General features: G+C 64.7%; 50 protein-coding genes and 1 pseudogene. 25 read left to right on the top strand and 26 right to left on the bottom strand.

Annotated features, from left to right (window positions below):
- Positions 1 to 208 precede the first annotated feature (208 nt).
- Positions 209 to 1,324, top strand: a complete 1,116-nt coding sequence (gene ychF, locus P8R42_07005) for a redox-regulated ATPase YchF (protein MDG2304393.1) — start codon at positions 209 to 211, stop codon at positions 1,322 to 1,324.
- A gap of 206 nt (positions 1,325 to 1,530) precedes the next feature.
- Here the strand turns inward: ychF and P8R42_07000 are convergent, their stop codons facing one another.
- Positions 1,531 to 1,986: a nuclear transport factor 2 family protein gene (locus P8R42_07000; protein MDG2304392.1), complete on the bottom strand. Its 456-nt coding sequence runs from the start codon at positions 1,984 to 1,986 to the stop codon at positions 1,531 to 1,533.
- 133 nt (positions 1,987 to 2,119) lie between these two features.
- Here P8R42_07000 and P8R42_06995 point away from each other — a divergent pair, with 133 nt between their 5' ends.
- The 5 genes from P8R42_06995 (at position 2,120) to P8R42_06975 (ending at position 6,637) form a co-directional block, all read left to right on the top strand.
- Positions 2,120 to 2,356 carry a hypothetical protein gene (locus tag P8R42_06995; protein ID MDG2304391.1) on the top strand — a complete coding sequence of 79 codons (237 nt, stop codon included), beginning with the start codon at positions 2,120 to 2,122 and terminating at the stop codon, positions 2,354 to 2,356.
- A gap of 127 nt (positions 2,357 to 2,483) precedes the next feature.
- Entirely contained in the window at positions 2,484 to 2,918 is a 435-nt protein-coding gene (locus P8R42_06990; GenBank protein ID MDG2304390.1) for a PaaI family thioesterase, read from the top strand.
- A 20-nt stretch (positions 2,919 to 2,938) separates the two neighbouring features.
- Positions 2,939 to 4,087: an amidohydrolase family protein gene (locus tag P8R42_06985; GenBank protein ID MDG2304389.1), complete on the top strand. Its 1,149-nt coding sequence runs from the start codon at positions 2,939 to 2,941 to the stop codon at positions 4,085 to 4,087.
- A 167-nt stretch (positions 4,088 to 4,254) separates the two neighbouring features.
- Positions 4,255 to 4,698: a hypothetical protein gene (locus P8R42_06980; protein ID MDG2304388.1), complete on the top strand. Its 444-nt coding sequence runs from the start codon at positions 4,255 to 4,257 to the stop codon at positions 4,696 to 4,698.
- A gap of 199 nt (positions 4,699 to 4,897) precedes the next feature.
- A complete protein-coding gene (locus P8R42_06975) occupies positions 4,898 to 6,637 on the top strand; it encodes a DEAD/DEAH box helicase (GenBank protein ID MDG2304387.1) in 1,740 nt (579 codons plus the stop codon).
- Between the two features lie 19 nt (positions 6,638 to 6,656).
- Here P8R42_06975 and P8R42_06970 read toward each other — a convergent pair whose 3' ends face one another.
- The 5 genes from P8R42_06970 to P8R42_06950 form a co-directional block, all read right to left on the bottom strand.
- A complete protein-coding gene (locus tag P8R42_06970; protein ID MDG2304386.1) occupies positions 6,657 to 7,097 on the bottom strand; it encodes a cupin domain-containing protein in 441 nt (146 codons plus the stop codon).
- A 136-nt stretch (positions 7,098 to 7,233) separates the two neighbouring features.
- Positions 7,234 to 8,244, bottom strand: coding sequence for a metal-dependent hydrolase (locus P8R42_06965; protein ID MDG2304385.1), 1,011 nt, complete (start codon positions 8,242 to 8,244; stop codon positions 7,234 to 7,236).
- A gap of 78 nt (positions 8,245 to 8,322) precedes the next feature.
- Complete coding sequence (locus tag P8R42_06960; GenBank protein ID MDG2304384.1) at positions 8,323 to 9,345, bottom strand: alpha/beta hydrolase; 1,023 nt, start codon at positions 9,343 to 9,345, stop codon at positions 8,323 to 8,325.
- Positions 9,346 to 9,363: 18 nt separating this feature from the next.
- Positions 9,364 to 10,953, bottom strand: a complete 1,590-nt coding sequence (locus P8R42_06955) for an AMP-binding protein (GenBank protein MDG2304383.1) — start codon at positions 10,951 to 10,953, stop codon at positions 9,364 to 9,366.
- 339 nt (positions 10,954 to 11,292) lie between these two features.
- Positions 11,293 to 11,604: a hypothetical protein gene (locus tag P8R42_06950; protein MDG2304382.1), complete on the bottom strand. Its 312-nt coding sequence runs from the start codon at positions 11,602 to 11,604 to the stop codon at positions 11,293 to 11,295.
- 70 nt (positions 11,605 to 11,674) lie between these two features.
- Between P8R42_06950 and P8R42_06945 the strand changes: the two genes are divergently transcribed.
- Positions 11,675 to 12,799: an LLM class flavin-dependent oxidoreductase gene (locus P8R42_06945; GenBank protein ID MDG2304381.1), complete on the top strand. Its 1,125-nt coding sequence runs from the start codon at positions 11,675 to 11,677 to the stop codon at positions 12,797 to 12,799.
- A gap of 12 nt (positions 12,800 to 12,811) precedes the next feature.
- On the opposite strand, the gene P8R42_06940 is transcribed toward P8R42_06945, so the two are convergent.
- From P8R42_06940 to P8R42_06930, 3 genes are read right to left on the bottom strand one after another with little or no spacing between them, the layout of a single operon-like run.
- Positions 12,812 to 13,894 (bottom strand): dihydrodipicolinate reductase, encoded by a 1,083-nt coding sequence (locus P8R42_06940; GenBank protein ID MDG2304380.1) that lies wholly within the window; start codon positions 13,892 to 13,894, stop codon positions 12,812 to 12,814.
- Position 13,895: 1 nt separating this feature from the next.
- On the bottom strand, positions 13,896 to 17,066 hold the full coding sequence (locus P8R42_06935; protein ID MDG2304379.1) for an efflux RND transporter permease subunit: 3,171 nt from the start codon (positions 17,064 to 17,066) through the stop codon (positions 13,896 to 13,898).
- Positions 17,063 to 18,232 carry an efflux RND transporter periplasmic adaptor subunit gene (locus P8R42_06930; GenBank protein ID MDG2304378.1) on the bottom strand — a complete coding sequence of 390 codons (1,170 nt, stop codon included), beginning with the start codon at positions 18,230 to 18,232 and terminating at the stop codon, positions 17,063 to 17,065. Before P8R42_06930 ends, P8R42_06935 begins: the two co-directional genes overlap by 4 nt.
- A 468-nt stretch (positions 18,233 to 18,700) precedes the next feature.
- Between P8R42_06930 and P8R42_06925 the strand changes: the two genes are divergently transcribed.
- Together P8R42_06925 and P8R42_06920 are read left to right on the top strand one after the other, a co-directional pair.
- On the top strand, positions 18,701 to 18,910 hold the full coding sequence (locus tag P8R42_06925) for a hypothetical protein (GenBank protein ID MDG2304377.1): 210 nt from the start codon (positions 18,701 to 18,703) through the stop codon (positions 18,908 to 18,910).
- A 173-nt stretch (positions 18,911 to 19,083) separates the two neighbouring features.
- Entirely contained in the window at positions 19,084 to 19,593 is a 510-nt protein-coding gene (locus tag P8R42_06920; GenBank protein ID MDG2304376.1) for a DUF2157 domain-containing protein, read from the top strand.
- Between the two features lie 26 nt (positions 19,594 to 19,619).
- Here the strand turns inward: P8R42_06920 and P8R42_06915 are convergent, their stop codons facing one another.
- Together P8R42_06915 and P8R42_06910 are read right to left on the bottom strand one after the other, a co-directional pair.
- Positions 19,620 to 20,396: a hypothetical protein gene (locus tag P8R42_06915; protein ID MDG2304375.1), complete on the bottom strand. Its 777-nt coding sequence runs from the start codon at positions 20,394 to 20,396 to the stop codon at positions 19,620 to 19,622.
- Positions 20,397 to 20,571: 175 nt separating this feature from the next.
- Positions 20,572 to 21,435, bottom strand: coding sequence for a hypothetical protein (locus P8R42_06910; GenBank protein MDG2304374.1), 864 nt, complete (start codon positions 21,433 to 21,435; stop codon positions 20,572 to 20,574).
- A gap of 122 nt (positions 21,436 to 21,557) precedes the next feature.
- Between P8R42_06910 and P8R42_06905 the strand changes: the two genes are divergently transcribed.
- The 5 genes from P8R42_06905 (at position 21,558) to P8R42_06885 (ending at position 24,413) form a co-directional block, all read left to right on the top strand.
- Positions 21,558 to 21,998 carry a hypothetical protein gene (locus tag P8R42_06905; protein MDG2304373.1) on the top strand — a complete coding sequence of 147 codons (441 nt, stop codon included), beginning with the start codon at positions 21,558 to 21,560 and terminating at the stop codon, positions 21,996 to 21,998.
- The gene (locus P8R42_06900; protein MDG2304372.1) at positions 21,971 to 22,390 is read left to right on the top strand and encodes a hypothetical protein; all 420 of its coding nucleotides are present in this window, start codon (positions 21,971 to 21,973) and stop codon (positions 22,388 to 22,390) included. The genes P8R42_06905 and P8R42_06900 overlap by 28 nt, the downstream gene beginning before the upstream one ends.
- A 270-nt stretch (positions 22,391 to 22,660) precedes the next feature.
- A complete protein-coding gene (locus P8R42_06895) occupies positions 22,661 to 22,912 on the top strand; it encodes an ArsC/Spx/MgsR family protein (protein MDG2304371.1) in 252 nt (83 codons plus the stop codon).
- Between the two features lie 12 nt (positions 22,913 to 22,924).
- A complete protein-coding gene (locus P8R42_06890; GenBank protein ID MDG2304370.1) occupies positions 22,925 to 23,443 on the top strand; it encodes a GreA/GreB family elongation factor in 519 nt (172 codons plus the stop codon).
- 31 nt (positions 23,444 to 23,474) lie between these two features.
- Positions 23,475 to 24,413, top strand: a complete 939-nt coding sequence (locus P8R42_06885) for a nitronate monooxygenase (GenBank protein ID MDG2304369.1) — start codon at positions 23,475 to 23,477, stop codon at positions 24,411 to 24,413.
- Positions 24,414 to 24,423: 10 nt separating this feature from the next.
- Here P8R42_06885 and P8R42_06880 read toward each other — a convergent pair whose 3' ends face one another.
- From P8R42_06880 to P8R42_06870, 3 genes are all read right to left on the bottom strand, one after another.
- The gene (locus tag P8R42_06880; GenBank protein MDG2304368.1) at positions 24,424 to 26,706 is read right to left on the bottom strand and encodes a vanadium-dependent haloperoxidase; all 2,283 of its coding nucleotides are present in this window, start codon (positions 26,704 to 26,706) and stop codon (positions 24,424 to 24,426) included.
- A 116-nt stretch (positions 26,707 to 26,822) separates the two neighbouring features.
- Positions 26,823 to 27,923, bottom strand: a complete 1,101-nt coding sequence (locus P8R42_06875; GenBank protein MDG2304367.1) for an aminoglycoside phosphotransferase family protein — start codon at positions 27,921 to 27,923, stop codon at positions 26,823 to 26,825.
- 56 nt (positions 27,924 to 27,979) lie between these two features.
- Entirely contained in the window at positions 27,980 to 30,424 is a 2,445-nt protein-coding gene (locus tag P8R42_06870) for a TonB-dependent receptor (protein MDG2304366.1), read from the bottom strand.
- Positions 30,425 to 30,668: 244 nt separating this feature from the next.
- Between P8R42_06870 and P8R42_06865 the strand changes: the two genes are divergently transcribed.
- A complete protein-coding gene (locus P8R42_06865; protein MDG2304365.1) occupies positions 30,669 to 31,268 on the top strand; it encodes a hypothetical protein in 600 nt (199 codons plus the stop codon).
- Positions 31,269 to 31,278: 10 nt separating this feature from the next.
- Here P8R42_06865 and P8R42_06860 read toward each other — a convergent pair whose 3' ends face one another.
- The gene (locus tag P8R42_06860) at positions 31,279 to 31,890 is read right to left on the bottom strand and encodes a redoxin domain-containing protein (protein ID MDG2304364.1); all 612 of its coding nucleotides are present in this window, start codon (positions 31,888 to 31,890) and stop codon (positions 31,279 to 31,281) included.
- Positions 31,891 to 32,525: 635 nt separating this feature from the next.
- On the opposite strand from P8R42_06860, the gene P8R42_06855 reads away from it, so the two are divergent.
- Positions 32,526 to 32,708, top strand: coding sequence for a hypothetical protein (locus tag P8R42_06855; protein ID MDG2304363.1), 183 nt, complete (start codon positions 32,526 to 32,528; stop codon positions 32,706 to 32,708).
- A 111-nt stretch (positions 32,709 to 32,819) separates the two neighbouring features.
- Positions 32,820 to 33,203: a hypothetical protein gene (locus P8R42_06850; GenBank protein MDG2304362.1), complete on the top strand. Its 384-nt coding sequence runs from the start codon at positions 32,820 to 32,822 to the stop codon at positions 33,201 to 33,203.
- A gap of 16 nt (positions 33,204 to 33,219) precedes the next feature.
- On the opposite strand, the gene P8R42_06845 is transcribed toward P8R42_06850, so the two are convergent.
- A complete protein-coding gene (locus tag P8R42_06845) occupies positions 33,220 to 33,669 on the bottom strand; it encodes a PKD domain-containing protein (GenBank protein MDG2304361.1) in 450 nt (149 codons plus the stop codon).
- A gap of 246 nt (positions 33,670 to 33,915) precedes the next feature.
- Between P8R42_06845 and P8R42_06840 the strand changes: the two genes are divergently transcribed.
- Positions 33,916 to 34,632: an enoyl-CoA hydratase-related protein gene (locus tag P8R42_06840; protein ID MDG2304360.1), complete on the top strand. Its 717-nt coding sequence runs from the start codon at positions 33,916 to 33,918 to the stop codon at positions 34,630 to 34,632.
- 6 nt (positions 34,633 to 34,638) lie between these two features.
- Here P8R42_06840 and P8R42_06835 read toward each other — a convergent pair whose 3' ends face one another.
- Both P8R42_06835 and P8R42_06830 read right to left on the bottom strand, forming a co-directional pair.
- On the bottom strand, positions 34,639 to 35,844 hold the full coding sequence (locus P8R42_06835; GenBank protein ID MDG2304359.1) for a CoA transferase: 1,206 nt from the start codon (positions 35,842 to 35,844) through the stop codon (positions 34,639 to 34,641).
- Between the two features lie 54 nt (positions 35,845 to 35,898).
- Positions 35,899 to 37,353 (bottom strand): NAD(P)/FAD-dependent oxidoreductase, encoded by a 1,455-nt coding sequence (locus P8R42_06830; protein ID MDG2304358.1) that lies wholly within the window; start codon positions 37,351 to 37,353, stop codon positions 35,899 to 35,901.
- A 178-nt stretch (positions 37,354 to 37,531) separates the two neighbouring features.
- On the opposite strand from P8R42_06830, the gene P8R42_06825 reads away from it, so the two are divergent.
- A complete protein-coding gene (locus P8R42_06825; GenBank protein MDG2304357.1) occupies positions 37,532 to 38,578 on the top strand; it encodes a CAP domain-containing protein in 1,047 nt (348 codons plus the stop codon).
- A 70-nt stretch (positions 38,579 to 38,648) separates the two neighbouring features.
- Here P8R42_06825 and P8R42_06820 read toward each other — a convergent pair whose 3' ends face one another.
- The 4 genes and pseudogenes from P8R42_06820 to P8R42_06805 form a co-directional block, all read right to left on the bottom strand.
- Complete coding sequence (locus P8R42_06820) at positions 38,649 to 39,128, bottom strand: glutathione peroxidase (protein MDG2304356.1); 480 nt, start codon at positions 39,126 to 39,128, stop codon at positions 38,649 to 38,651.
- 213 nt (positions 39,129 to 39,341) lie between these two features.
- Positions 39,342 to 39,557, bottom strand: a pseudogene (locus tag P8R42_06815) (hypothetical protein).
- Entirely contained in the window at positions 39,554 to 39,961 is a 408-nt protein-coding gene (locus tag P8R42_06810; GenBank protein MDG2304355.1) for a hypothetical protein, read from the bottom strand. The pseudogene P8R42_06815 and the gene P8R42_06810 overlap by 4 nt, the downstream one beginning before the upstream one ends.
- 116 nt (positions 39,962 to 40,077) lie before the next feature.
- Positions 40,078 to 41,349 (bottom strand): acyl-CoA dehydrogenase family protein, encoded by a 1,272-nt coding sequence (locus P8R42_06805; GenBank protein ID MDG2304354.1) that lies wholly within the window; start codon positions 41,347 to 41,349, stop codon positions 40,078 to 40,080.
- A gap of 70 nt (positions 41,350 to 41,419) precedes the next feature.
- Here P8R42_06805 and P8R42_06800 point away from each other — a divergent pair, with 70 nt between their 5' ends.
- The 3 genes from P8R42_06800 to P8R42_06790 all read left to right on the top strand — a co-directional run bounded on the left by P8R42_06800 (position 41,420) and on the right by P8R42_06790 (position 43,240).
- A complete protein-coding gene (locus P8R42_06800; GenBank protein ID MDG2304353.1) occupies positions 41,420 to 41,746 on the top strand; it encodes a hypothetical protein in 327 nt (108 codons plus the stop codon).
- An 18-nt stretch (positions 41,747 to 41,764) separates the two neighbouring features.
- A complete protein-coding gene (locus P8R42_06795) occupies positions 41,765 to 42,316 on the top strand; it encodes a hypothetical protein (protein ID MDG2304352.1) in 552 nt (183 codons plus the stop codon).
- Between the two features lie 186 nt (positions 42,317 to 42,502).
- Complete coding sequence (locus tag P8R42_06790) at positions 42,503 to 43,240, top strand: SDR family oxidoreductase (protein ID MDG2304351.1); 738 nt, start codon at positions 42,503 to 42,505, stop codon at positions 43,238 to 43,240.
- A gap of 137 nt (positions 43,241 to 43,377) precedes the next feature.
- On the opposite strand, the gene P8R42_06785 is transcribed toward P8R42_06790, so the two are convergent.
- Positions 43,378 to 43,560 carry a hypothetical protein gene (locus tag P8R42_06785; protein MDG2304350.1) on the bottom strand — a complete coding sequence of 61 codons (183 nt, stop codon included), beginning with the start codon at positions 43,558 to 43,560 and terminating at the stop codon, positions 43,378 to 43,380.
- A gap of 147 nt (positions 43,561 to 43,707) precedes the next feature.
- Between P8R42_06785 and P8R42_06780 the strand changes: the two genes are divergently transcribed.
- The gene (locus P8R42_06780; GenBank protein MDG2304349.1) at positions 43,708 to 44,619 is read left to right on the top strand and encodes a DUF922 domain-containing protein; all 912 of its coding nucleotides are present in this window, start codon (positions 43,708 to 43,710) and stop codon (positions 44,617 to 44,619) included.
- Positions 44,620 to 44,659: 40 nt separating this feature from the next.
- Here P8R42_06780 and P8R42_06775 read toward each other — a convergent pair whose 3' ends face one another.
- The 3 genes from P8R42_06775 to P8R42_06765 all read right to left on the bottom strand — a co-directional run bounded on the left by P8R42_06775 (position 44,660) and on the right by P8R42_06765 (position 48,738).
- Positions 44,660 to 45,364, bottom strand: coding sequence for a lipid-binding SYLF domain-containing protein (locus P8R42_06775; protein ID MDG2304348.1), 705 nt, complete (start codon positions 45,362 to 45,364; stop codon positions 44,660 to 44,662).
- Positions 45,365 to 45,436: 72 nt separating this feature from the next.
- Entirely contained in the window at positions 45,437 to 47,092 is a 1,656-nt protein-coding gene (locus tag P8R42_06770; protein ID MDG2304347.1) for a hypothetical protein, read from the bottom strand.
- Entirely contained in the window at positions 47,092 to 48,738 is a 1,647-nt protein-coding gene (locus tag P8R42_06765) for a hypothetical protein (protein ID MDG2304346.1), read from the bottom strand. The genes P8R42_06770 and P8R42_06765 overlap by 1 nt, the downstream gene beginning before the upstream one ends.
- 91 nt (positions 48,739 to 48,829) lie before the next feature.
- On the opposite strand from P8R42_06765, the gene P8R42_06760 reads away from it, so the two are divergent.
- Both P8R42_06760 and P8R42_06755 read left to right on the top strand, forming a co-directional pair.
- Entirely contained in the window at positions 48,830 to 49,915 is a 1,086-nt protein-coding gene (locus P8R42_06760) for a Zn-dependent alcohol dehydrogenase (protein ID MDG2304345.1), read from the top strand.
- 2 nt (positions 49,916 to 49,917) lie between these two features.
- Positions 49,918 to 51,447, top strand: a complete 1,530-nt coding sequence (locus tag P8R42_06755) for a hypothetical protein (GenBank protein MDG2304344.1) — start codon at positions 49,918 to 49,920, stop codon at positions 51,445 to 51,447.
- The last annotated feature ends 85 nt before the right edge of the window (positions 51,448 to 51,532 follow it).

Below are 51,532 nucleotides of genomic sequence, written 5' to 3'. Positions count from 1 at the left end.
CGGGAGCGTCGGCGGCGTTTACGGCAACACCGTACCGCCTCTGTACGAGCAGACTCTGCTCCGTCCCGGCGAGAGCTGATTCACTTCAGCTAGGAACCGGTAAAAGGGGAGGCTCGCTCACGCGGGCCTCCCCTTTTTCTTTGGGGCCTCGCCCCCCTGCCGTCCCGGGCGTGCGACCGGGCCTCTCATCGTCTAGGTTCGCCCCCGTATGCTGCAAGCAGGTATCGTCGGTCTCCCCAACGTCGGAAAGTCCACACTCTTCAACGCGGTGACCCGCACGAGGAAGGCACCCGCCGAGAACTACCCATTCTGCACGATCGACCCGAACCAGGGGATCGTGACGGTCCCGGACCCCCGCCTCGGCGTGCTCGCGGAACTCTCGAGCTCTCAAAAGATCATTCCGACGACCATCGAATTCGTGGACATCGCCGGCCTCGTCAAAGGAGCCAGCCAAGGCGAGGGACTCGGAAACCAGTTCTTGAGCAACATCCGCGAGGTCGACGCCAACGTGCAGGTCGTGCGGTGCTTCGAAAGTTCGGACATCCACCACGTAGACGGCTCCGTCGACCCGCTGCGCGACATCGAGGTGATCAATACCGAGCTGATCCTCTCCGACGTCGCCGCCCTGGAGCGCCGCGGCGAACGCAACGTGAAGAAGATACGCGGAGGCGACAAGGAGGCCGCGGCAGAGAACGCGCTGATCGAGAAGCTCATGCCGCACCTCGACCAGGGCAAGCCTGCCCTGACCCTCGAGATCGACGAGGAGGAAAGAAAGCTCCTTCGCGGCTTCTTCCTGCTCACGTCGAAACCCACGATTTTCGCGTGCAACGTCTCCGAGGACGACCTCGCCGAAGCCTCCTCGAACCCGGATGGAAATGCACACGTCGCCGCCGTCCGGAAATACGTCGAGGACACGCACGGCGCGAGCGCCATCGTGGTGAGCGCCGCAATCGAAGCCGAACTCATCGACCTGAGCGAAGAGGAAGCGGCGGAGTACTTGGAAGGCCTCGGGGTCGAGAGCAGCGGAGTCGGTGCCCTCATCCGAGCCGTGTACGAGCTCCTCGGTCTACGCACCTACCTCACGACGGGCGAGAAAGAGACGCGCGCCTGGACGATCACCGCGGGGACGAAGGCTCCCGGCGCGGCCGGCGTCATCCACTCCGACTTCGAGCGCGGCTTCATCGCCGCCGAAACGGTCAGCTACGACGACCTGAAGAGCTTGGGCTCGTTCGCGAAAGCGAGGGTGGCCGGCAAGCTCCGCATCGAAGGCAAGGAGTACGAGGTCCAGGACGGCGACGTCGTGGAATTCCGCTTCAACGTCTGAGCCGCCCCTAACTCGGCTGGCCCGCCTCCGAGACGCGGGCTGATGCGCACGACCGGAGCACGGCCGAAATCACGAAATGCTCCCATGCCCCCGGCGATCAAGACGAACCACCGAAGGCGCCCCCGCCGAGGCACGACGACGAAACCGCCGCGAGAGTGACGATTAAAGAAAACGCCGAGACTAACGAACGTCCCTACCGATCCCGCTCAGCCGCCCGGCGGTGGGAAGATCTGCTGGCCGTCCATCTCGACTCGAACCCGGCGCAGAACGAGCTTCAGAATACGCCACTCGCCGTCGGGATCCCTGCGGTACTCCTCCTCGTACCAGCCCGTCCCCCAGCGGTGCCGTCCGCCGTCCGCTTCCGGCCACCAGAGCATGTCCTCCATGGCCCAGACGCCCCTCGCCGTGTCGGGACCGATGCGCTCGATCTCGGACGTGTGCCCGTGGTGAACCGTCTTAACGTTCTGCAGGATCGGGGGTAGGAACTCGCGAAACGCGGCGCGGCCGTTGAGAACCGGTGCGCCGTCCTGCGTCGTGTCGATGGTCACGTCTTCGCAGAACACCTGCGCCCACTCGTCCCACTTCTTCTGGTCCAGGAGCCGGAAATAGCGGGCTTTCAATTGACGGATGCGCTCGATCTCGACGAGGTCTTCGGGGGTCATGCCATCGGTCTAGACCGAGCCGGTTCTCCCCGTCAAAGTTCCGGGCGGCTATTGCTCAAAGCAGTATGAAGCGACCGGCGTGACGACCGCCAGCCCGCCCTGCCCGTTCACCTTGGGATCCTGAGAGGGGTCCATGATGATGCTGCCGAAGGCTGCCAAGACGTCCCGGCGGCCTCAGAAGGCGCGATTCGTCGCGCAGAAGAACGGGCCCCGGTCCATGCGGGCATCGAAGGAAAAAGAAGAGTTGGTCCCCCATCAGGGCCCGGTTCCCGATGACCATCTGGGCTCTTGGCGCGGACAGGTCGGCGACCAGCAGCAGGGCGAGCGCGACGGCGAGATGGAAAATATTCCTGACAATTCGCGTAGATAGACTCATTTCATTGCCTCCGGGCGAGGGACGGCCTCGTCCCACCCCCTAGGCATCCACTCCCAGCGCACTGCTGTGCAGCTCCTAAAAATGTTGTCCGGAATCGGGAGCTTCACTATCCAGATCCATCGTGAGTGAAACCGACCGTCGCGAAATCGCCTTCCAGACCGACCGCCCGAACACCTGCTTTGGATGCGGTGCCGACAACCCAAACGGGCTCGGACTGCGCTTCTTCGAAACGAACGAAGGCGTCGAGGTGGAGTACGCCGTTCACGAGCACCACGGCGGAGCCCCCGGCGTCGTACACGGCGGGATCCAGGCGACCCTCCTCGACGAGGCACTATGCATGACGGCCTATGCGAAGGAGAGCACGCCGGTCGTCACCGGTGAGCTCACGGTCCGCTACATCGGCCCGCTACCGACGGAGTCCCCTCTGCTCATTCGCGGCCGAATCACGGAACGACGCGGGACCAGCTTCTTTGCCGAGGGAGAGATCTTCATCGTCGGGAAGCCGGAAGTGGTGACGCGTGCGCGCGCTCGCCTCTTCGCCGCCAAGATGGACTGAGACCGAGACGGGAGCCTCTGATGCCTTACGAAGCACTGCCCTTTCCCTTCCCCGGCACGATCGACGCCGACGGCCACGTTCTCGAGCCGGCAGATCTCTGGGAGACCCACCTCGAAGAGCGCTATCGCGCGCGTGCAATCCGAATCGGCACGAACGACGACGGCTTCGAGTTCCTCGAGATCGACGGGAAGCCCGCCGTCCGCACCCGTCCGGGATCGCTCGGCATGCTCGGCGCCATGGGCGAGGAGATGGCGCGACTCAGCCCCGATCGGAAATACAACGATCACATTCCCTACGGCGGCGGCGATGCCAGCGAGCGGGTCGAACTCGCCGATCGCGAGAACCTCGAGAAGGTCCTTCTCTACCCGACCCTGGGCCTTCTTTGGGAAGCCGAACTCGAGGACCCCGAACTCTCACTCGCATACGCGCGCGCCTACAATCGCTGGATTGCGGACTTTTGCCGCGACACGAAAGGGCGGCTCGTCCCGATCGCTCACGTCTCTCTCTTGGACGTAGAGGGCGCCGCCACCGAGCTCGAGCGGGCGGTGAAGGACGGGTGCCGGGGCGCCTTCGTCGCGCCGTTCAACCACAACCGCAAAGCGCACGGCCATCCGGATCACGACCCCCTGTTCGCCAAGGCGTGTGAACTCGACGTCCCAATCGCCATCCACCCGACGATCGAGCCGACCTGGGCCGTTCCCATCCGGTTCAAGGGGCTCGGAATGGCGAGCGAGTTCTTCTACAACACGATGCTCCGCCAGGGCGCCCAGCAATCCCTCCTGTCGTTCTTCGCCTACGGCACGCTGGAGCGGTTTCCTACCCTCAAGCTCGGCGTGCTCGAGTCCGGCTGCGGGTGGGCCGGGGCCTTCCTGGACCGGATCGACGCGATCTACGAGACCAATCTGGGTCGGACCACGCCCCTCAAGAGACCCCCCTCGGAGTACTTCCGCCGACAGTGCTTCATCTCGGGCGATCCCGACGAGACGGCGGCTCCCCTGATCATGGACCACGTCGGCGCCGAGTGCTTCATGTGGGCCACCGACTACCCCCACCCGGACCATCCATCGACCTGGGTACCCGCCCTGGAGCGGTTCGTGGCCCTCCTCTCGGCCAAAACCCGGGCGGCCTTCCTGGGGGAGAACGTGAAGCGGATCTACGGGCTTTCCTAGGATGGGCCCACGGCGCGTCCTATGGCCGATTTCGCGGAACTTGCTTCCGAGGCGGCCCTTCCGTACCTCATTTTGGTACGAGGTTGGTCCCGCTGGAAGGAATTTCTCCTGCCGGCGACGCTACTTGCGACCCCGACAAACCTCTCGACCCATAGGACCGCCGTCTAATGCCTGCGAAGAAGACCCCAGCCGCCCCGCCCAAGACGATCGAGGTCGGAGACGACGTCGAGGCCAAGTGTACGAAGTGCAAGGGCGTCACGACCCACATCGTCATCGCGAAGATCGGCTGGAAGCCGACGCGTGTCGAGTGCCACACCTGCAAGGCTCAGCACCAGTTCCGTGCGCCCGGCACGGCGACCCGCAAGGCCGCCACGAAGGCCGCCCCGGACCTGCCGCCTGAGGAGCACTGGAAGGCCCTCATGAAGAACGTCACGGGCGACCCACGGCCCTACGACACCACAGGCGAGTACGCCGTCGGCGTTCACCTGAAGCACAAGAAGTTCGGCACCGGCGTCGTCGTGGGCTTGTCCTCCGCGACCGTCTGCGAGGTCGCTTTCGAAGAGGGCATGAAGAAGCTCATCATGGGCAACCGCCGGCCCCACGGCAGCTGACCCTCTTCGCCCAACAGACCCTATGAAGCAGGCGCCGAACGGCTCACCGAGCCGGTCGGATCTCCCTGACCCGGGCGAATCGTCGCCACGGGACAAATCCCCCTCTAGAGGCTAAGGTCTTTGGTTCGGCCATACGGCCCGACCGACCTCCGCGTTCCTTGCCGGAGTCGTCCACCCCGAACCCCCTCTGCGAGACCCAATGAACGAGATCACCCCATTTGATGGCGTGCCTGCCCCGCTGCGAGCAGCGATGGAGAAGCGTGGCTTCACCCAGCTCTCCGCCGTACAGCAGGCCGTCCTCTCCGCCGAAGGAAACGGGCGGAACCTGCGGATCTCCTCCCAGACGGGCTCCGGCAAGACCGTAGCACTGGGCCTGCGCCTGGCCGCCGACTTCATGGCCGCGGCTCAAAAGGCAGATCGTGGTGCCAAGCGCACCGGCCCTCTGGCCCTGCTGATCGCACCGACCCGAGAGCTTGCGGCCCAGGTCGCCGGCGAACTGCGCTGGTTGTTCGAAGGCATCCCCGACGCCGACGTCGAGGTTGTCACTGGTGGAACCGATCAGGTGCGCGAGCGCCGCGCCCTCGCCCGTCGCCCCGGCCTCGTCGTGGGTACGCCGGGCCGTCTTCTCGATCACATGCGAAGCCGCGCGCTCACCTGCGCGAACGTCGAACACGTCGTCCTCGACGAAGCCGACCAGATGCTCGACATGGGATTCCGCGAAGAGCTCGAAGCGATCCTCGAGCAGCTCCCAGCCAAGCGCCACAGCCACCTAGTTTCCGCAACATTCCCGCACGCGGTCCGCCGTCTCGCAGACCGCTTCCAGAACGACCCGCTCCACGTCCAGGGCACGCGACTCGGCGAAGCCAACGCCGACATCAAGCACATCGCCCACCGGATCCGTCCGCGCGACCTGGAAGACGCACTCGTGAACGTGTTGCTCCTCGCCCGCGGAGAGCGCGCGCTCGTCTTCGTCCGCCGTCGCGTCGATGCGACCCAGCTGGCGGAACGCTTGGCGAAGGACGGCTTCTCGGCCCTCCCGTTTAGTGGAGAGCTCACCCAGGCCCAACGCACGCAGACGCTGAACGCGTTCAAGAGCGGATCCGTCGAGATCCTGATCTCGACCGACGTCGCCGCGCGCGGCATCGACATCCCGAACATCGGCATGGTGATCCATGCTGACGTGCCGACCGACGCGGAAACGTACACGCACCGCAGTGGCCGAACCGGTAGAGCCGGCAAGAAGGGACGCAGCATTCTTCTCGCGCCCGCTCATTCCGAGCGACACGTGAAGCGCGTCTTCGAGACCGCGAAGATCACGGCCGACTGGCAGTCGGTCCCGACACCCGAGCAGATCCAGCGCGCGCTCACGAAGCAGACGCGTAGGCGGCTCCACACCGTCCTCGACAGCGACGAAGCACCGTCCGAGAAGCAGGCGACCTACGCGAAGCTCATGCTCGAGAATCGCGACCCGGTCGAAGTCATCGCAACGTTGCTCCAGATGGTCGAGCCCAAGCTTCCCCGCCCGCCCGCGAACGTCGCCGAGGTCAGCGAAGCGACGCGCCCGACCCGGACCTCCCAGAACGGCGACCGCGGTCCGCGCGGTCCGTACCAACGGTTCGAGATCAACTGGGGGAAGCGCCAAGGCGCCTCGACGAACCGGGTACTCTCGCACATCTGCCGCCGAGGCGACCTCACGAGCAAGGACGTCGGTGCGATCAAGATCGACCAGTCGCGGACGACCTTCGAGATCTCAGCCGACCAGGCGCTCACTTTCGAGAAGCGATCGGCCACGCCCGACGAGCGCGATCCCGGCCTCCTGATTCGGCGGGTGCGTTCGATGCCCGGCTCGTCCCGCTCCAAGAAGCCCCTGCGCTGGCAGAACCACCAGCGACCCGACCGTCAGGGTTCCAAGAACCACCGCGCCGAAGCCCGGGCCTAGCCCAAACCTCGGGAGCAGCTCAGCCGCGCGCGGCCTTGGACGCCTCGTGCGCGTCGACGATGGCCTTCACCGAACGCCAATCGTAGACCGGGCCCTCGCTCCCATCTTCGTTCAGGAAGATGGCGCCGCTCTGGACGTGTGCGAGATAGATCGTGTCGACGGCGTGCTGCGTCGCATCGTGTACGGCACCGGCAGGCTCGTAGATAAACCCGCCCTTCTTCGCCACACCATTGCGGTACTCGAGGGTGCCCTCCAGCACGTACACGACGGTCTCTCCCAGGTGTACGTGCGGCGGGATGACCGTGCCCGCCTTCGACTTGATCAGGGCCGTGTAGGAGCCGTTCTCTTCGCTGATCCGGAGGAGCTGCATGGCATTCTCTCCGGGCTCCGAATTCGGAAGACCGAGATCGATCCACTCGCCCTTCTCGGTGTCGATGAATAGCTCCAGGTCTTCTCTCATGACGGATCCCTTCCTCTTTAGTTCAGCTGCGACAAGATCAGCGCACTCGTCGGTACGCCGGTCTCGGCCGTGTTCGACCCCGCCAGGTCGGTGATCGAAGAATGTCTACTTCCGTACTTAACGTCACCGGAGGCAGCTAGTCCCGAAGGGGCGGCTCATCGAACAGCATTTGCAGAATCTCGGCGCGACGCTCCGGGCCCACCTCGCGCGAAGTGAAGAACCGGGCGTGTGCCGAGGGCGGAACCGAGGGATCGATCTCGATTCCCCAAAGGGCTTCAATCCGGTTCGGGATCATCGAGTAGCGAACGTCGATGACGCGGTCGCCTCGGACCGGGTCGAGCGCGATGTACCCGCCGGAGAACCAACGGAAGCGTTCCAGGTCCTCGCCCTGTGTACTCGCAGGGTCGAGCCAGGCCAGATCGCGGCTCGGAACGAGCGCCGGAACGCTCTCCCCCTCAAACGATCGCGGGCGCCAGCCCATTCTCGCCGCGTCGACGTAGTATCGATCCTCGTACGCATAGATCGTCTTCCAGAGGAGAAGATTCGCGAACGCCGGCTTCGCGACAACCTCGACCACCTCGTGTCCACGGCTGGCGGCCACGCTTTCACCGAACGATTCCACCCGTTCTCGCTGCAGCACGCCCAATGAAAGGTAGAGCACCACCCACACGCACCCGAGGCGCGCCCACACCGGCGCGGCGCGAACCGTGGAAAGCGACACGAAGGCCAGGAGCGGCAATGTCACCAACGGATCGATCACCGAGACGTTGTTCCACGCGATCCGTAGGTTCGAGAACGGCCAGAAGAGCTGCGTGCCGTACGAGGTGCACGCATCCAAAAGCCCGTGGGTCGCGTAGCCCCCGACGCAGTAGAGGTAGGCGGAACCGAACGACATCCGTCGGCGAACCAGGGCGAACAGTACGATCGCACAGATCAGACCGCCGATGGGGATGAACACCAGCGAGTGCGTGAACTGGCGGTGATACTCCAGGAAGAGTAGCGGGTCCTCGGCCGAGCGAATGAGAACGTCGAGGTCCGGCGCCATCCCCGAGAGGCCGCCAAGCACGCCGGCCCAGACCGTGCGCTCGCGGGGGGCCACGGCTTGCGCGGCAGCGGCGCCGAGAACTCCCTGCGTGAGCGGATCCATCCGGTGACCCAGACTATTTCGATCCAGAGGTGTGCGGTCAACCGGATGTCGGGCCCGAGAGCTCGCTCGCAACCCGGACTAGTTCGCCGCGAAGGCGTTCCGCAACGCCTCTGCCCCAAGCGCCTGGATTCTCTCGGCGCGCTCGGGGGAACCGAGGAATCCATGAATTGAGTTCGGCTCCTCGTGGTACTGCACGGGGACTCCTGCGGCACGAAGCTTCTCGGCGTACGCCGCACCCTGATCGCGCAAGGGGTCGTACTGGGCGGTCACGATCAGAGCCGGGGGCAAACCGCGATGGTCTTGAGCCAATAGCGGGCTGATGTAGGCGGAGCTGCGCTGCCCCGCATCGGGAACGTAAGCATCGATCATCGTCGCGATGCCCGACACTTTCAGGACGTACTCTTCCCCGGCTTCGTCGAACGAGGCCCAATCCGTGGTACCAGAGAGATCGGTCGCCGGTACGAGCAGATACTGGAACGAGACCTCCGGACCGTCCTCGTCGCGGGCCCGAAGCGCAAGCGCGGCCGCCAGGTTTCCGCCGGCACTGCTTCCCCCGATGGCAATCCTCTCTGGATCGCCGCCCAAACCAGCTGCATTTGCGTGCATCCAGTTGAGAGCCGCCCAGACGTCGTCGATCGCTGCCGGGTACGGATGCTCCGGCGCAAGCCGATAGTCGACGGAGACGACGATCGCCCCGCTCGCAGCAGCGAACCGCGTCGTCATCTTCTCGAACGGGTACCCGTCCCCCATCCACCAGCCGCCGCCGTGGATGTCGAGATACAGCGGCAACGGCCCTTCTAGCTCGGGCCAGTAAACCCGGACCGGAACGTGATGGCCGCGGAAGACCGCGTCGCGATCTTCGCCCCGGGCGAGCTCGGCCGGTTCTCCCGGCAGGAACCCCCGGACCATCTCGTTCGCGCCGGCGCGGGCCTCGGGCGTGTACTCCTGCGGTCCGGTCTGCCAGGAGGCCAGCTTGGACACCACAGCCGCTCCGTAGTCGAGCCGGCCTTGGGGCGTGATGGTCCAACTGTACGTCACGGCTGCGACGAGTCCGACGATTGCTCCGAGCGCTAGCCCGACCCGTTTGAGAACTCGTTTCATGGCGAGCGAAGTCCTCCGTCAGCGCCGCACGACGTAGCCCGACGTCGACCGGTCCCACGCATGTTCCGACACACCCAGTTCTCGTAGCTTGTACTTCTCGACTTTCCCCGTCGGCGTGAACGGCAGGGCGTCGACGAACTCGAGGTACCTCGGCACGAAATAGTAGGGGGCATTGTCGTTTACGTAGGACGCGAGCTCTTCGAACGCGAGCGAAGCCCCTTGTGCGAGCACTACATTCACCTTCAGCTCGTCTTCCGACTCGATCTCGGCCGAGGGGATCCCGAACGCAGCCGCGTCCGCCACCGCCGGATGGCGACGTACGACGCTCTCCACCTCCATCGAGGAGATGTTCCGCCCGGCGAAGCGTACCGCGTCCTTCTTGCGGTCGACGAAGCGAAACGCCCCGTCCTCGTCTCGTCGCGCCAGATCACCCGTGCAGTACCATTCGCCGTTCGGGCCACGGTACGCGGCCCGCGTCGCCTCGTCGTCGCCAAAGTAGCCATTGAACAGAATGTGTGGCTCGAGCGGGCGGATCCGCAGCTCACCGACTTCGCCCGTCGGTACCTCTCGATCGTTCTCGTCGAACAGCCGGACGTCGGTATCGTCCATCGGAAATCCGATCGATCCGGCAGGGGCCTCCTGATCCGTGGCGGTCGTGACCAGTGGACACTCGCTTTGGCCGTAGCCGGGGCCGAGCAGACGAATCCCGAATCTCTTCGCGAAGGGCGCCTCGAGTTCCGCCGGCATCGGGATCATCTTCGCAATCCGCAGAGGATTGTCCGCGTCGTCAGGCTTCTGGGGCGCGTTCCAGAGGAACATGTGCATCGCTCCCAGGGTGAACGTCTGGGTCGCACCATACTTGCGAATCCGATCCCAGAACTCCCGGACCGAAAACGGCTCATCGAGAACACACGTGACGCCCTCGACCAACGCGCGAAACACGCTCGTCACCCAGGCCCCGGTGTTGAACAACGGCAGCACGTTGTAGATGACGTCGCCCGGCCGGGTCTCGTACTGCGGCCCGACGGCACGGTGGATACCGCGAAGCCAGCTGTTGTAGCTCTGCAGCACCGCTTTCGATCGCCCGGTCGTCCCCGACGTCCAAAGGATCGCGCAGGTGTCGCCGTAATGCTGATCCGAGCAATCGAAGAGGCGCGGCGCCGCTTCGAGGAGAGCCTTCCCGCTCTCGTCTTCCAACACGACGATCTGCTCGGCGCCGAGGCGGGGCCGAATCGAATCGACATGGCCTGCGAGCTTGGACTCAGTCACCAAGACGAGGCACCGACTGCGAATCACCGCCTGCGCGAGCCAATCTCCGCGGTAGTCCGTGCTGATCGGCACCCACACCGCGCCCAACTTGTTCACGGCAAGCGGGAGGAGGACCGCTTCCGGTCGACCCGACAGGTAGAGCGCCACTCGATCGCCCTTGCCGACACCGAGAGCGGCGAGCCCCGCCGCCATCGAATCCGTGATTCGGTTAGCGGCGGCGAAGGTGACGTGGTGATCGCCGCGGATCAGGAAGTCGACCTCGCCCACTTCGCGTGCCTGTCGCTGCAGAATGCGCGGGAGAACTCGGCTCGTCGGATCGGCTAGGTCGCGATGGTTCATGTGAACCCTAAACACCGCTGCGCGTTCACCGCGAGGATTCTCCGCTTCGATTCTTCGGAAAGCTCGGGGCGATTCGCGATGGCGCCGACGACGTCGTCCGCGGGCCCGCCCGGGTGCGGATAGTTCGAGGCAAACGCCGGAATTCCCTTCTCTGCGGGGTCGCAAGAGATGAAGCACTGCCGCTGGAAGTACTCCGTCGAGGTCTTGGGAAGAGACAGGGGCCTGTCTCGTCTTCCTGGAGCGTACCCGAGACGCGACAATCCGGAGGGAAGACCGATCGGGCGACCTCGAAGTCCTTCGCGTCGACACCGCAGGCGTAGCACTGCGCGAGCGCCTTGATCAGCTCCGTGTCTCGGAGCCATCGCACGTTTGCCTCGAGATCGTTCGCGGGTGGGATGTTGGGCTCCGGGAGAGACATCTTTCCTCCTGATCAGCGAAGCGTCCCCTCACGACACCGCGTGCTGCGGTGCGCGGGGTCCTGGCCCAAAGGTGCGAGTACTCTTCGAGAAAGTGGTGCTCAGTCGACCAGACGTACTTGAACCCACACCGGTCGGCCGCCGGAACGATCTCGCGCTCGACCCAGTCGTGCTCGGCGCCGGCGTCATGCGGGTTCTTCGGCATGTAGCCGTGAATCAGGACTCCGAATTCCATGGTTTGCGCTTCCTATCAGGTCGCGTGTTCGCAGGTCGAGCTTGGGCCGGTTCCGCGCTATGACGGCGTCATGTCTCAGATCTCGGTGGGCTATCAGGACGGCTGTCTCGCGCCGCTCTTCGTCTCGACCTACTCCATCCAGCAAGCCGAGAAGATGGGGGCCGACACGATCTGGTTCCCGGATCATTTCATGGGCTTCGCGCCCAAGTGGCTCTGGACACCGGACATCTGCGCCGCCGCGAACGTGATTCACTCGGGAGACGCCCTTTTCGACCCCGCCCCCGTGATGGCGCACTTCGCGGCGAAGTTCCCGAACCTGCGCATCGGCACCTCGGTCACCGAGGCCATCCGCCGGCACCCCGTGTCGCTGGCGCAGACGTTCGTCACGCTCGATTATCTCTCCGAGGGTCGCGTGGTACTCGGCATCGGGAACGGCTTACGAGAGAATACCGAGCCGTACGGACTCCCGTCCAAGCAACGAGTCGCCCGCTTCGAAGAGGCGCTCGAGGTGCTCCAGCTTCTCTTCGCGAGTGGCGGAACGCCGGTCGACTACGAGGGCCGCTTCTACCGACTCGACGGCGCCGTCTTCGACCTTCCGCTGTGGCAAGATCGGCCGCCGCCTCTGTTCATCGGCGCCCACGCGCCTCGAATGCTCGGGCTGACGGGTCGCTTCGCCGACGGGTGGCTCCCGGGACAGCCGGTGAGCGGCGAGGAGTACGGTCGGCGACTTGGCGTGATCTCGAGCGCCGCCGCGGCCGCCGGGCGAGCCATGGACGGATTCGTCGCCGCGCAAACGATGCTCCTCGTGATCGGCGAAGACCGCGCTCATCTGATCGAGCAGGCGATGGCCAGTCCGTACATCGCGTACAACAGCCTCGGCCTTCCAGGCGCCGTTTGGCGGCAGCACGGCCTCGATCATCCGTTCGGCGACGACTTCGCCGGCCAGATCGAGCTCATCCCCGCGAAGACGACCAGAGAATCCGTGGAGGCCGCTCAGGCGCGCATGACACCCGAGCTACTCGCCGCGCAGTATTACTTCGGCACCCCGCAGCAGATCGCCGAGCAGGCCGCGCCTCTGGCCGACGCCGGCTGCACGCATTTCATCCTGGCCAACATGGGTGGCAACTTCACGGGCCGCGGCGCGAAGGACTTCGAATCGATGGGCGAGCTCACCCGCCTCCTGAAGGCGATGTAGGACCCCCATCGCTCAGGCCGAGCGCGTACTCGCACCGAAGCCCAGGGTGCTGCGAGGCGCCGGCAAATCGAGCGGGCTACGAATGCCGGGCGGCGCATCGCAGAGGCTCGGGATCGCGTGGATCGCCTGTACGGCCGTCACGATGTCGGCGGAGTGCACGTGCTCCTCGATCGTCGCGTCCTTCCGCTCGAAGCTCGCGAGGCTGATGAAGTGGCTTCGCAGCGACGGCTCGCCTTCGATCGTGATCGTCCAGCCGTCCTTCGGCCGCGGCCAGCCCTCGGGGTAGTCCGGCCCGAGCGTCCACAGCGCCTCGATCTCGATGCGCCTCACGCCACCGGCGAGCCCGCACCAGCGGTAGCGCTGCCCGCGCACCGTCCCCGCCGCGATGTGTCCCGCGGCGACGTCGAAGCCCTCCTCCGCGGTCACGAGGATCTGCTCTTCGGTCACTTCGTCGAGTCCCGCGTCGAGACCCGCGCCGAGCATGTGGATCTGCTGCTGAAAGAGATCGCTGTTAAACCGCGCAAACGGATTCGCGGCGAGAGTCGCGTCCTCCGGGTCGCGACCGAAGCGCATGTTGTCAAACGTGATCCGGGGGCTGTCATAGAAGTCCCAGTTCGCGCGCTCCTGCACGGTGATGCGATCGACGCGGCGCACCGCACCCGAGAGCGCCAGAGGCAGAACCATCCCCACGAATCCCGGATGGATCCCCATGCCACACACCGAGCTTCCCCCGGCAGCGCATGCCCGCTCGACGCGATCGCGGTCGGCCGCGGGGAGCGCATGCGCGTAGAACAGAAAGGGCGTCGCGACGACGCTCTTCCCCGATTCGAGGAGGCGGCAGACATCGTCCAGGTCCGCGATGCGGGGCATGTAGGAGACGCAGTCGGCATCCGTCGCCAGGATGTCCTCGATCCGCGTGGTCGCCGCTACGCCGACCGGGTCGCGGCCGAGCAGCGTTCCCGCATCCACCCCGTGCTTCTCTTTCGTGTACACGCGGACACCGGCAAGCTCGAGGTGGGGAGCGTCGAGGATCGACCGGAGGGCTTCCCCGCCCACGTTCCCGGTTCCCCATTGCACGACACGATACGACTTCATTTCAGACGGTCTCCACCGGTGCACCCGGCTCCTCGTTCTCGCGGACCGAGCCAACCCAATTGTGAAAGTCATCCACGATCAAGAGGCCGCTCGGGACGAGAAACAGCGTAACCGCCGTCGCGACGAGCACTCCGAAGGCAAGAGAGATCGCAATCGGAACGACGAAGAATGTGGCTTCGGATGCGTTGACCATAAGCGGTGCCAAGCCGGCGAACGTCGTGACCGACGTCAGGAAGATCGCGCGAAAGCGCTTCGCTCCGGCTGTCCGCGCGGCCTCTGCAACCGAAGCACCACGCGCGACTTCACGATTCACGAAGTCCACGAGAACGAGGCTGTCATTCACGACGACTCCAGCCAGGGCCACGATCCCCAAGACAGAGAAAAAAACGAGATTCCAGCCCATCACCGCATGCCCGAGAACGGCGCCCACCGCCCCGAACGGAATCGCCAACATGATGACGAAGGGCTGCGCGTACGACCGCAGGGGAATCGCGAGCAACGCGTAGATGATCAGCATCGCGAAACCGAACGCTTTTGCCAACCCGCCCAGAGCCTTGGCCCGCTCACGCTGCTCGCCCTCGAGCCCGTACTGGAGTCCGTGGTAGCGGCTCTGGAGACCCGGCAAGACGTCCGCGCGGAGAGCCGCCATCACATCTTCCGGAGAAGCCACGCTCCGGTCGATGTCCGCGCTGACCGTCACGACTGGACGACCATCGATGCGCTCGATGTTTGCGAACCCACGACCCGGCTCCGCCCGCGCCACCGCCGCGAACGGAATCTCGGTCCCATCGGGCGCCCGAATCCACATACTTTCCAAATTCCCGAGCGAGCGCCGTTCGTCGGCGGGATAGCGGACCATCACGCGGACATCGTCTCGGCCCCGCTGAATCCGTTGAACCTCGGCACCGTAGAACGCGGTGCGCACCTGGCGAGCGACGTCATTCAGGGTGATGCCCAGCGGCTCGGCTTCGGGCAACAGCTTGAGACGAAGTTCCTCCTTGCCGGCCCGGAACGAATCCGAGACGTCGAGCACACCGGCGTATCCCGCCAGCGCCTCGCGGAGCTCGGCGGAAGCCGCGACGAGATCCTCCGGCCGGCTCGACGACAGGACCAGCCCGATCGGGCTCCCCGCGTGCATCGAGTAGGCCTCAAACTTGAGTTCAACGGCGTCGGGAACCACGCCGACCTTCTCCCTCCACCGCGCGCCGATTTCTCCGGCGGTGAGTTCACGGTCATTCCACGACGGAAGTTCGAGCCGCAGCTGCGCCAGGTGCGTCCCTCCACCCGTAGAGACCGAGGACGGCCCCCCACGCGGGGACTGACGACCGATCGACGACAGCGTGTGAACGACCAGGGTTTCGGAGTCGCCGTGCTCCGCGCGGTAGTCGGCCTCGATGGCCAACGCGGCGTCTTCGAGTTGACGAACGGCGGCCTCCGTACGCGCGAGCGGGGTTCCCGGCGGCATCGTGAGCGTCGCGTAGATTCGGTCGCCCTCGATTCCCGGGAAGAACTGGAATCCGATTCGTCCGCTCAGGAAGAGCCCCAGGGTGACGATCAGCACGCCGACCGCAATCGACATCGCGAGGTAGCGCCACTCGAGCACTCTGTCCAGCGCGGGCTGGTACTTGTTTACGACGAACCGGTCGAGTCCACCCGAGACCTTGTCCTGCAGACGCGACCACCCCTCTCTCGGCACGTCGTCGGCCGCCTCGCGGCTCCGATGCGCGAGGTGCGAGGGCAACACCAGAAGAGCTTCCACCAGAGAGAGAATCAGGCAGAGGATGACCGTCCCGCCGAGAACCCCGAAGAACTGCCCCATCCGACCGGGCACGACGACGAGAGGCGCAAACGCGACGATGGTCGTCAGCACGCCGAAAACGACGGGGATCAGTACGTCGGTCGTACCCAGGACCGCCGCGTCCCGTGGCGAATGACCCTCCTGCTCGAACGCGAAAACGCGCTCACCGACGACGATTGCATCGTCCACCACGATTCCCAGGACGAGAATGAAGCCCATGACGGCGATGGTGCTGATGGAAAAATCGAACACCGGGAAGAGCATGAGCGCACCCAGCAGAGCGATCGGAATTCCGGCCGCCACCCACATCGCAAGCCGAAAGCGCAGCACCAAAGCGAGTACGAGCAGGACGAACACCAGTCCGCCCCCCGCGTTACCCACGAGCGCGTTGACTCGTCCGCGAAGACTCGCCGCTTCATCGTTCCAGGTCGTCAGCACGATGCCTTCGGGGAGGCGCAGTCGTGCCTGTCCCACATAAGCGTGAACAGCGCGCGCGATGTTGAGGATGCTTTCCTCACCTACCCGGTTCACCTGCACCACCGCGGCCGGCTCGCCGTCGAAGTACGCGCGAATGTCGTCGTCGCGGAACCCGTCCACGATCTCCGCGACGTCACCGAGGTCGACCGTGCTCCCGTCCGGTCGGGTGAGAACCGCGATCGACGAAAATTCTTCCCGCCGATACGCCTGACCCTCGGACCGCAGAAGAATCTCTCCGCCCTCGGTCTTGAGAGACCCCCCGGGGAGGTCCATCGACGAGGCTCGCACCGCTTCCACGACGTGGTCGAACGTAAGACCGTACTGCCGAAGCGTCTGCTCCGGAACCTCGATAGAGATCTCATAGGGCCGTGTGTACGCGACGTCGACCTGCGAGACTTCCGGGAGCACCACCAATTCGTCGTGCATCTGCTGCGCCAGAACTTTGAGGGTCTTTTCGTCGGCGGCACCGGAGATCGCGATCTTGATCACGTCCTGCGTGAGCACGAGGTACGCAACGACGGGCTTCTCCGTCTCGACGGGGAAGGTCGAAATACCGTCGACCTTGCTCTCGATCTCTCCGACGATCGTGCTGCGATCGCTCCCCTCGATGAGCTCGATCATGACCGTGCAGCTGCCTTCGCTGGCGTTGGACGAGTAGCGATCGATCCCGGGCGTGCCGGCGATCGCTTCCTCGATGCGCACGCAGACCGCGTCCGAAACCTCCTCCGGCGCGGCACCCAGGTAGGGCACGGTGACGCGCACGACCTCCGAATCGATGTTCGGGAACTCCTCCTGCCGGATGGTGCGCATCGTCAGCAACCCACCCAGAATCAGCAGAACCGTCAGCAGGTTCGCCGCAATCGGATTGTCGACGAACCAGGCGACGATGGACTTCACGAACGAGCGCCCGCGGCGGCCTCCGCATCCTCCACGGCGCGGACTTGCATCCCCTCGACGGGAGCCTGCACCAACGAAACGCAAACCCGTTCGCCGGGAGCGAGGCCCTTTGCGATGAGCGCGTCTTCACCTGCGATCCGGAGCACCTCGACGTCGCGGAACCGAAGCCGATCGTCCTGATCGACGACGAGAACCCGGCCGGGACCGTCCAGCGCCTGCCTCGGAATGATTACGATGTCGTCGGCGCGTCGACCCTCGATCTGCGCCTGAACGAAGAGGCCTACGGGGAGAGGCGACTGCGCCCCGCCCCTGTGGTTATCGATCCGGGCGACGACGTTCACCAACCGGCTCTTCGCGTCGATCTCGCCTTCCGTCCGAACGATACGGCCTTGCCACGAGTGCTCACGGCCGGCGAACTTCGCGCGCAACGTCACGCTGGGCAGCTCGCCTGCCGCCGCGGTCGGATCTCCCCAGTACGGCAAATCGAGAAAGGCGAGTTGAGAATCTGCGATCGGCAATCGAACCTCGACGAAGTCCGTCGCGTAGGCCTTCGCGAACGGTTGGCCGCGGCTCAGGAACTGCCCGACATCGACCTGCTCAGTGCGCACCCGACCCGTGTAGGGCGCGCGAATCTCCGTGCGCGAGAGATCGCGCTCGGCCTGATCGAGAGCCACCCGTGCCTCGTCGAGCCCGGCCGCGGCGACCCGGGCCACGCGCTCTGCATCGTTCAATTCGGAGTCGCTCGCGATGCTTCGCTTGGCGAGGTCCTGCTGGCGCTGGAGGGCCTTCTGCCCGTGTTCGTGCTCTCCCTCAGCACGCGCCAACATGGCTCGAGCACGGCTCACCGCCGCCTCGTAGTCGGCGCGATCGATGCGCAGAAGGGGCTCGCCCTCCTTGAAGTACCCGCCAGAGACGAGCGCGGGGGACGTCCAGACGACCGGCCCGGAAACCTCAGGGATGAGTTCGCTCTCGGCGTGCGGCGCGACCGTCCCCTGCGACCTCACGTCGAGACTCACCGTCTCCATCTCCACGGGAACCGTCCGCACGGCCCGGATGAGACGCTCGGCCGGCCGGCTTTCAACCGGGCTGCTGGTGCTCAACAGCACACCAGCGATCGCCGCCGACGCACCGAGAACCGCCAGCGGTAAAACGAGCTTCTTATTCACTCCTCACCGCCTCGATTTGCGAAGTACTGGCGCACCAGTTGCGGTACGTCCGCCACGTTTCATTGGTACCGGGTGCGCTCTAGTGCAGCAACATACCTGGCACCGGGCCCGGGACGGCTCCCACAGGGCCATGAATTTTCGACCCCCCAAACCGGATTCGGCGGGGGCATGGATCGGAGACTCGGAGTTCGGGCGGCACGAAGCTCCCGAAGGAGATCGCGCCATGTCTGAGCGACGCCGTATCCAGACCGCCCTACTGAGCTGCCTTCTGGTCATCGGCACAACCCCCGCCTGGGGCTCGGGACCGAGCGGATCCGGATGCGTTCTTTCCGACTACAAAATCTGCAAGGGCGGCCCGAGCAAAGGCGCGCACTGCATGTTCGACGTCGACTGTCCGAGCAGCAACCGTGTGCTCGACTGGCTCACGGGGGGGGGGGGGCGACTTTGCCCGCTACGATCACGGCGTTCATGGACGACGAGGTCCGGGACTTCTTCGGCAGCGCCGACACCAACGACCAGGCGATCGCGATCATCGATCTCGCCAGACTGCCACCGACCAAGGTCTCCGTCATCGCCGCCGCGCCGAAGAATAGGCAGTACAGCGATCACGACGGCTTGGACCCGGTCGGTACGAGCATGAAGTGTCGGCTCAAGATCCGCTTCCTGAACGAACCTTGATCGCGGTCCCGCCGCCGTCGACATTCGGCTGATCTCCACGAACCGGCTACAAGGAGACGGTGGGTGGATTGGGTATCCTCCTCGGACTCGTCGCCGGGTTCTACTAGCAACAACGGACCGGACAGGGAGACCGACTCGCCGAGGTTCGCGCCGACGCGGAACACGGCGGAATCATCAGCGGTGAGCAACGCCGCGCGATTCTGGTCCGCACAGACGAATCCGAACCCGAAGCACAAATTTCGGGCACCACCTGGCTGGCGATTCTCGCCGGCCTGCTCGCCCTCGCCGGAATCTCGCTCCTCATCGCGACCAACTGGGAACAGATCGGTCCCGAGGTGCGCATCGCGGCGTTCCGCGTGCTCCTCGGCGCGATTGGGGAGGGGGCGGTCCGGGCGCAGTCGCGTGCTGTAGCTCTTGCCGTCTCGCTCGAGATCATCTGGCTGATTCTGCCGCTCCTCGGGATCGGACTCTACGCACAGACGTTCCAGCTCTCGGGCAACTCGATCGCGTCGTTCCTGGTGTGGCTGGTGCTAACGGCGCCTCTCGCGTGGCGAAGCGCCCATCCAATCGTGCCGACGCGCCATACCGGGTCGCCCGTCGCGGTTCTTCTCACCGGCAGTTTCTTCTCCTGGGGACCGCTTTATCTGCGAGGAGATCCGGGGGTCATGGCCTGGGCGCTGTAGACCGCGGCCCTCGCCCTGGTCGTACTTCAGTCGGTGCGGCTGCTGCCGAGCGGCCAGAAATACCACTGCTTCGGTATCGTGGCCGCGTGGATCTTCGGCGTGCTCGTGATCGCCGGAGCCCTCCTATGGCACGGATCCACCGCCCGAAGCCTGGGTGAGATCAACTTCGGCATTCTTGTTCTCCTCGTGGTGCTCGTCACGCGCTTCCTCGACGTGTTCGGAACGTTCGTGCAGACAGGGTTGGGCTTCATCGTCGCAAGACTCCTGCTTGCCGCGCTCTCGTGCCCGTCAGGGAAGCAACGAACGGTGACGACGGACACGAGCTCGAAGTTGGCGCTCGCGCGGAAGTTGCCGCGCGTAATGCTGCGGATCGTACCGAGCAGCCCACCAGTCGGCAGACCTCGGCCCTTAAGGAACGAAACCGCCGGGCTATCCGCCGGACAGTTCGCGCTCGAGCCAGCCGCGACGTTGAAGAACCAGCTCCCGAGCGGGGGGCCGCATTCACAATTCCCGCAAACGTCGCCCGCGGAGCAGTCGTTGTCGTCTTCACACTCCTCGCCCGCCAGAACGTCGACGGACGCCTTCACGATGGACTTGTCGACCTTGCCCTTCCGGTCGAGCTCGAGGCAGTCTTGGGCCGTCGTCAGGCCGAGCTGCCCGGTTTGAGCGTCCTTCATGCACGTGGCGTTCCCCTTGGCCCGCGCGGAAGGCGCCTTCCAGAAGTCCTTGTTTAGCGCGTTGATGCACTTCTCTTCCGCGGTTGCCGCAAGTGCACTTGGCACCAGAACCGGCAGAGAGAACATCGGCGTGAGGAGAGCCAGGATGGGAGCGAGAGAGCATGAGATCCTCCGGATCAGCCAAGGAAGTGGAAGCTGCCTCGGGGTATCCGGAAACCGTGCGCCGCGAAAAGCCTAGGATTCGCGAGCCTCCCCCAAGAGACCTGAACAGAAGAAACGCGGGCTCGTTCGGTGTCTCACCTCATGAGAACAACGAGTCCTCCATCATTTTCGTAGCGTCAAAACTGAACTCCTTCTCGGGCTTCACCTCGAAAACCACCCGGTTGGGCGAATCCAGCATCTTCACGAAGGCCCTCTGCGCGTCTTCCATTCCCGGAAGGATGGCCGCCGCGAGCGCGGGATAGAACCAATCCTTGGTCTCCCGGTCCTCCCGGATCGCGCATCTCCCTTTGACCGTCAGGCCCTTGGCTGGGCCGAGTTTCGTGCCCACGCTTGAAATCGCGACCGACACCCGATCGTCGCGACGCAACGCCGGGACGCGCTTACGCTGACTCGTCGCCGTGAGCCAGAAGCATCCGTCTCGCCAGACGTAGCTCATGATCATTCCGATCGGCCACGAGTCGCGGGTGTGCCACATGAACGTGCACTCGTTTTGCTCGAGGAGCATCTGCTCCTGAACCTCGGGGTCGATCGGATAGACGTCGACTTTCTCGTAGTTCGTGACAGGCGTCGTTCCCCTTCTTCCTACACTTTGCCGCCGAGGGGAATGACCGAAGGCACGAAGGAACTGCCGCCCGGTCCAGCAGCTCAGACGGACGTCGGGCTGCCGGGGTCCGCGACCCGCGGGCAACGCGACGCGGCGGCCACTTTCCGTAGCAGCGTCGGCGTCGGTGTAGTCGTCGCTCGGGAACGGCAGCAGGCAGTGCCTTTGCTGCAAGAGCCCGCATCCTTCGATCGCCGAAACGTCGATCGGGTCGACGGGCTCTACCCGCGGAACAGGATCAATGGGTGCGATCCCGGAATCCGTCGCCGTGCGGGCCCCGTCACCGCAGGCCGCGGCGGCCAGCAGGACCAGAAAAAGCGTGGGAAATCGGAAGGCGGGCACGCAGGCTCCCTACCACCTCGCGCAAAACCGAGACAGATGGCCCGCCCGCCCGGAGTAGCCAGCGCGGGAGGATGGTGTAGCTTCCGAGGCTCCGGAGACGTTTGACCCGAAGGGAGGCCCGCATGCAGACTTCATCGCCCACCACCACGCCCGACTCCAGCAAGATCCGTTTCGACGCATGGGCGATCGTCCTCGGCCTGTTCGCCTTCGGGAACCTCGCCACTGGGCTGTGGATGCTGACCGACCCCCCGCATTGGTACGAGAATCTCCCTGCCGGCGTGCCGGACTTCGGACCGATGAACGAGCACTTCATCCGCGACATCGGCGCGGTGTTCACGCTGACGGCGATCGGGCTCGGCGGCGCCGCAGTGCGCCCCTCATGGCGCGTACCCGCGTGCCTCATGGTGACGGGGTTCTACGTCATGCACGCGATCGTGCACGTCATCGACACGACGCGCGGTCTCGTCGGCCCCGAGCACTGGTCCATCGACTTCCCTGGGATCTACCTCCCCGCACTGATCATGATCTTCGTCACGTGGCGGATCTCGAAAAGCCCGGGCTAACGCCCCTGCGCCTCCTGGGCGCAATCGCCGGCGGGCTACTTCTCGCCGCAATGCCTCTCGCCCGGTTCGTCTTCGTCGCCGAGCACGGGGCGACGCACTCCGACCACACCCCTCACCACGGCGGCCAACTCGGAATGAGCGGGGATCATCACATCGAAGTGCGACGGCGAGACGGGAAGATCGAAACGTTCGTCAGCGACGCCCGAAGGCGACCCGTACGCCCGGCTGCCGGCTGGGTCGTACTCGACGGAAGCGAACCCGTGCCCCTAAATCCCGAAGGCGACCGACTAGTCGGAAACGACGTTGCGTCCGCGCGAGAGATCGAAACGACTGTCCAGCTCGACGACGGCACCCACCTGCAGATGACATTCGACTTCCCGGCCGCCCGCTGAGGCCGCTGAGGGGACGTTGGTTAGTCTCGCGATTTTTGTTTAGTCGCGGTGGAACTTCAGCTCGGCCCGAGGCGCTTGGCGTCCGCGACTAAACAAAAATCGCGAGACTAACCAACGTCCCCCTCCTGACCTCTTGCTCCGGACGAGAACTCCCGCTACCGAAAACTCATGGACAAGCTGCTCGTTTATCACAACCCTGGTTGAGGCAAATCTCGCGGCGCGCTGGACATCCTGCGCGAACGCGACGTCGCGTGCGACGTCATCGAGTACATGAACGACCCTCTCGACCAAACCACCCTCGAGCGATTCCTCGATCTGTTGCCGAACCCTCCCGCCGACCTGGTGCGGAAGGACAAGAACTTCAAGGCACTCGGCTTAAACGAAGACGACTATCAGACACGCGAGCAGGTGATCGCCCTACTTCTCGAGCATCCAAAGCTCATGCAGCGACCCGTGATCCTACGCGGCGAGCGAGCGGTCATCGCGAGGCCGTCGGAGAACGTCCTCGAGCTTCTCGACTGAGGGCACCAGCCGCTGGGCACTCGAACACGCAAGAGACCGGACGAATCGCGTAAGCCTGGTCAGATCACGCCCGACGGCTACGCGGCGCTTCAGCGGCAATCCGAGGAGCTGTGGAAACAGAGCCGTGTCGTGGCGGACGCCGTCGCGGTTGCGGCGGCGGAAGGTGATCGCTCCGAGAACGCCGAGTACACCTACAGCAAAATGAAGCTCGGTCGGATCCACGGCAAGCTCAGCTTCCTCGGCAACCGCCTGAAAGTCCTCACCATCGTCCGGCAACCACCACCGGACGACGGCCGCGTGCATTTCGGATGCTGGGTGACCCTCGAGGACGACGAGACTGGCGACGAGTTCATCTACCGAATCGTCGGCCCGGACGAGACCAACCTCGAACTCGGATACATCAGCGCCGAGTCTCCGATGGCGCTCGCCCTCCTCGGAAAGGAACTCGACGACGAGGTCGTCGTGGCCCGACCCAAGGGAGACCTGAATGCGACGCTCGTCGAGATCCGCGTCTCCGCCAAATCCGATTGACATATTGGCATAATTAGTGTCAATAGCGACCATGAAGTTCGACAACCGAATCACCCGCCTGCTCAGCATCGAAACCCCGATTGTTCAAGCCCCGATGGGGTTCATCGCGCGCGCCCAGCTCGCATCGGCCGTCTCCAACGCCGGCGCCCTCGGAATCATCGAAACGTCGTCGGGGCAGCTCGACGCCATTCGCGACGAGATCCGCAAGATGCGCGAGCTCACAGACAAGCCATTCGGGGTGAACGTCGCACAGGCCTTCGTCCGCGACCCGAGCATCATCGACTTCGTGATCGAGCAGCGCGTTCGATTCGTTACGACCTCGGCCGGCGATCCCCGGAAGTATACGTCGACGCTCAAGGCGGCCGGCCTGACAGTCTTCCACGTCGTGCCCACATTGCGCGCGGCACTGAAGGCCGTCGATGCCGGCGTGGACGGCTTGGTCGTCGAGGGCGGTGAAGGCGGCGGCTTCAAGAATCACAAGGAAGTCTCGACGATGGTCCTACTGCCGCTCGTGCGCTCGAAGGTCGATGTGCCGATCATCGCCGCGGGCGGGATCTGCGACGGCGCAACGATGGCGGCGGCGTTCGCGCTCGGCGCCGAGGGCGTACAGATGGGGACGCGAATGGTCTCGGCCGCCGAGTCACCCGTCCACGAGAATTGGAAGAGCGCGATCACAGGGGCGGCAGAAACCGACACCGTCCTCCTCAAGCCGGCCGGAGCACCCGCCCTACGCTGCATCCGAACCGAGAAGACAGCCGCGCTCGAGCGCGATCCGGACTCGGCCATGACGGAGATGATGGGTCACGTCGATGACGTGTACTTCAAGGGCGAGATCGAAAAGGGCATCGCGCTCACCGGCCAGGTTGCCGGCCGCATCGACGCCGTACGACCCGTCGCCGAAATCATCGACGACATGAAGCACGGCTTCTTCGAGACGCTCGAGGGGCTGGCGTCGAACTATCCGTCCTGACGTCGACGGATCAGTTCTTACAGACGACCTTCGCGTTCAGGCCGGCGCACAATGTGATGCGCCCTGCCCACTCGACTCCGGCGGCCGCAAGGTCGACGCGAATGGGCCCCGCGACGGGCTCCCCGAAGTCCCGACCCTTGATCTTCACGGTGATCCCATACTCACCCGGGGTCTGCTTCGAAGGCTTGAACGTGACCTTCAAGGTCTTGTCGTCCGAGCGGCACCTGATCTTGCCGTTCTTCTTCGTGACGCAGTCGTCCGCGTCTAGGACGCCGACCTCATTCAAGGTGAGGTCGTCCGTCACGGTGACCTCAAACCCGCTAGACACGTCGAGAACGTCAGTCGCCCCGTAGACGCCAGTCCGAAGCGTTCCCTTCAGAGAGATCTTTCCGCGGCCCTGACTACGCGGCCACGCGGTCGCGCGGGAGAGTTCGAGCGTCGGATGAGGACCGAAGTAGGACGTCGCTAGAGCCACCGCGTCGGGGCCCATGGCAGCACCCATGAAGCGGCCGGGGATATCGTCCCCGGAAGGATGGATGCCACCGTAGATCCGCGACAAGCTGCACTCGTCGGCAGCGTCGAAGTACGTGGCCCACTGAAGGGTCACGTCGATGCTCGGACCATTTTCGAACACGAGAAACGCATCCTGCGGTGCCTCGAACTCACCCAGACCACCGGGAAAGTACGCGTCACCCGTCAGCTGCGTCATCACCTCGGCCGCCGCCCGGCTGAACGTGCTGTGCCCGGAGACGTAGCCGGCAAACGGCGGCGTGACGAAACTCGGGCGCTGGTACGGCCACCAATTCTCGACGAGGATCCAGTCCACGCCAGCGGTGTCCGTCAACGGATCCGCGATGTAGTCCGGTCCACGCCACGCTCGCGCGGCGATCTTGCCTACGTTGACATTGCCCGGGCCAGCGAGGTGCTCGTGGCGCTCGCCGGGAGCGACGGTCGCGAGAGCGACTACCTCGACGCGACCCGGCTCCAGTGCAATGCCGTCCGCGTGATACGACAGTTCGAGCGGATCGCTGCGCTGGCCCAGATCCGCGAGGAAACGCAGGACCGAGACCGGGCGCACGGAGTCGTACCAACCCTTCGTCCCCCACGCGGAGATCGCGACGTCGTGCATCGCGCCTCCGAGGGTGAGGTAGACCTTCACATCCCACTCGAGCGGATCGACGACGGGGCCGACGCCGCCGATGCGGGACTGATGTTCCGCGTGGTCGGCCACGTCGTTCGCGAGCACGAACCAATGTCCCGGCGGCGTCTCGGAGTCGGGGCCATCGGCCCAGAACTCTGCCAGGGTCCGGTAGTAGTCTCCCGCCAAAACGACCTCTGGCTCATAGGGGAGCCCCGTCTTGGGATTGGCCGCATAGCCCATTCCGTCGTTGGTGCCGAGCGTGTTGTTCCCGCGCGCGTTCGGGCTGATGTCGATCATTACGCCGTCGGCGGGATCGAGGCGAGCGCTCCACTCCAGCACCTGCTCGAACGTCGTGTGGTACTCGTCGTTCGTCGCGCCACCGAACTCCGGCGGCACGCCCGGATCGTGGTAGACCCAATAGTCGAACCCACCTCGGTTGTAGATCGTGAGATCCGCCGGGCTCAGCGCGAACGGCGTAACGATCCCCCACTCCGAGCTCAGAAACTCGGGATACCCACCCGGAATAGTATTCCCCGCTTGATCGATGAAGAAGTCGAGTGCGATCGGCTGCCACCGATTGGGATCGACGAGATCGGGGTTTCCGGACAGCGCCGGAAGAATTGGGGGGTTCGATGGGAGGTAGAACTGATTGATGTAGCCGTTCGCCTCGTTCGAGCCGTCGGCGGCGCCGAAGGCCAAGACCGCGGCGGCGATGCGGTTTCCGAGAGCGGCCGGCGTGTCGCCCACCTCGCTCGTGAAGTTCCGGTCGTGGCCAAGCGCATCCATCTTCGCGTCGAGCGCCGGGAGCGTGACGGCGCTACCCACCGACGTCGCAAACCGTGACGAGAGGACCCGGTACGCCGCAAAGCTGATCGCCTCGGCGCGCGCCGCGGCCACGTCACCGGCGGACGCGCGCTCGTGGTTCAGATAAGTCAGCGCGTATTCGTCGTACGCCGCCCAAGCGTCCCACATCGCGACCGACGTGTGGAAGAGGTTGCGGGCGTGCACCGTGGGACGCGCCAGATCGCGACGAGTGGCCTCCAGGTTCAGCTCGTTCCACTGGCGGGCGATCGATTGCGCACTCGCTGCAGCAGGAATTGCAATGAGAACGGCCGCGGCAAGCGCGAAGGATCGACGTAGTAGATTCAACAAGGGCCCCGGGAGTTGGGCGCAACTGCGCGAAGGGCAGACGCGAGGTGCGCGACACCAGATTTTAGGTGAGCGGACCGGCCCCAGACAAGGGCCCAATTGACACGCCTGCATTTCGGTTACGGCCCCTCAGGCGCGGAGAGCACCCGGGTCGAAAGGGCATCGTACGCGTCCAGATCAGCGATCGCGGCGCTCGAGCGGACCAGGAATTCGGCGACGAACTCCGGATCGAATTCGACCTTGTCCTTCAGGAGCCCGTAGATCGAGGCGGGTGCGGACGCGGGCACCGCGTAGGCCGCGTGTAGGCGATGCATCTCCCAGGCTTCGTCCATCCCCATCGGCGGTCCGCCGCCGGCGGCAATCCGGTCGAGATAGACCTGGATCAGGTCGCGCTCATACCGCCGCCGGTCGTCGACGGAGAGACCCATGCACAAGAAATAGCCAACGTCGCGCATGCCCGGCATGTAGGCCATGCAGCCCCAGTCGAAGAACCCGATCCGCTCGCCGTCGAGGAACAAGTTCCCCCAATGACAGTCCCCGTGAACGATCGACCAGGCGCCCTTGTCCCACTCGTCCTGCACCGCGTCGTGATGATCGATGTAGAACTGCGCAATCCGCGCGAACTCATCGGTGAGACCCGCCCGGCAATGCTCGAGGGCCAGGCCGAGCATCCCCGCGCCATACTCGCGCAGCCGGATCTGGGGACCGACCCACCGGGTCCGCTCGCGAAGCGCATCGTTCGTCCGATGCGTGAGATGTAGATCCGCGAGATCTTCCACGGCGCCGCGCGCGGTCTCAAACGAGATCTTCTCCGCTGGGGACAAGAACCGACAACCGGTGGTGACCACGTCCTCGAGCAGCATCGCGAAGTCGCCGGTCTCGCGGTCGAACTCCGTCCCGTAAACCCCCGGGACGCGAAGCGACACGTCCCGCGCGACGTCCCGATAGAAACCGAGTTCCCGTTCGGACATCCCACTCTTCCGCACGAGCTCCCGCTGCGTGGCCCCCGTCGAGGGAAGCTTCACGAAGAGAGTCTCCGGAGCACCTTCCCGATGGCGATAGGTCAGACCAATGCGCGCATTGCTGTTCGTCCCCGTCGACCGCTCGAGAACCCGCACCTCCGCGACCTCCACCCCCGGAAACGCCCCGGTAAGCGCAGTCGTCAAGGCCCCCGGAGTGAGGGGACGTTCTTTAATCTCGGCGGAATCTCTGGTCGTCATCTGGGTGATAGTTTGCATTGGGGACACACTGAAGTGTGTCCCCACTGCTGTCTTCTTTAGAAGCGATAGCTCAATTCGGCCCCGTAGGTTCGGGGGAGGCCATAGAAGCGCAGGGCGGAGCCGAAGGCGGCGCCGACGGCGAAGGCGTCGTCGATGAAGCCCTCGTCGATCAGGTTCTTGCCCCAGAGGGCAACCTGCGCGCGGTCGTCCAGGAAGTCGTAGGAGAGGCGTGCGTTGATGAGGTTGTAGCCCGGCTGCACCGTCTCGGAGACTTCGGGGCCGAGCACGTGGTAGCGGTCGCGGTAGGCCCACTCGAGCCGCGGCGTGATCCAGCCTTCGAGCCATGGGGAGCTGTCCAGGCCCGCGGAAACGGGGAGAGAGTACTGGACCGACAGGAAGGTCTGCAGGCTCGGCGCGTTGTTGAAGCCCTGACCGCCACGGTCGATCGCCTGGCCGTTCAGATCGGAGAGCGCGCCCGGGAAATTGTCGTACGTCGCGTCGAGATATCCGAGCGTCCCCGAGAGATTCAGGCCGGGCAGAGGCCGGGCCTGAATCTCGACCTCGGCCCCCTGGGTCGTGGCCTTCGCGGCGTTCAGGGTCAGGCGCTGTACCGTGAGATTCCCCTCTTCGTCCTCCAGGCTTCGCTGCGCGGTGATCTGGATGTCCTCGTACTTTCCGTAGAAGAGCGCGACGTTCATCGTCACACGCCGGTCGAACGTGATTGTCTTGAACCCGACCTCGAAGTTGTCGAGCGTCTCCGGATCGTACGGCGAGGGTGTCACGGTCGACGCAGCCTGGACCGCCGCGTTGAATCCGCCGCCTTTGAAGCCCCGCGAGTACCTGAAGTACGTCATCAAGTGATCGATCGGCGTCTCGTCGATCCAGCTCTCCGGTGCGAGCAACGCGATGGTCCCCATCGGCGTCCAGGACTGAAAGGTTTTCTCTCCGCTTCCGCCGGAGCCCGGAAGACTCGGGTCGAACGTATCCTGGTTGAACTGCGCTACGCCCTTGCGATCGGACGTGTAGCGAATGCCCGCCGTCAGACTCAGCCAGTCAGTCACGTCCGCGGTGCCCTGTCCGTACAACGCCCAGGTGAAGTTGTCGGTGGAGATCGCACTGTTCGTCGCGGTCGGCGTACCCGTCGGCGTGACGTGCACGAACACCGTATTGCCGGCCTCGGCCTTCTCCCAATAAGTGAATAGGCCGCTGACTAAGTTGATCCGTCCGTCCCAGGTGCTCGCGTTCAGTTGGAGCTCTTGTTGAATCTGCTGCGCGCTCCCGGGCGTACCGTCCGTCGGGCTCCCTCCCGCCTGGTTCACATCAACGACCGCAATACGGCTCCCCTCGAGGTCCGTCCGTGTGCGGATCGACTGCTGGCGCCAGGAGGTGAGCGACTTGAGAGCGATGTCCTCGATCGGACCCAGGTCGCCGGCAGCCCATCGGATGGTGCCCCACGTGCCGTAGTTCGAGATGTTGCTCAGCTGGTCCAGATTCGCGCCGGACTCGAACGGGCGCGTCTCGGCACACACGGCCGGGTAGTCACCTGGAACGAGCGCCGTGAGACCGCCCTCCGTGATGTTCACGCACTGACCACCACGCCCCTGAGTGATGTCCTTCGACCAGGTACCGCTCACGTCGATCGTCACGTCGTCGATCGGCAGAAAGCGCAGGCTTCCGAGAAAGCTGAGCGAGTTGCGATCGGAGACGTACTCGTCGCGAAACGCGTTGTAATTGTATCCACGGTTCTGCGCACTCGCGAAGGCGAGACGCGTGAACAATCGGTCCTCGAGCCACCCGCTCCCGATCGGAAGGTTGACCATCGCGCGCGTGTCGATGGCGCCGAGGTTCCCGGGGCGGACCATGATGAAGCCCTCCTGGTCGGGCCCGGGCTTCACGGTCGTGAGGTTGACCGAACCGCCGACGGTATTTTTTCCGAACAGCGTCCCCTGCGGGCCGCGGAGAACTTCGATCTGCTGCACGTCCACGACGTCGATCAGAGCGCCCTGCGCGCGCGAGAGGAACACGCCGTCCACATAGAACCCGACGCCCGGATCGAACGCCGGCCCGGGCGCCGACGTGCCTACACCGCGCAATCGGATCTGCACCCCGGCTGCGCCCGCGAAGCTCTGCAGGAACGTCATGTTCGGGACCAGCTCCTGAATCTGATCCACGCGCGTAATGCCGGCCTCACGCAGCGTGCTCTCGCTGAGCGCCGTTACTGACACCGGCGTGTCTTCCAGCCGCTCAGCTCGCTTCCGAGCGCTCACGACGATTTCTTCGACGCGGTCGGCACTGCGGCGGGAAAGCCCGGTCGCCGACCCCGTGTCTTCGACGGCCTCGGCCTGGGCGCCCGCAGCATCAGCTTCGTACTCCTCGCCGCCGAGCGCGACGGGTTCCTCGGAATCCTCCACGTAGGTCGATGGGGCAACAGTCTCCCCCTGCGCCAACACCAGCGTCGGGATGAGCAAGAGGAGGGCCGCGGCCCAGGGTAATCGTTCCACTATTGGGGGCTCGCTTTCAAAAGTCGGTACGTTCGGGAAACAGCGCCCCAACGCTCGTCAATCGACGAAGCACTACATCCCATCCCATCCGAAAACAAAACGCTCCGGACAACGGCCCCGAATGGGCTCGCATGGGCCCGCTGGCGTCGTCGGAACCCCGAAGATCCGCTAGAACCTATAGGCCTCTCTTCGCCCATTTTTCGCGTAGTGCGCGGCGGCCCCCCGCTGATATCGTCCGGAGTCCATGCTCCCACCGCGCCCCATCGGACGCGAACCCGCCCCTGCCGCCCCGAAAAACCAGCCGCCCGTCGATGACGGTCGTTTGTGGGAGCTGCAGGAACGGGTCATCCGAATCGAGACCGACCGTCGATGGTTCACCACGAGCCTCTACGTGGCTCTGATCGGAGCGGGGATCTTGGGTCCCGCGATCGGCATCTGGGTGTCCGAGCAGCGCGCCACCCGATACCAGGAGGAGAGCGCTCGACTCGAAGAGCGTGTCTCCGAGCTGGATCGAGACATCGGCGAACTCCTCACCGCCTTCGTGTCGATGGCCAAGGAAAGCACCGGGGACGCACACGCCGTCGCGCCGAAGCAGAGCCGTGGCCCGGCCGCGCCGACCGGCGGCCAAGGCCAGGGGCCGAAGCGACAACCGAACGCGCAGGACTGGGCCGGGGCGTTCGGCGGGCGGATCCTCCATGGTCCGCTCGACGACGGAGAGCGCCAATCGATGCGGAGCCAGTGGGAGGGCCTCGATCCCGCCCTACAGCAGCAAGTCTTCACGGCCCTTCTGCGGCGATACGGTCTCGATCCCGAAGCCTTCCGCAGCGCAATCGACGTGAACTAGCGCGGCGCCGTCAGCCGGCGGAGAGGTACTGCTCGATCTCGTTGCCCAGGTGGTCCGGGTTGAAGCCGAACGGACCGATTCCCGGGTTGTAGACTACGCGGCCATCCTTCCCGATCAGGTAGATCCGCGTCGGCTTCCCCGCATAGGTCGCACTCACCTCATCGGCGATCGTGTCGACGTACAGCGGCACGACACCGTCGAAGAGATTTGCCTGACAGCTCGCGGCGACCTTGCGGCGCTGCTCGAGGTTGACCGGGTCCTTCACATCCAACCGAGCCGGGTTGCCGGACAACCCATGAAGGACGCGCTGCGTGCGCGACCGTCCGAGCCACCACTTGTCGGTCGGATGCGCTTCCTTCACGTACACGACGATGAACTCGACCTCGTCGTTGTACTTCTCGTAAAGTTCGGTGAGACGCCCGGCCCCACTACTGAAGGGAGGTCAAGTATAGCTCCCGAAGACGAGGACCACCGGCCTCTTGTCGCGGAAGTCGGAGAGACGCACAGCGGTCTCTCCCTCCGGGTCCTGCAGTTCGAAATCGGGTGCGACGTCGCCGACCTTGGGCGCGCCCACGTCCTTCTCGTGCTGCCAGTCGAGTTCGTGCACACGCGACTCGGACATGTTCGTGGTGAGGGCGACGGCGAGAGCCAATCCGTCTTCGCCTTCCCAGACGATGAACAGGGCGACCGCGGCCGTGGCGAAGATCGCGACCCGCCGGGCCATTCGCCCCCGCGGGACCCCGCCTTTGGGAAGAGCGCGCTCCGCGAGGAGGAGAACCCCGAACGCAAGGACGCCGGCGACGAGAGATACGAGCGTGGGCGCGCCCGTGAGAAACGGCAGCACCAAAAGCACACCGAGTCCGATTCGAAGACCGGCAAACACCTTCGAAACCGCGACACCGCTGACAGCCAGCCCGAGTCGTCCCGCCCAAACCGAATCGCCGCCAGGGCGAGCGAGCGCGTAGACACCCGAAGCGATCAGGAAGAGCGCGAGCCCGGTCTGCAGAATTGCCGCTATCACGTGGATTCCCATCGCGATGGCCAGCGGGACGAGTTCCGCCGGGTCGACGACGGTCGTGTATTCGGTCTGCAGCCGGGTTCCTTCGAGCGGGTCGGCCTCATTACAGCACGCCTCGGGACGGAGTCCAGACCGGACTCATGACCCGACGGTGCCATGCCGGTATCTTCAATGCGGCGGCCCCCGCGATTCCTCTTCGTCCCCATCCCCGACGGCCGCACGAACACGAGGAAACACCGATGAAATCGAAGCGGCTCACGACACTCGTTCTGGCCACCCTCCTCGCCATCTGCGGCGACGCCGGCGTTGGGCCCACCACCGTCCCGTCGCATGTCGTGCGCGAAGGAGAGAAGATCGGCCTCGAAGAGGGAGAGGAAGAGGCCGATGATGCCGCTCAGCGAGATCTACGACCCGCTGGGTAGCCGACCGCTCTTCGGGGCACGACAACCGCGTCGCGCTGCACGAACGACGCCTCCCGCTGCCGCCGCCGGCGACCGCTTGGATTTCGAGCCTCAGAGGAGCACACTCCCCGGATGGCGAGATTCAAGAAGCCCCTCCTCTACCTCCTGTCGTTCCAACTGTGCTTCACGGGCTTCCTGCACCTGATCAACCCGAGCTTCTTCGTCGCGATCATCCCCCCGGAGCTCCCCAACCCCGAATGGTTGAACGTGATCTCCGGACTCATCGAGATCGTACTCGGCGTCTATCTTCTCGAGCCGAAGACTCGGGTGCTCGCCGCTTGGGGTGTGATCGCCCTGCTCATCGCCGTGTACCCGGCCAACGTCTACATGATGCTCGAGAACGTCGGGCCGGAAGGTCCCGGCACCGGGAGCCCGGTCACGAACTGGGTGCGACTCCCGTTCCAGTTCCTGTTCGGCGTGTGGGCCTGGTGGTACACGCGGCCCGACCCCGAATAGGTCGGGCCCTCGAAATTCAGTCGGCCTCTTCCACGAAGACGTCGACTTCGCCCTCGCCTGCGACACCGGTCGAGTCCTTACAGCGCGCGATCACTTCGTAGTCTTCAACCGTCGAGAAGACGTGCGTGGGGTTCAGGCCGCTTCCCTTAGGCGAGCCGTCGCCGAAATCCCATTCGCACTCGACCGCACCCGTGTTGTCTTCAACCGTCGCGGTCAGCTGGACCGTGAGAGGCGGCGGACCCTCATCCGGCTCGGCCTCGATGTCGACGAACAGCTCACTCGTGATCACCTCTACCGTGGCTTTCGGCGGCGTCGCATCCGATTCGGCGGCGGGCGCTTGAGCGCCCGGGGCGGAATCGGCCGGCTTGGCCGCCTCGTCTGCGGGCGAGCTGCAGGCGGCAGCAAGGAGGCACACAGCGGCCGCGAGGCCCCCGTACGTTCGGTTTCGATTCTGAATCTCCGTCACGGCGCGAATCAATCGCCGAGCCGACCGTGGCTGTCAAGGCGCGAAGTCCGGCCGGCGCCCCGAGCCTGCTAAAAATTCCCCAGGTCGAACGAAAAAACGACCACCGTCGGGTACGAAGAGCGCGACTCCATCGCCATCCTCACCCTGAACCGCCCCGACAAACTCAACACGCAGACCGGGCCGGTCGTGCAGGGCGTGGCCGAAGGAATCGATGGGGCAACGGCTTCGTAGGCTGTCCGCGCGATCATTCTGCGTGGCGAGGGCCGCGTCTTCACCGCCGGCTACGGCCTCGTCGCGGCGGGCAGGGGCGGATGGGAAAGCCCCTACGACGCCCCAGGCCCGCAGCCACGCGAGGGGGCCTGGAATCAGGTGCGCGACTACCAGTTCATGAACAAGAACGTCGAGCGATTCATGAAGGTCTGGAACTGCCCGCTGCCCGTGATCGGACAGGTGCACGGGTTCGCGGTCTGCGGAGCCACGGACATGGTCCTGTGTTGCGACCAGCTCTTCACGGCCGACGATGCCTACATCGGATACGCCCCCTCGCGCGTCTTCGGCACGCCGACTACGATGATCTGGGTCTACCGCCTGGGTCTCGAGCACGCGAAGCAGTTCCTTCTCACCGGAGAAGCAATCGGCGCGGAAACCGCCCTCCGAATCGGACTCGTCTCGCGCGCGTATCCCGCAGCCGAGTTCGCCCAGCGCGTCGAGGAGTACGCGCAACGCTTCCAACACATCCCGGCGAACCAGCTCGCCTTGAAAAAGCTGCTGATCAACCAGGCCTTCGAGAACATGGGACTGCGCCCGCCCCAGCTCTTCGGCACACTCTTCGACTGCGCCACCCGCCACACGGAAGAAGCCTACCGATGGGCGGAGTCGTTCAAGAAAAAGGGCTTTCGAGAAGTTATCTACAAACGCGACGCGCCGTGGGGCGACTACGGGGAGCGGCCCAAGAAGAAGTAGCGGCGTTCAGGTAATGGCACCCGCCTCGCGAAGCGCCGCGATCTCCTCCGCCGAGTAGCCGATCTCGCGTAGAACCTGCTCGTTGTGCTCACCGAGCTTCGGCGGATGCGCGCGAAACGCGGTCGGCGTGTCCGAGAAGCGCGCCGGGCTCCGCAGGTACCGAAATCGACCGGCACTCTCGTGATCGACCTCCACGACGATCTTCGAATGGATCGCCTGCGGATCCGCCATCATCTCGGGAATCCCGTTCGCCGGTGCGAGCGGTGCACCGAACTCATTCGCTCGATCGACCAGTTCGTGCGTAGTCCACTTCGCGATCTCGCCCTCGATCTCCGGGAAGAGGGTCTCCGCGTTCATGAAGCGGTCGATGATCGTGACGCAGCGTGGGTCGGTGATGAGGTCCTCCCGATCGAGCACCCGGCACATCGCGTGAAACTGGTGATCCTCAATGAGCATCATCACGACGTGGCCGTCCTTCGTCGCCCAGGTGCGGTGGATGTTCGGAGCCGGCCCCGGCTCGGGCCGATCCGCGTAGGCGCGATCGAGGAAGATGTCGGGGAGGATGTAGGCGATCCAACTGTCCAGCATGGGGATGTCGATGCGCTGCCCCCGCCCGCCGTTCTTCTCGCGCGCGTACAGGGCCGCGAGGATCGCGTAGGTCGCCGTCATGCCGCTCACCTTGTCGGCCGCGATGGAACGAACCAGCGTCGGCTCCCCGTCCCCACCCTGGGTCGGCATGAAGCCCGCGTACCCCTGGATTACCGAGTCGTAGGCTGGGCGATCCCGGTAGGGGCCGTCGGGGCCGAAGCCGCTGATAGCGACGTAGATGAGGCCCGGATGGTCCGCGACCAGCGCGTCGTACCCCACACCCAACCGATCGGCGACACCGGGCCGGAAGTTCTCCAGGACGACGTCGACCTCCTTCGCCATCCGGCGGACGACTTCGACACCGCCTTCGGTTTTAAGATTGACCCCAATGCCTCGCTTGTTGCGATTGAAGTTCAGGTACCAGCCCGTGAAGCCGGACTCGTCGGGCATCCCGAGCCGCCGCGTGGCGTCTCCGGTCGGCGCCTCGACCTTGATGACGTCCGCGCCGAGATCGCCGAGTACCTGTCCACAAAGAGGACCGGAGACCACACCGGACAGATCGAGAACGCGCACGCCGGCAAGCGGACCGGTCGCAGCATCACCTTCGTCGAGGGAGATCTTCATGACTCGATTGTCTCGCCGGTCTGCACCGGATTGGCAAGCCGGTTCGACCGAGACTCAACAAAGTCGAGCGGGCTCGAGGGTCGGCAGGCGCCGGAGGGCGCTCCGCGCCGCATGATACCCGCACATGCCGTGCACACCGCCTCCCGGCGGCGTCGACGCCGAGCACAGATACACCCGTGGGTGGGGCGTCGCATACGGATCCAGCCGGACAATCGGCCGTGTGAAGAACTGCGTGATGTCCGCGGCTCCGCCGGTGATCGCGCCGCCCACGTAGTTCGGGTTGCTCCGCTCAAGGTCTTCAGTATTCGTCTTATGACGCGCGAGGATCTGGTCCCGGAACCCCGGGGCGAACCGTTCGATCTGCGCTTCGATGCGCTCGGTCATGTCGAAGGTCGAGCCCGCTGGAACGTGGCAGTAAGCGTAGCCCGTGTGCTTGCCCTCGGGCGCCCGCGTCCGGTCGAACTGGCTCTGCTGAATGACGATCAGGAATGGCCGCTCGGGCTCGCGTCCGCGCCACATGGCGGCTTCGCTCTGCGCGGTCTCCGCGAGCGTGCCCGTAACGTGCACGGTCGACGCCTCCAGGCAGTTCGGATCTCGCCACGGGATGGGTCCACCGAGAGCCCAGTCGACCTTGAACACACCCGGGCCGTAGTAGAATCGGCTGAGACGGCGCGTGTAGCGTTCGGGCAGGGCAGCACCAACGATGTGGGCCATCTGGCGCGGGTCGGTATCGAAGAGATAGACGCGCGCCGTCGGCAGGTCCGCAGGCGAGCGGACCATCGCGCTCGTGCGAACGATCCCGCCGAGCGATTCGAGATAGCTCACGAGAGCCTTCCCAACCCCGATCGAACCGCCCCGCGCCACGGGCCACTCCTCGACGTGCCCCGCGATCGCGAACATCAGGCCCATCGCCGACGTCAGAAAATGATCCAGCGAGAGGATCGAGTGGGCCGCGCATCCCGCGAACAGCGCGCGCGCCGCCTCCTCACGAAAGACAGTCCTCGCGAGCCACGTCGCGGGCCAGACACCCGTCAGCCCGAAGCGAGCGAACTGAACCGGGCGCTTCGGAAACCGGAGCGGACCCATGCCGTCACTGAGCAGCGAGTGCGGATCGCGCAGAAACGGCTCAAGGAGGCGACGATACGCGGCGCCGTCGCGCCCGAGGCCTTCGCAGGTGCGCTCCATCGAGCGCCACAACATCACCGCGGGGCGATCATCGAGCGGGTGTGCAACCGAGGCGGTAGGTTGAACCCACTCGAGGCCGTGCTCGTGCAGAGGCAACTGACGGAAGAACGGCGAGAGGATCCCCATCGGGTGGGCACCGGAACAAACGTCATGCAGGAAGCCCGGCAGCGTCGACTCCTCCGTTCGGGTGCCACCACCAATCGCAGCAGTGCCCTCCAGAACGACCACCGAGGCGCCGGCGCGCGCGAGTTCTACCGCCGCCGCGAGTCCGTTGGGCCCCGCACCGACAACCACCGCATCGAACGGGCCGTCGGTCGCAGTCATGGGAAGGTACCAGGCATCGCTACGGATCGGTTTATCCAAACGGACGCAGGAACCCCAGCGGGGGCACGCCGATGATTTCCCGGCCAATCCGGGAAAGATCGTTGACGAGGGCCGCGCATTACCTATGCTCATTGCTCCAAGCGGTTCAGACACGGGTTGGCCTGGGGGATGAAGAGGGATGCGGCGATTCTTGGGGGTGGGGATGTTGTTGCTGTGGACGCTGCTGGCGCCGGTGGCTCCTTCTTCGGCCGCTCCGCGCTGCGGCGGCGTTCCGGGCGATGCCGACGAGTTGGCAGCGGCGTGGCTCGGCCTCGAAGCAAATTGCGGATGCGCCCCCGGCCCTGCCGAGGCGTGGAAGCCCGGTTTCAAGACCTTCGTCAGCTGCACCCGTTCCTACGCACTCCAGGCTGTGCTCAACGAGTCGATCCGCTCGAAGTGCCGCAGCAGGTTGATCGCGGGTGCCAAGAAGTCGACCTGCGCCCGTCCGGCCGAGTGGATGACATGCTGCTTCACGAACACGAAGAACAAGACGTCCTGCAAGCTCAAGAAGGCGGCGGAGCAGTGCGCCACGACATTCACGAAGTTCGCCGAGGCCGGCTCGACGGAAACCTGCCTGGACGCCTGCGACGACGCGGCGGGACCACTGTGCTGGGAAGACAGCGAGTGCAACGACGGCGACGTCTGTACGACCGACTGGTGTGAGCCCTCCGACGGCTGCCACAACGTGGAGATTGCCGGCTGCGTTCCCGCCGGGGGCGGTGGTGGAGGCACATCCTGCACCGGAACCGGCGATCCGACGCACGGCCTCTCCGCGAACGAATTGGTGCTCTTCCAACTCCTGAACGACTACCGTGCATCGAACGGCAAACCGCCGGTCACGGTGTGCTCGTCGCTGAGCCGCGCCTCTCAGGACCACGCCAACGACATGCGCGGCCGACGCTACTTCTCCCACCTCGGTGCGAACGGATCGGAGTTCTGGGAACGCACGTGCGACGCAGGTTACACCCACGGCTGCGGTCCCATCACGTGGATGGGGGAGATCATCGCCGGCTACGACTCCACTCCGGCCGGCGCCATCGGCCAATGGATCGGCTCCCCCGGCCACGCCTCCATCATGGCCGACGCGGCGCACGTCGTCGTCGGCATCGGACACGCGTGTGGCGGGCAGCTGAGCAACTACTGGGTCATGGACTTCGCCGCGGCGAACGAACCCAGCTGCGGCTGATCGCTCTCACAAACGAAAACGGCGACGACCCGAAGGGCGCCGCCGATTCGCTCCGTAGGAAACGCAGAGCTCAGAGGTACGCGCCGAGCTTCTCCTCGATCTCCTCGGGTGTCGTCACGGGACCGAATCGATCCACGACCTGCCCATTCCCGTCGACGAGGAACTTGGTGAAGTTCCACGCGATGTCCGCCTTGCCTTCTTCGTCGGCCTTGCCGGCCTTCAAGAAGTTGTAGAGGTCGCAGGCGCCGTCGCCATTCACCTCAATCTTGGAGAACATGGGGAAGTTGACGTCGTACTTGGACGTCGCGAACTCGAGAATCTCGGCGTCGGTGCCGGGCTCCTGAGCGCCGAACTGGTTGCAGGGAAAACCCAGAACCGTGAAACCCTTGGGGCCGTACTTTTCACTTAGAGTACGCAGACCTGCGTACTGGGGCGTGAGGCCTCAAGCGCTAGCGAGGTTGACGATCAAGCAAACCTTGCCCTTGTAGTCGGACAGGCTCACGTTCTCGCCGGTGATCGAGTTCATTTCGAAGTCATGCATGGATGCCATGTTGCGTTCCTTTCTCGAGCCTTCCGGGCAGGAGGGCTCGGCTGATAACCCCAACCTGCACTCGAATGCAGCCTTGCTGCAACCCCGGCCGGCCCGAAGACGGACTATACAGTCGGAACTCGCGGTAGGCCGGCATCCGAAGGCGCACTCGGGCCGGAGTTCCGCCGCAGAGGCCGGTTTCGCCAGGATTCGTCGCAGACCGACGGCGATCCATTCCTCCTTGGGCGGCTGGCTTTGAACCGCAGTAAGCAAGGCGCGCGGCGTTGCACGGAGCGCCTCGTCGGCCTGCATCATGCGCGCGCCATCGAGTCCGGAAGTCCCGGGCATGTCCCAGTCGAGGGACACGAGTTCGATCGGGCTCCCTTGCGCGTCGCACTGCCGAAGCTTGGTCAGGGCCTCGCGACCGTGGTAGGCGACCGCGACATTCATCCCCCACTGCTTGGCCCGCTCGCGCATGACCTCGCAGACGGTGACGTTGAGTTACGCTGCGCGTTGTCGAGGTCTGTCGCGAGGAGGATCGCTGTCATGCCGAGCGCCCCGTTCATCGGCGCTCGGATCTCGTGACTCATGCTTGCGAGGAACGCACTCTTCGCGTTCAACGGCTGCATCTGAACCATCAGCTCATGGTCGATCGGCACGGGGAACGTGAGGCCGTTCCTCACCACCAACAGCGCACCGAAGAGCTGCGCGATCGCGAACGCCGACCAGAAGAGGGCGAACCGGTTGACGACTCCGCTCCAGAGACCCGGCGGCATCAGCAAGCAGACGACGACCGAGAGCCGCGCCAGCCAGTTCTTCTCGCTTTTTCGGCACGGGGCGAGGGGTGTAGGCACGCGTCGACGAAACGCCCGGCGATATTCGATCGTGGTTTCGTGATGTTCTCTTCGGACATGCGACAGCAGCGGCCGCTCGCCCCGGAATGTGCAGTCGGAATCGTCGAACGCCTGTACTAGCCCTCCACCACTCCCTTGGGCGCTCGCTGCTTCATGAAGCCGAACAGATAGCCGGCCACGCGCCGCATCTGGATCTCCTCCGCCCCCTCGGTGATGCGGTACCGGCGGTGGTGGCGATAGATGTGCTCGAAGGGCTTGTGACGCGAGTACCCGAGGCCGCCGTGCACCTGCATCGCGCGATCGGCCGCCTCACAGCAGAGCCGGTTCGCCCAGTAGTTGCACATCGAGACCTTGTCGGAGACCGAGAACGCGCCGTCCTTGTCCATGCCCCACGCCGTCTTGTGGACCAGGGCACGGAGCATCTCGCACTGAGTCTGGAGTTCCACCAACGGGAACTGGATCGCCTGATTGGTCGCGAGCGGCTTGCCGAAGGGGGCCCGCACCTTGGCGTATTCGACCGACTCGTTGATGCAGAACTGCGCGGCGCCGAGGCTCGAGGCAGCTTGCCTGATCCGGTTCTCGTTGAAGAAGTGCTGCACGACCCCGAGGCCGCGCCCCTCTTGCCCGAAGATCGCGTCGTGCGGCACTCGTACGTCCTTCATCGAAATGTGGCCGTGATCCGTCGGCATGTTGAAGGTCCAGAGCATCTCCTCGACTTTGAAACCGGCGGCATCCGTCGGGACGAGAAACGCCGTGATGCCCAGTCCGTCTCCGGCCTCACCGCTCGTTCGGGCGAAGATGAGATCGTACTTCGCTTTGTGGATCCCGGTATTCCATGTCTTCTCGCCGTTGATGCACCACTCATCGCCGTCCCGAACTGCATGCGTCTCCATGTACGTGGCGTCGGAACCATGCTCCGGTTCGGTGATCCCGAACGCGAAGCCCATCCGCCCTTCGAGAAGTCCTTCGATCCACTCCGCCTTCTGCTTCTCAGAGCCGTAGTTGAGCATCAGAAGAAACCCGACGTTGTTCCCGACGATCGAGTGCTCGTTTTGCAGATCGTTGTGGAGCCCGAGCCCCTTGGTCGCCAGGTGCTCGCGAATCACGGCCATGCCGAGATTGGTGCCGTCCTGACCTCCGTATTTCTTGGGATACGGATACCGATAGTGGCCCGCCGCATCCGCGATGCGTCGCGCCTCGGCCAGCAGCGCCTCCCACCCTTCGTTGGGCAGACCACCCCGGTCCCAATCGGTGCGTGCGTCCTCGCGGCGATGGTCGAAGAACCGGATGTTGTCGTCCCGGGCCTCGAGCGGCTTGATCTCCCGCTCGATGAAATCGTCCAGGGTTTCCAGATACGTCGCGAGCTCAGGCGGGAGATCGAAATCCATGGAAATCGCTCCTAGCACAGCATCGCGCAGCCAGAAGACGCTTGACACATTCGCTCTGATGGCAGGTCTAGTGTCAAAAGATGGAACTAGCCCGATCGAGCAGCGAATTCAGCGGATCTTCCCGGACGAGCCCTCGTTCGGCGTGGTCGACCGGGAGCAGGTCCGCCGAATGCTCGAAGTCTCGCCGGAAGACGACGCGCCGTTCTACATGGTGAACCTCATCCGCCACCGCGAACGAGCCGAGTACGAAGACGGTCGCGAAAACGACCTGACCGGCGCCGAGGCCGATGGCATCTACGGTGGGCTGATCCTCCCCATCCTCGCGTCCGTCGGCGCACGACCCGTGTTCGTTGCGAACGTCGAGGTCAACCTCATCGACGCCGACGGCGCCGGATGAACCCAGGTCGGAGTCGTTGTGTACCCCAGCCGCGCGAAGTTCTTCGAGATGCTCGAACGAGAGGACTTCCGCGCCGCTGCCGCGCACAAGGACGCCGGGGTAGAGAAGTCGCTCGTTCTCGGGGCCCACATCGAGGGCGACCCCGTCCCTGACGTGCTTCGCCAGCTGGACCTCACGACGGTCCCGTTTCCTCCCACCGAGGACGATCCGCCGATCGCCGTCCTCCACCTCCTCGACTACAACGAGATCGCTAAATACCGGGACGGTCGCGAGACCACACTCACCGGTCGCGAAGCGATGCAGCTCTACCAGGATGGCCGGGCCAGCCAGGACGTCTTCAGACTCGGCGTGCGTCCGGGCCTCTGGCTCGAGATCGAGGGCGAACTCGTCGGCGACAGCCGGGAGTGGGAGAAGTTTCGGGTCAACCTCTTCCCCAGCCGCGCCACCTTCGCCTCGATCACAACGACCGACTCCCTCGATGACGCCGGTGTCGAGCATCGCTTCGCTGCTCTGCGCGAGACCTACACGCAGCTCACATCGCCAATCCTGACGGAAGTCGGGTACGAATAGCGCGGCCTACGTCGCCACCGGAGGGCACGGCCCCCCACAACTCGATCGGGGCACGGGAGCCACTACCGGTTCCGCGTGGTCCTCGGAGAAGTCGCGTTCCCGAGCTTCGGCTGAGCCCAAAGCCGAGCCTCTCGTTGTTCGGGTTCCCTTGCTAGAGGAGCGTGAGCCACCAACGGCGGGGGACCCATGGACAGACTAGACGGACAGGTAGCAATCGTTTCCGGCTCTTCGAGCGGCATTGGCGAGCGCGTCGCACAAGATCTCGCCGCCGCCGGAGCCCACATCGTCGTGAACTCCTCGAATTCGGTCGAGGCCGGCGAGGCGATCGCGAAAGCACTCCCGACGGAGTCCATCTACGTCCGGGCCGACATCAGCAAGGAAGAGGACGACAAGGCACTCGTTGCCGCAGCCGTCGAGAAATTCGGGCGGCTGGACATCCTGATCAACAACGCTGGCTGGACGAAGCGCGTTCCCCACGATGATCTCGATGCCCTGACGAACGAGATCCTCTTCAAGACGATCGAGGTGAACGTCTACGGCACCTGGTGGCTCACCCGCGCCGCGATGTCGCATCTGAAAAAGGCCGAGAAGGGATGCGTAGTGAACGTGTCCTCTGTCGCCGGCTTGCGCGCCATCGGCAGCTCAACTGCCTACGGCATGGCCAAGGCTGCGATGAACAACCTCACGATGGACTTGGCACGCAACTGTAAGCCGGTCCGCGTGAACGCGATCGCGCCTGGCCTGGTCGCGACCCCCTGGACCGAGGACTGGGCCGACCTCCACGCCGGCATTGCGGCGATCGTCCCTGCCGGCCGCTCGGCAACGCCGGAGGATTGCTCGAAGGCGATCCTGACCTGCGTCGATAACCAGTACATGACCGGCCAGGTGCTCGTCGTGGACGGGGGAACGTCGCTGGTCCTCTGAGAGCATTCACCCGATGCCGAACCCGTGGGCCGCGGCGTTCGAATCGGGTTCAATCCCGACCGGCCCGAGATATGACGTCGCACCGACTCCGAAAGCCAGCCTTCCTCGCCGGCGTGGCCACCCTCGCCAACTGCAGCTCAGTCAACAGCGTATACCACGACGTGGTCCACCAGATCGCGCCCGCGGACACGACCCGGTTCTACGTCGGGAAAGCCGGTGTCACTCTCTACGAGGAACCAAACTTCTCGAGTACTCGGGTCGCGTAGCTCGGCGTCGATGACGACGTCGACCGCGACCGCATCGAGAGCTGTTTCGCGCACGTCCGCGTCGGAGGATCCGGCAAAGCGGGCGGGGTCGACAACGAGAAGCTTCTTTGGCGCGCGCCCGACGGCGGAGACTAGATCATTCGCCGAGCAAACCGAACGCCGTCGGTTGCATCCTTCCCCAGCCACGGCAACGCTCGGGCCATGACTCGGCACGCTTACCCCATCCTCGTCGCAGCCGCGTGCCTGATTGCGGTTCCCGCGGGGGCCACCGCGCCGCTCGTTCGCGTCGATACGGACGTACGAGAGCAGTACTACGACGTTTACGGCACCAACGCCGACGAGGTCTTCGCGTCGATCCAGCGACAAGGCCTCGGAGGAAAGGCCGGGCTCGCGGCCAGCGGCCTCACCGAAAGCGAGCTCTCGTTCGGCCTCTCGACGGCCACCACATCCTCATCCTGCCGCCTCGTCGAGCTGAATCTACGCGCAAACGTCGTCGTCACGCTCCCCAAGCATGCCCAGCCTCGGCACGTCGACGAAAACACACGCCGCCAGTGGGCAGCCTACGAAGCCCTGATCGAGTTCCACGAGTACCGCCACGTCGAGATCGAGTTCCAGGGAGTGCAGGAGCTCCAAGAGCGCTTCGAACATGAGACGATCGAGGCCACCGGCGCCTCTGCCGATACATGCAACCGCTTCGTCGAGCGGGCCATCGAGGAACAAGCGCAGCTCACGCGACAACGGCACGACGCGTTCCATGCGCAAGAATCTCGTGCGGTCCGAGATGCGCAGGCCGCACTCCTGCGGGAGATCAAGACCACGGACGCCGAACTGAACCGCCAGAAGCGAGAACTCGACCGGCTGGAAGACCAGGTCGCGGCCTACGCGGAGGACCGCGCGCGGTACGCAGCCGCGCTCGACGAGTTGGCCGCACACTACGGCAACACGCTGCCGCCGTTCGAGTTCGCCCGTGCACAGGAACTCGCGGCCGAGGTGGAAGTGCTAACCGACCAGAGCAATGAGCTCGTCGATACCCGGAACGAGCTCGTGACTCGTTACAACGAAAAGGTCGGAGCTCGCGCGGCGCTCGCCACCCGCCTCTCCTGGACCCGTTAAGCGGGGCGTTCTCCTACCTCGACGAACGCCCCGCTCGAAACTACTTCGCTTTTGCGGCGGCGGTCACCTTCGCGAGGTCCGCACGGAGTGCGTCGGCCCCGGCCGGAGCCGGCACCTCACCGACGAGGACCGCCTTCGCCGAGACCTTCTTGCCGTAGTACTCGGTGTTCGCCTCCTTACGCGTTGCGATTACCGTTCCGTCCAAGGAGACCCCACCGAAGAGGCCCTGTGCGCGGCTGTAGGTGTAGACCGCCGCCTGCGGCATCACCTCGGCACCCAGGCTGCGCCCGACCGGGCCGGCCGCCGCACTCACCTGCGCACCAACAGAAACGTTGCCGCCCTTGGCGAACGCCTGGACCGCCTCGGGGGTGTTCAGGACCATGACGAACTCGCTCACCTGAGCGCCGATCTGGAAGCCGAAGCCCGCGCCGCCGGTCCCGATGAAGGACGGACCCGTCCAGGTACCGTCGTCGTTCTTGGCCACGACGACCCCCTTACCGCCCGACCCGCTGATGATGAACCCCGCGCGTAGCACCGTGAGGAAAGCGAGCCCTTTGCAGTTGCGCAGAACCGCGTCCGGGATCCCCTTCTCGGGAATCGACTGGAAGCCTTTGAGAATCGTTCTCGCCTGATCGACTTCCGTCTGGAGTTCGATCTCATCCTTGGCAACCGCGCCCGTCACCGTGAGCAGCACCATGCCCGACCCCACCACGAACGAGGTCCATTTCCGTGCAGCCGTGTTCATTCCACACCTCCTGCAAAAGATCCTTGAGAAACGCCCATTTCTCCTCCAGCGCAGCCGCGTGTCAAGGGAGGGTCACTGCGCCGCGGCTGACTTCTTCGAGTCAAGCCGCAGTTTCTTCCGATCGACTTGATAGCCGGCACCCACGCGGCGCATCTCTCGGTTGAAATCCATCCCCTCCTTCGAGAGTTGGCCCACACCTTTGATCTTGTAGAACTGAATCGTCTCGGGCTCGTACGGCGCCTCGTAGAGCTTCAGGTTCTCGTACTTCTCGCCCACGGCTGCCTTCTTCTTCACGAACTTTCCGGTGCACACTTCGTCGAACGTGACGTCGCCGATGGGACCAAACTTCATGTCGCTACCGTACAGCCAATTGTAGAAGTCCTCGCGGTTGTTCTGCGCCCAGATGTGCTTCGCGACGCGCTCGTTCGTGTGACGGAAGGCGATGTAATATTGCACCCCCATCACCTCCTCGTTGCCGTCCCCCGCGCGATCGAAGACATCGTAACACTGCGAGACGTTCCGGTAGTTCACGATGCCCTTCATCGCCTCCGACGTGGAGGGGAGCATCTCGCGAAGTTCCGCCAGGTGCCCCGACCCGAGACGGGTGCAACCGTGCGATACGGGCCCACGGCTCGTCACGGCGACCCGATTGTAGGGCTTCCCGGTCCGGCTACCGTCCGTGTACGTCTTCCACTCTTTCGGCAGGAGCGGATGACCCTGGATCCAGTTGCTGATCCCGGTGTTGTGGATCGCGTTGTAAGCGATGCCACCGCCGTACTCGTAGGGAAACATCGGAATGAGCCCGTAGTACCCGGCCGACGAGATGTAATCGACCATCCCGGTGATGCCCTTGCCGTGCATCCGAGGGATGAACGTCCAGACGCCCGGCGTGGTGATCCACGGCATCTCCTGGCCGTTGATCTTTTTGGTCTTATCGTACGTCCCGGCGGCCCAGATCGCGGTGTACTCGTAGTAGTCGATCTTGCCGTCCGTCACGGGGTAGACCCCGTCGGTGACGCTAGCGAAAAACGCCTGGGCCTTCGGCGTGAAGCCCGCCTCGTCGCTCGCTTTCGCAAGAGTGATCAACTCCGCGAGGGCGGCGTCCTGCTCCTTCGTGAGGTTGTAGGCGAAGATGCGGTTTTTGAAGTAGCCGTTCACGAGGTCGAGCTTGGCCCCGAGGTTTTTCGGTTCCGGTGCAGCGGCGAGCGATGCGTAGAAGTCCTTCGTCATCTGCCCAAAGTCCTTCTGGATGTGGTAGACGCGCTCCGGTTGGAGCTTCTGCAGCGCCTGCACGTTCAGCTGCCGCCACTCCTGGGGCGAGACCGATCCCTTCTTGGCCGCAATCTCGCGGAGACCCGACTCCCGGAATCGCTTGTCGTAGTCCTCCCACGCCTTGTTCGCCGTGAGTTCGATCACGCCCTCATCGATGACCTCTTGATAGAGATCGTGCTTCGTCACCTGATCAACGACGAAGTTGTCGATGGTCTCGTCGGGGAGAATCATGCGAACCCGCAGCTGATTGCCGCGACCGAGATGGATCTTGATTCGATCCGCTTGCTGCACGCGCGGCACGAAGCCCGTGTAGAAGTTGGGATCATAGTCGTTGAAAAACACGCCGTACGGCTTCGCGTTTGTCCATCGGTCCTTGCTGAGAGCGGAGGCATCCTCGGCGAGACCAGTGAGTGCGACGACCAACAGGCAGGCAAGGAGCGAGAGCGGCTTCTTCATCAGTGATAATCCTCGTTAAGAGATCTTAGGAAAGCGGCCAGGGGAGCGACGTCCCCTTCATCGATGCGGATCTCGACCATTTCGGGGGAACCGTTTCGAAGCTTCCCCGCACGTGCGAGCTCCGATGTCTTTTCGTAGAACTGCAGGACCTGCTCGACCGTGTCGGTCGCTCCCGTGTGGAAGTAAGGCTCGGACTGCCCCAGATCACGAACCGACGGGGTTTTGAAGTACGCGATCGTGAGGGGGAGCACAGCCACGGTGGAGCAGTTCTTGGCGCCGGGAGCCCCCGGAACGCATAGGATCTCGTTCAAAGCAGCCTGCGGTTTTGGGAAGTCGGGATTGCCGTAGATGCTCCAAACCCCGAGGTCCGTGTACCCGGGCCGACTCTTCGCAGGGATCGCGCGGAATCGACCGGTCGCCTTGGGGTGTGCCTCCGTGGCTGGGAGATAGGCATCGTGTTCGGCGTTGCGAGCGTCGAGGTTCGGGATGTCGATTGTGGCGAATGCACCCTCACCGAAGATGCCATCATACTCCGCCTGCGACACACCGTTGTTGTGGAGGCTGAAGTCGGTGAAGCGCGGCGCCGGGTGACATGCGACGCAGTTGCCGCGGCCGAAGAAAACCTTCAGACCGACGAGTTCTTCAGAACCGAACTCAAACGCTTGTTTGTGAAGCATGAAGTAGTCGTCGGTCGGGCGCACCCAGTCGAAACTGTTCCGCTTGTCGATCAGACCAAGAAGCCTCTTCGAATAGGCCGCCGCGTTCTCTCCCGCATCCGGCGCCGTCGGAAGAGCGTTCTTCGTGAGGAACGAGTCATAGGGCGACCCGGACTCGCGGAAGGTGTTCTTCGTTCCGAAGCGAAGCGAGTCCATATACGCGTGGATGAGCTTCGCCACTGCCATCAGAATCTCGTCGTCCGACGCCGTCTCGACGTCGATCCGATACTCCGCCGGAATCAGCTGATGCTGCAGAAGCGGATCCGTGCCCTTGAGGACCTTCGCGTACGAGATTCCCTTGCCATCGGGGTACCGGATATGGCGTGGGTTCATCCCGGCGTCCTCCCGTACGACCTTCGCGATGTGTTTCTTCGCGAAGGTCGCCTCGCCCGGAATCCAGCCGAAGTTGCGACCCGTGAGCGTGTCGAGGATCAGGTCTTCGTGCGTGATGAACTCGCCGTCGAGGTGCAACAGCACCGGAACTTCTCGCGCCATTCCGAGGTCGATCATGATCGGCGAGTTGCGCGTGGTCACGGTTTGCCCGTCCCCCCGTTCGGGAATCGGGCTGCGACGGCTGAAGTCGCCGTACGTCCGGCCGGCTCGGAGTTCACCGGGGAGGAAGTCGGAGCCCAGATGGCACTGCCGACAGTTGATCCCCTGCCCGGCGAAGGGACCCGGGAGATCCTTGCCCAATGCGACCGGGACCGTCTCCATCAGCGCCTCACCCTCCGACAGCGTCGCGTTCGAGTCACCGCCCGCATGGTCGAAGTAGAACTGTGAGAAGCGGGTCTCGAAGAAAAGCCGATCGCCGAGCCGGACCTCGGCATCCTTGAAGGACAAGCTGCCGTCGTCCAGCGCGTGCCCGAACCCGGCACCGACGAAGAGAACCGTCGCCGCACCGAGGAGAAAAACACCGATCTTGCCGTTCACGGACACCACTCCGCTTCTACCATCAGCAACGGGCGTCTAGAAGCACCCAGTCCTGTGGCAGCGAAGCGGTCGAACATGCGAAGATCCCTGGATGAAAGCTGCCATCCTGCCTGCCTACAACGAGCCCCTCGAGATCGTCGACATCCAGATCGACAAGCCGGGGCCGGGTGAAGTCCTCTTGCGCACCGCTGCCAGCGGCGTGTGCCACAGCGATCTTCACTGCGTCGACGGATCGTTACCGGTGCCCTGCCCCTGCGTGCTCGGCCACGAGCCCGCAGGTGTCGTGGAACAGGTCGGAGAGAACGTCACCTACGTGAAGCCCGGTGACCGCGTCATCGCGTGTCTATCGATCTTCTGCGGAACTTGCGAGTACTGCGTCACCGGGCGCCCCAATCTCTGCGGCGGCACGACGCTCGATCGCACGGCGGACCAACCGCCCCGCCTCTCCCACGACGGCACGCCGCTGTACCAGATGGCCCAGCTCGGGTCCTTCGCCGAGCAGATGCTCGTTCCCGAGAACGCGCTCGTGAAGGTCCGCGATGAGATCCCTCTCGACCGAGCGGCTCTCATCGGCTGCGGCGTCACCACCGGACTCGGCGCCGCCCTCAACACCGCGCGCGTCGAAGCGGGTTCGAGGTGCGTGATCATCGGAGCCGGCGGCGTCGGGCTGAGCATCCTGCAGGGGTGCCGAATCGCCGGTGCCGGACAGATCATCGTCGTCGACACGCAGCCGTGGAAGTTGGAACTAGCCAAACAGATGGGGGCCACGCACGCGATCAATGCCGCGAGCGACAATCCCGTCCTCGCCGTCCAGGAGCTCACCGAGGGAGGCGCGCACTACGCGTTCGAGGCAATTGGCCTGAAGGCGACGATCCGACAGGCATTCGACATGACCCGCAAGGGCGGCGCGACCGTCGTCGTGGGCGTCGTCAAGATCGGCGAGAACCTCGAGCTGCCCGGGCTCGACTTCGTTCTCGCCGAAAAGCGTGTCCTCGGCTCGATGATGGGCTCGAACTCCTTCCGCGTCGACATGCCTCGCTTCGTCGACTTCTACCTGAACGGTCAGCTGAAGCTCGATGAGATGATCTCGGCTCGCCGTCCCCTGGAGGAGATCAACGTGTGCTTCGACGAGATGAAGAAGGGCGCGGTCGCCCGCAGCGTCATCGTGTTCGATTGAGGATGAAACTGAGGCGCTCCCTAGCGCGGGCCGTCGTCGTCACACTTCTCGCACTGGTACTTCCGGAAATCGCCGCGGCCATTCCAGCAACGCCGGTGATGACCGTGTACCGATTCAACGGCGCACTCGACGTGCCGTTCTATCGAATCGACGACTTCGCCCGGCGGGGGACGAAGGCCAAGAGAGCCGGCGCCCTCGCCCAAGGAACATCGGTCGTGCCGTGCCTCGTCATCCGGGGCGGCAAGCCGGTCACTGATGCGAAGGGTACGCCCTACGTCGGTTTCGAAGTCGTGGTCGACTCGAAGAAAGCCACGCCGGCCTCGACGGATCGCTTCCGTGCCGTGTTCGCGGGCCGGAAGAACCGAGAGGTCCGGAACCACCACTGCAGCGAGAACGTTCAACACGTGGTGGGCATCCGGAACCTGTACGAAATGAGCAAGCCCCCGTTGTTCGACCCACCGCCGAAGAGCACGAAGCCACCGAGGCCCGCGAGCGAGTTGGATGCGATCGTCCGCGCCTTCCACGACTCGCCGCGATGCCATGCGGCGCAGAGCCCACTGATCGGCCGGCGCACCGCGCTCGCGAACGCGTGGACGGCGTTTGCCCGCGACAGCGCCGGACGATGGCCGAAGGCCAGCCTAGGGCGTGCGCGGCACCTGGACTACGTCGTCCGCACGGCGATCTATGAAGGCCATCTCGACCGGGGATGCAGCGCGTACGGGAGCTGTGAGCGGAACGTCATCGCACTCTCTATTCGGAACCGGGCGCGCGGCGCCTGTTCGAAGGGCCAGGGATGCCGGTACGACGGGGACTTCGAGGGCGTCGCCTCCAAAGTCTCGCAGTACAACATCTGGGACGAGTACCTGACGCAGGTGTCGGGCCTCACCTCGTGCTTCCTGCGCGCCGATCTCGCCCAGCACGAGCGCTATACGAAACTGCAGCGGATGTACGCGCAGAACCAAGCCGACTTCGAGAAGATCCTGTTCGGCGGGGACGCCGATCTCGCCGCGACCTTCCCCGGCACCGCACCGAGCCGCAGCAAGTCGCTCCGCCACTACTACCACCCCCCGGCCATGGGAAAGTGTTTCCCCGGGCACGAGCGGCTCGAGTACATGTCCGGCGCCGTCGCCCGGAAGGGGAGCGATTTCGCGTTGCTCGCGAACACCCGGATCGACGTCGGCCGTAAGCGCGGGAGCGGGTACGAGTTCCGCTCAGCCGCGATCGAAACACTCCCCGACCGCGACGTCGTGCGAACGATCGACGACTACCCCGGCTTCCTCGTCGACGCGCGCAAAGTAGCCCTCCGCAAAGCCTCCCGCTGCCGCCCGTACGGCACGCCAAAAGGCTGCCGATTCGAATCGATCGGGCGCCACCGCAAGGTCCCGAGTTGGCTCACCGCCGGCAAGCCGATCGAATTCACCTGCCACGTTCAATCCCGCGGCGAAGCATGCCGCAGCAAAGCCCAACCCGAAACCACAAAGGTCGGCGGCGTTTGCGACATCGCAATGCAACCGGTCGCCGGCGTGCGCTAGAACTGGGAGAGAGGGACGTTGGTTAGTCTCGGCCCAAATGTTTAGTCGTCGTGCCCAGGTGGTGACCCCTGGCGGCGCGACGAGT

Source organism: Candidatus Binatia bacterium (genome assembly GCA_029243485.1).
Classification (GTDB): domain Bacteria; phylum Desulfobacterota; class Binatia; order UBA12015; family UBA12015; genus VGTG01.
Note: the sequence above shows the minus strand (reverse complement) of the source record. Positions and strands in the feature narration are given on the sequence as shown.

What these genes read in the sequence shown, in the direction of transcription:
- P8R42_06915 (MDG2304375.1), bottom strand. Translation starts at nt 20,396, where the DNA reads ATGTTCTCTCTGCCGGTTCTGGTGCCAAGTGCACTTGCGGCAACCGCG.
- P8R42_06975 (MDG2304387.1), top strand. Translation starts at nt 4,898, where the DNA reads ATGAACGAGATCACCCCATTTGATGGCGTGCCTGCCCCGCTGCGAGCA.
- P8R42_06995 (MDG2304391.1), top strand. Translation starts at nt 2,120, where the DNA reads ATGATGATGCTGCCGAAGGCTGCCAAGACGTCCCGGCGGCCTCAGAAG.
- P8R42_06755 (MDG2304344.1), top strand. Translation starts at nt 49,918, where the DNA reads ATGAAACTGAGGCGCTCCCTAGCGCGGGCCGTCGTCGTCACACTTCTC.
- P8R42_06780 (MDG2304349.1), top strand. Translation starts at nt 43,708, where the DNA reads ATGACTCGGCACGCTTACCCCATCCTCGTCGCAGCCGCGTGCCTGATT.
- P8R42_06940 (MDG2304380.1), bottom strand. Translation starts at nt 13,894, where the DNA reads ATGAAGTCGTATCGTGTCGTGCAATGGGGAACCGGGAACGTGGGCGGG.
- P8R42_06775 (MDG2304348.1), bottom strand. Translation starts at nt 45,364, where the DNA reads ATGAACACGGCTGCACGGAAATGGACCTCGTTCGTGGTGGGGTCGGGC.
- P8R42_06885 (MDG2304369.1), top strand. Translation starts at nt 23,475, where the DNA reads ATGAAGTTCGACAACCGAATCACCCGCCTGCTCAGCATCGAAACCCCG.
- P8R42_06830 (MDG2304358.1), bottom strand. Translation starts at nt 37,353, where the DNA reads ATGACTGCGACCGACGGCCCGTTCGATGCGGTGGTTGTCGGTGCGGGG.
- P8R42_06770 (MDG2304347.1), bottom strand. Translation starts at nt 47,092, where the DNA reads ATGAAGAAGCCGCTCTCGCTCCTTGCCTGCCTGTTGGTCGTCGCACTC.
- P8R42_06960 (MDG2304384.1), bottom strand. Translation starts at nt 9,345, where the DNA reads ATGAAACGAGTTCTCAAACGGGTCGGGCTAGCGCTCGGAGCAATCGTC.
- P8R42_06955 (MDG2304383.1), bottom strand. Translation starts at nt 10,953, where the DNA reads ATGAACCATCGCGACCTAGCCGATCCGACGAGCCGAGTTCTCCCGCGC.
- P8R42_06965 (MDG2304385.1), bottom strand. Translation starts at nt 8,244, where the DNA reads ATGGATCCGCTCACGCAGGGAGTTCTCGGCGCCGCTGCCGCGCAAGCC.
- P8R42_06980 (MDG2304388.1), top strand. Translation starts at nt 4,255, where the DNA reads ATGCCTGCGAAGAAGACCCCAGCCGCCCCGCCCAAGACGATCGAGGTC.
- P8R42_06945 (MDG2304381.1), top strand. Translation starts at nt 11,675, where the DNA reads ATGTCTCAGATCTCGGTGGGCTATCAGGACGGCTGTCTCGCGCCGCTC.
- P8R42_06925 (MDG2304377.1), top strand. Translation starts at nt 18,701, where the DNA reads ATGGACGACGAGGTCCGGGACTTCTTCGGCAGCGCCGACACCAACGAC.
- P8R42_06985 (MDG2304389.1), top strand. Translation starts at nt 2,939, where the DNA reads ATGCCTTACGAAGCACTGCCCTTTCCCTTCCCCGGCACGATCGACGCC.
- P8R42_06760 (MDG2304345.1), top strand. Translation starts at nt 48,830, where the DNA reads ATGAAAGCTGCCATCCTGCCTGCCTACAACGAGCCCCTCGAGATCGTC.
- P8R42_06825 (MDG2304357.1), top strand. Translation starts at nt 37,532, where the DNA reads ATGCGGCGATTCTTGGGGGTGGGGATGTTGTTGCTGTGGACGCTGCTG.
- P8R42_06875 (MDG2304367.1), bottom strand. Translation starts at nt 27,923, where the DNA reads ATGACGACCAGAGATTCCGCCGAGATTAAAGAACGTCCCCTCACTCCG.
- P8R42_06865 (MDG2304365.1), top strand. Translation starts at nt 30,669, where the DNA reads ATGCTCCCACCGCGCCCCATCGGACGCGAACCCGCCCCTGCCGCCCCG.
- P8R42_06950 (MDG2304382.1), bottom strand. Translation starts at nt 11,604, where the DNA reads ATGGAATTCGGAGTCCTGATTCACGGCTACATGCCGAAGAACCCGCAT.
- P8R42_06790 (MDG2304351.1), top strand. Translation starts at nt 42,503, where the DNA reads ATGGACAGACTAGACGGACAGGTAGCAATCGTTTCCGGCTCTTCGAGC.
- P8R42_07000 (MDG2304392.1), bottom strand. Translation starts at nt 1,986, where the DNA reads ATGACCCCCGAAGACCTCGTCGAGATCGAGCGCATCCGTCAATTGAAA.
- P8R42_06905 (MDG2304373.1), top strand. Translation starts at nt 21,558, where the DNA reads ATGCAGACTTCATCGCCCACCACCACGCCCGACTCCAGCAAGATCCGT.
- P8R42_06895 (MDG2304371.1), top strand. Translation starts at nt 22,661, where the DNA reads ATGAACGACCCTCTCGACCAAACCACCCTCGAGCGATTCCTCGATCTG.
- ychF (MDG2304393.1), top strand. Translation starts at nt 209, where the DNA reads ATGCTGCAAGCAGGTATCGTCGGTCTCCCCAACGTCGGAAAGTCCACA.
- P8R42_06850 (MDG2304362.1), top strand. Translation starts at nt 32,820, where the DNA reads ATGGCGAGATTCAAGAAGCCCCTCCTCTACCTCCTGTCGTTCCAACTG.
- P8R42_06805 (MDG2304354.1), bottom strand. Translation starts at nt 41,349, where the DNA reads ATGGATTTCGATCTCCCGCCTGAGCTCGCGACGTATCTGGAAACCCTG.
- P8R42_06855 (MDG2304363.1), top strand. Translation starts at nt 32,526, where the DNA reads ATGAAATCGAAGCGGCTCACGACACTCGTTCTGGCCACCCTCCTCGCC.
- P8R42_06970 (MDG2304386.1), bottom strand. Translation starts at nt 7,097, where the DNA reads ATGAGAGAAGACCTGGAGCTATTCATCGACACCGAGAAGGGCGAGTGG.
- P8R42_06835 (MDG2304359.1), bottom strand. Translation starts at nt 35,844, where the DNA reads ATGAAGATCTCCCTCGACGAAGGTGATGCTGCGACCGGTCCGCTTGCC.